Here is a 49,494-nt window from a genome sequence, read left to right as displayed (position 1 = left end):
CTGCCCATGAAGGACAAGAACCCCCTCCTGCTGCGGGTGCGCCACCCGCCCTCCTGGACGAGCGTGTGGCGCACCCGCAGCAGGAGGGGGTTCTTGTCCTTCATGGGCAGCTTGATGTTGGCCACCAGGTGCTGCGCCCAGCCGCGGCGGCCCCACTTGGCCAGCAGCTGCGCCACTTCCAGGGGGCGCCAGGCCATGTCGCAGAAGAGCCAGTCCGCCGGCTCGTCGGGCGCATAGGCGAAGGCGCTCTCCTGGACGTGCTTGACGCGCGGGTTCCCCGTCAGCTCCGGCATCAGCCGGGCGGGGTCCACCGCCACCACCTTCGCGCCGCGGCTCACCAGCCGCTGCGTCCAGCCGCCCGGCGCCGCGCCCAGGTCCACGCACACGTCGCCGCGCCCGGGCTCGAAGGCCAGCCCGTCCAGGGCCTCCTCCAGCTTCATGGCCGCGCGTGACGGCGCGTCTCCAGCCCGCCGCATGCGCCTGCGCCCTCCCGCCGCCAGGGACACGGCCTCGCGCGCGTGCACGGCGCCCACCACCGTCACGTCGTCCGGCGCCACGCACAGGGAGACCAGCAGGGCCCCGGCCTCCCGCGCCCGCTGGGCGTCCTCCACACGCCGCCCTGGCGGCAGCCTGGCGGACACGGCGGATTCCAGGGCTTCCGCCACGGCCGCCAGGGCGTTGCCTCGTGGGGTGTCGGGCGTGAAGGCCTGCACCGCCCAGGGCGCCCGCCCGGGAAGCGCCAGCACGACCCGGGCCGCGGCTTCAGCGATGGCTTCGGGGCTGGTGGCCGTCAAGGTGGCGGCCACCTGATAGCCCGCGCGCGCGAAGGCGGGCGGAGGGCCAGAGACGGCGTCACTCTCCACCAGGGCCTCGCCCAGCAGGCGGGGCTCGGCGCCGGCCCACTCCAGCTCCTCGAAGAGGTGGGCCTCGAAGCCCGCGCGGCAGGTCCACAGCCAGCGCTCACCCAGGGCAACCTCCTCAAGGAGGAGTACGACGTGTCCACCCACGGCCACCATGACGGGTGGCGCGTGGGCGCCGTCATCGCGGACGTGCAGGGGATGATCAACGTCAACGCCCGCTTCGGCTTCCCCACCGGGGACGCCGTCCTGCGCGCCACCGTGGAGTCCCTCTCCGCGCAGTACCCCGGCGCGAAGGTGGTGCGCATCCACGCGGACGCCTTCGCCGCCCTGCTCGTGCCGACGTCGCAGCTCACCGTGGAGGAGCACCTCGCCGCCCCCACGCGTGAACGGCTGGCGCGGGACGTGCGCCGGGTGCTGCCTCAGGGAACGCCCGACGCGGACGTGCCCTCGTGGACGGTGAGTCTGCTGGAGCTGACGGTGGACGCGCCTTCACACTGGCAGGTGCTGGGACCGCTGCTGTGGGCGGAATTGGAGCGAACCCACGTCATGGAGCGCACCGGCCGCGCGCGGGGACTTCAGCGCAGGCGCATCCGGCTGGATGGCTCCATCCCAGGCCCCGCGACGCTCTGACGCCGTGAGACAGCGCCTGCGCGCCCGGAGCCCCTCGGGCTTCCACGGGAGCGCGTCCCTTCCGTCCGGAGCGAGGCGCCTCGACGAAGCGCCGAGGCGTCATCCTCCGCGCTGACTACTCCTCGAGGATGAACTTGCGCGGGTTCTGCCCGATGCCGTTGACGCGGACCTCGTAGTGGAGGTGCGGGCCGGTGGAGCGGCCGGTGTTGCCGACGGCGGCGATGTGCATGCCGCGCTTCACCTTGTCGCCGGCCTTCACCAGCATCTTCGACAGGTGGCCGTAGCGCGTCTTGATGCCGTACCCATGGTCGATGACGAGCACGTTGCCGTAGCCGCCCTCCAGGCCCGCGAACACCACCGTGCCGTCCGACGGCGCGAAGACCTCCTTGCCGTGCGGCGCCGCGATGTCCATGCCGCCGTGCATGACACGGTCCGCGGTGTACGGGTCCAGGCGCGAGCCGAAATCGCTCGTCACCCAGCCGCGCGCGGGCCAGATGGACGGCGTGGAGGCCAGCAGCGACTTCTGGTCCTGGAAGTAGGCCTGCAGTTCCTGGAGGCTCTGCTCCTGGCGGGTGGCCTCCGCGCTCAGCCGGTCCAACCGGCCCATCAGCGCCTTGGGCGTCTCCGTGGAGGTCAGCTGCGTGAACTGCGTGTCGGTGGCCGGCGCGGACGTGCCCGCCTCGGGCTCCGTGGGGCCCATGGCCAGGTTGCGCTGCGGATCGGACAGCAGCGTCACCGCGCGCAGCTTCTGGTCGAAGCGCTCCACCCGGTCCAACGTGGAGCCGATGTGCTCGATGCGCTCACGCACCGACTTGAGCTGCGAGCGCAGCGTCAGGTTCTCTTCACGAAGGATGCGGTTCTCGGAGGCGTCCGCGGCCACCTGGAAGTAGTGCACGCTCGCACCCACGCCCAGTCCCACCACGAGCATCAGTCCCATCCCCACCTGGGTGAAGAAGGACCGCTGAATGGTGTACCGCTTGACCGGAGCGTCATGGTCCGGAATCACCATCAGTGTGAAGGACTTTTTCGCCACGGGACAGCTCCCCTGCTTGCGTGGGACTACTGGCGCAGCAAGCTAAGTCGCTTGCTCGCGCGCAACACCTCCCCCCGCCGCCTACCCCTCCCGCTTCGTCGCCCACCGGCATTTCGACTCGGCTGGAAACGTTGGGGCAGCTACCACTCAGATTCCAAGAGTGTCAAGGTCAACAGACCCGCAGGGAGGTCTGTCGGCCACGTCCAGACTCTGGGTGCGTCAGGCCTCCACCCGCACGACGATGACGGTGATGTTGTCGTCGCCGCCACGCTCGTTGGCGAAGTCGACGAGGCGCGCGGGGACTTCATCGAAGGTCCGCGCCTTCACCACCGTCTCATGAATCTCCCGGTCCTCCATCATGTTCGCGAGGCCATCCGAACAGAGGAGGAAGACGTCGCCGGGCTCTGACACCAGCCCCATGACGTCCACCTGCACCTCCTCCTCGAAGCCGACGGAGCGGGTGATGATGTTCTTGTAGCGGGAGTGCTTCGCCTCTTCCGGGGTAATCATCCCCGCCTTGATCTGCTCGTTGACCAGCGAGTGGTCCTCGGAGATCTGCTGGATGAGGTCGCCGCGGATGAGGTACGCGCGGCTGTCACCTACATGGGCGAAGAAGACGTGCTCGTCGCGCACCACCAGGGAGATGACGGTGGTGCCCATGCCGGACAGCCGCGCGTCTTCCTGCGCGGCCGTGAAGATGGCCAGACAGGCCCGCTCCACGGCGGTGCGCAGCGCCTCCGGAATCGGAGAGTCCTGGAGGTTCGGGACGGAAAGGAAGGGGTTGTCCTTGCCTTCCCGCGCCCGGCGCATCTCCTTGTCGATGGTCTCCACCGCGATGCGGGACGCAGTACCGCCGCCCGCATGGCCGCCCATACCGTCGGCCACGACGTAGAGCTGGAGCTCATCATCAATGAGGAAGCTGTCCTCGTTGTGATTACGTTTACGCCCGACATCCGTCAGGCCGGCGGAGATTATTTTCAAGCGGGAGGCCGCGGTCTGCCCTGCGGTGCTGGACACACCCGGGATGCTATGTGAGGCCCAAGGATGGGGCAAGGACGCGGATGCACCTGACGCACTTCACGCAGTGCGTCGGAGCCGCCCCCGGGGGGCCCCCTCCGGTCCGGACTCCCTGCGGGCCCGGGTCCCCAGCGCCCTGTTGGCCGAACGCACCAGGGCCTCCGCCGCACCCAGGGCCTCACGCGTCACCTCCACGCCCGACATCATCCGTGCCAGCTCCCGGGTCCGCTCCGCCCCTGCCTCCAGCACCACCACCTCCGAGACAGTGCGCTCGCCCTTGAGGCCCTTGCGGATGAGCAGGTGCGCATCCGCATAGGCGGCCACCTGCGGCAGGTGGGTGATGCAGAGCACCTGACGGTGACTGCTCACGTCCTTGATCATCCGCCCCACCACGTCCGCGATGGCGCCACTGACGCCCGCGTCCGCTTCGTCCAGGATGTAGCACCCGCCCCCGTCGCTGTCGGCCAGGGCCTTCTTGAGCGCCAGCAGCAGTCGGCTCGCCTCACCGCCAGAGGCCACCTTCGCCAGCGCGCGCGGCGGCTCGCCGGGGTTCGCGCTGAAGAAGAACTCCACGTCGTCCGCGCCGTCCGGGCGCAGCGACTCCGACGGCGTCACCCGCACCTCGAAGGCCGCCTTGCCCATGGCCAGCTGCCCCAGGCCCTCACGCACCTGCGCGGCGAACGTCACCGCGCTGGCCGTGCGCGCCCGTGTCAGCGCCGCGGCGGCCTTCCGGGCCCGCTCCTCCACCTTGCGGCGGTCGGCGGCCAGCTCCTCCAGGATTTCCTTCCGGTTCTCCAGCGTGCCCAGCTCCACCTCGAGCTCGCCCTGCTTCTTCAGCAGGCCCTCCAGGTGCGTGCCGTGCTTGCGGCACAGGCGCTTGAGCGCGTCCAGCCGCTCCTCCACGTCCGCCAGCCGCGAGGGGTCCAACTCCAGCCCCTCCACGTAGCGGTTGAGCCGGCGCTGTGCCTCCTCCAGCTCCGACAGCGCGGCGCTCAGCGCCTGCGCCACCGGCGCCAGCGTGTCGTCACACTTCACGGCTTCGTGCACCAGCCCCAGCGCGCGGCCCACCGTCTCCACGGCGGACTGCTCCTCGCCGGACACCAGCAGCTCCGCTTCCGCGGCGTGGCGCTTGAGCTTCTCCGCGCCGCCCAGCCGCTTGCGCTCCGCGTCCAGCCGCGCGTCCTCGCCGGCCTCCGGGTCCAGCCGCGTGATTTCGTCGAGCTGGAAGCGCAGGAACTCGGCGCGCTCGCGCACCTTCGCCTCGTCTCCGCCCAGCGCCTCCATGCGCGCGTCCACCTCACGCAGGCCGGTGTACTCCCGGAAGTAGGCCGCCAACCCCTCCTCCAGGTTGCCGTACCTGTCCAGCAGCACCCGGTGCAGGCCCGAATCAAAGAGGCTGACGTGCTCGTGCTGGCCGGCGATGTCCACCGCCCCGCGCGTGAGCTTGCCCAGCACGCCCACTGTCACCAGTGAGCCGTTGACGTAGGCCTTGCCACGCCCGGTGCGTCCCAGAACCCGGCGCACCAGCACCTCATCCCCCAGGTCCGGCAGCCCCAGGTCCTCCAGCCGGGCCTCCAACGCGGGAGTCCGCGCGAAGACGCCCTCCACGGACGCCTCCTCACAGCCGGCGCGAATGACATCCGCGTCGGCGCGCCCCCCGAGCAAAAGGCCCAGTGCATCCACGAGGATGGACTTGCCCGCGCCTGTCTCACCCGTGAGGACGGTGAGGCCGGCGCCGAACGCCACCTCCACCTCCTCGATCACCGCTACGTTCGAAATCCGCAGACCCAGCAGCACGCGCGCCCTCCAATGTCCGTACGACGGCTCTGGTACCTGAACACCCTAGCAGGTCCGACTGACACTGTACAGGCGTTCGGGTTGAGCGCACGGATGGCGGGCCCCCAAGCTCGCAAGTCCTTAGATTTCCGTGAAGAGCTCCTGGATGTCCTGCTCCGTGAGCGTCCGGCCCAGCTCGTCGGTGTCTCCGCCGAGCACGCCAGCGGCCAGCTCCCGCTTGCGGCGCTGGAGGGCGAGGATCTTCTCCTCCACGGTGCCGCGGGTGATCAGCTTGTAGCTGATGACGGCGCGCGTCTGGCCGATGCGGTGCGTCCGGTCCGTGGCCTGGTCCTCCACGGCGGGGTTCCACCACGGGTCGAAGTGGATGACGTAGTCGGCCGCGGTGAGGTTCAAGCCGGTGCCGCCCGCCTTGAGGGAGATGAAGAAGAGCGGCGGACCGTCCGGGTTGTTGTACTCGTCCACCTTGCCCATGCGGTCCTTGGTGCGACCGTCCAGGTAGAGGTAGCGCAGGCCCTTCTTGTCCGCCTCCTGCTTCAGCAACTCCAGCATCTCCGTGAACTGGCTGAAGACGAGCGCGCGGTGGCCTTCCGCCACCAGGTCCTCCACCAACTGGAGGAAGCGCTCCACCTTCGCGCTGGGCGGCATCAGGGTGCCGGGCGGCATCTTGAGCAGGCGCGGATCGCAGCACACCTGCCGCAGGCGCATCAGCGCGGCCAGGATGGATACGCGGCTGCGCTTGAAGCCCACCTTCTCGATGCTCTCATGCACCTTGCGGCGGCTCTCATCCAGCACCTCGCGATAGAGCGCGGCCTGACCGGGCTCCATCTCGCACCAGGCGACGCTCTCCGTCTTCGGCGGCAGGTCCTTGGCCACCTCCGTCTTCAGGCGACGCAGGATGAAGGGCTGGATGCGGCGGCGCAGCCGGTCCCTCGCGATGTTGTCGTTGGCCACCTGGATGGGCTGCTCGTAGCGGTCCCCGAAGCCATCCGCGCTGCCGAGGAAGCCCGGCATCAGGAAGTCGAAGATGCTCCAGAGCTCCGACAGGCGGTTCTCCAGGGGCGTACCGGTGAGCGCCAGACGCGTCTCGCTGGGGAGCGCCTTGCACGCCTGCGCGGTGGCGCTGCCCGCGTTCTTGATGTTCTGCGCCTCGTCCAGAATGATGTAGCGGAAGCCCACCTGGGACAGCTGGTCCAGATCACGGCGGACCAGCGCGTAGGACGTGAGGACCAGGTCCATGTCCTTCAGGTCCTCGGCCCGCTCCTTGCGGTCCTGACCGTGCCACACCATCGTCTTGAGGCCCGGCGTGAAGCGCTCGGCCTCGCGCTCCCAGTTGGCCAGCACGCTGGTGGGCGCCACCACGAGCGACGGCTTGCGCCCCTCGTCGTTGGCCACCTTCTGCATCAGGCTGAGCGACTGGATGGTTTTTCCCAGACCCATGTCGTCCGCGAGGATGCCGGACAGGCCGTGGCGGCGCAGGAACCAGAGCCAGGACAGGCCCGCCTCCTGGTAGTGGCGCAGCGTGGCCTGGAGCCCATCGGGCACGGACACCTTCGGCACGCCGGCCGTCTCGCGCAGCTCCAGCATCGCCTGGCGCGCCTTGGCCTCCACCTCGGTGAACTCCCCCAGGTCCGCAAGCAGGTCCAACGCGACGGCCTGGTGCAGCGGCAGCCGCGTGCGCGAGCGGCCCGGCAGCGCGCCGGCTTCCTCGAGCAGGTCCGCCACGCGCTTGATTTCGACGGGGTCCGCCTCCGCGAAGCTCCCATCCTTCAGGGGGACGAAGCGGCGGCCGGAGTCCAGCCACATGCGCACCGCGCCCAGGTCCACGGCCTGGTCGTCGGTGACGAACTCCGCATCCAGGTCGAACCATTGCACGCCGCTCATGCCCACGCGGATGCGCGGCTTGAGATTGGGACGCAGGCGCACCTTGGGGGCCTGCACGCCAAAGCGCTCCCAGTCCTCGGGGAGCGAGGCCAGGCCCCGAGCCCAGAACTCCAGCGCGGTGTCGCCCGTGGCGTCGAAGACCTGCGCCTGCGGCTCGAAGCGCAGGCCCAGATCCAACAGCAGCTTCCCCGCGCCGCGCTCCAGCTCCTCGCGACGCCGGTACAGCTTGCGGCTGTCCCCGCCCACGCCGCTGGCGTAGCCCAGGTGCGTGGCCGTGGGGGACACCGGCACCGTCGTGTGGCCGTACTTCGCGGCCAGCTGCACCTTCACGCGCTCGGGGCTGCCCTCCAACGTGAGCATGAAGCGAGGCTCCACGCTCTCGTCCACGTCGATGTCGTCCGCCTTCAGCGCCATGCGGAAGCGCGGCAGGTGCGCGGCGAAGAAGGTCAGCACCCGATCCAGCTGCCCCGAGGGGAAGGACATGCTGGGCTCGAGCAGCCACTTGCGCAGCAGCCGCGGCGGGAAGTCCGGCTCCACCGGGTGCAGGTTCTGCGCCTGGATGACCCAGGTGCGCCGGCCCGACAGGAGGATGACGTCCTTGAGCGCGTAGCTCGCGTTGTCCGGGAAGAGCAGCTCGATGCGCGCGGTGGCGCCGTCCGGGCGGGACTCCAGATGAATCTGGGGCCGCACCGGCACCTCGGTGTTGATGAGCGCCGTGCCACGGTAGATGACGCGGCGGTGGCGCAAGAGCTCCAGCGCCTCGCTCAGCTCCTCGTCGGACAGGACCAGGCGCGAGTCATAGCGGTGCTCGTGGCGCGACAGCAGCATGAAGACGCGCTCGTCCGCGGGGGAGATGCGGCCCCCCGTCTGCAACAGGCGCTTGACGTGGATGGGGCCCTTCGTCTGCGCGTCCTGCCGGCGCACGTCGACGATCCACTGCCGCGTGCTGCCGTTCCCCGTGCTGGCGGCCGTGAGGCGGTAGAAGAATTCGTAGTCGGGCTGAGAAGACAGACCGAGCCAGCTCTCCACCTTGGCCAGGGCCGGGAGGCTGACCGGGTCGCCGCCCGACTGCATCGGCTCCACATGGGGCTCGTCATCGACGACGGCCTCCTTCGGCTCGGGAGCGGCGGCGACAGGCTCCGCCGGGCGAGGTGCGGGCGGTCCGGGCGGACGGAAGCGCGCGGCGTAGATGAGTGCCGCGGCCACCACGTGCTTGCAGTGGGGGCCTTCGACATTCCACGACGGGCAGGTACAGGTCGACGTGGCTCGGCCGTTACCCAGATGCAGGGCCGTCTGATACCGCTCGCCGGACGAACCGGCGACCTGGGCGCTGATGCGGTCCCCTTCACGATTGAGGCCGAAGACGCGGCGCGACTCCGCCACCTCTCGCCCCTGCTTGAAGGTCGCGGGTTGAACTTCGGCCTTCAGGGCACGGAGCCACTGGGTGTCCTGAGGCGGGAGGATCTCTCGAATATCGGCGGTGGATTGCACGGCTGGCACAGGCCCCAGGCTCCAAATCGCCGGGGAACCCGTTGAACTACCACAGCAACGAGGCTCCCGGTCGCGGGAAAAATCAATGCGTCCGCCAGCAGAGTCCGCCGCTGGCATCAAGCTGTGAGAGCATCAACCCCCGCCATGGCCCGGACCGTCCGCTTTCGCGCCTCCGAAACTCGCCCGCTCTTCGGGGAAGCGTCCGGCGCGCCGAGCCGACGCGCCGCCCCTCCCCCCAGAGGCGGGTCTCCCACCTGGGAGGCCATTTCGCGCGGGAACTGCTCCCGGCGGGCAGGGGTTCGTCGCCATGGAGACAGAGCAGGCGGCCGTCCGAGCCACCCGCCTCCCGGTCCTCCCCTTCCCCGCCCTACCGCTTTTCCTCCCCCGCTGGAGCGCACGCCATGAACCTGCCCGTCCCGAGCCTGACCGATACCACCCTCGTCGCCGACCTGAAGGCCCGGCTCCGGGACGTGCCGGACTTCCCCAAGCCCGGCATCGTCTTCAAGGACATCACCCCCGTGCTGGCGGACCCGCGCCTGTTCGGCCGCGTCGTCAACGCCATGTCGGCGCCCTTCCGGGGGCAGCACGTCACGAAGGTGGTGGGCGTGGAGGCCCGAGGCTTCCTGCTGGGTGCCCCCATCGCCCTGGCGCTCAACGTGGGCTTTGTGCCCGCGCGCAAGCCGGGGAAGCTGCCGCACCGCTCGGTGGTGGAGCGCTACTCGCTGGAGTACGGCTCCGACGGCGTGGAGATGCACGAGGACGCCATCCTCCAGGGCGAGCGCGTGCTCGTCGTGGATGACGTGCTGGCCACGGGAGGCACGGCGGAGGCCACCGCGAAGCTGGTGTCCCGGCTCGGCGGCGAGCTGGTGGGCTTCAGCTTCCTCCTCAGCCTGGACTTCCTCGAAGGCCCCAACCGGCTGGGGCGCGAGCGCGTGACGACGCTGCTGACCTTCTGAGCGGCGCTTGCAGACGGTGAAGCGCTCCGGCGGCTCCCGCCGGAGCGCGACGCCGCGCTGGGGCTACGGCACGGGCGGGGGGATGAGCGGCAAGCAACCCGGGTAAGCCGGCATGCAGTACGGGAGGTTCGGCCCGGGGCAACACACCTGTGAGCCGCTACACGTTCCGCTCGTCGAGCACTTCGGACGGCAGGGCGCCGAGGTCTGGGTCCGGTATTCATAGACGCAGGTACCGCCATTGCCACAGAGCGAACCCGAGGGAGCCCCCGGCAGACAGAGGCTGATGGCGCTCTCCTGGACGCCCAGGTCCTCGGAGACGGCCGTCTCCAGCTCCGTCCCACCGCAGCCCGCCAGCAGCACGGCGACCGCGAGCACACAGCTCCCCATGAGCGACTTCAGTTGCATGTGAATATCTCCTGCCGGGGTCATCCCGGGAAACGAAGCAGGATAATACGCGAAACATGAAATAACTGAGACAGCGGCCCTCCGCCCGGCCGGATTGGCCCCTGCCGTGTCGCCTGCTGACATGCAGGCCGGGCCTGCGCACCCTCCGACGAGAACCAACCGACGCTTCCACGGAGGGGACGACATGCCGAAAGTACACACCCGCGGCGGCGCCCGCATCCGCTACGACGACGTAGGCCAGGGCGAGCCCGCGCTCCTCTTCATCCCCGAGTGGTGCACTACCCGGGCGAGCTTCCAGAAGCTGCTTCCCCGCTGCTCCGCCTTCCGGCGCGTCTTGTCCGTGGACATTCGCGGGCACGGCGAGTCCGAAGGAGGCGGCGCCGACTTCGACAGCACCACGGTGCTGGAGGACCTGCTCGCCGTCATCGAGGCCAGCGGCGCGCGGCACATCGTCCCCGTGGCCATGTCCCACGCGGGCTGGTGGGCGCTGGAGTTGCGGCGGGCGTTGGGCCCCGCGCGGGTGCCGCGGATGGTGCTCTTGGACTGGATTGCCACGGAGCCCCGCCCGGCCTTCCTCCGCGCCGTGCGAGGACTCCAGACGGAGCGCTGGCGCGAGGTGCGAGACGGCCTGCTCCGGGGCTGGCTGAAGGGGCTCGACGACGACGCCATCCGCCGCTTCGTGCGCGATGACATGGGCGCGTTCGACGAGGCCATGTGGGCCCGCGCCGGGCGGGAGATTGACGCCGCCTACGCCCGCGAGCGCTCTCCACTGCGAGCGCTCGCGACGCTGGAGCCCATGCCGCTCACGATGCACCTGTATGCGCGGCCGGAGTCACACGACTACCTGGCGGCGCAGGTGGACTTCGGCGTGGAGCATCCGGGCTTCCACGTGCTGAAGCTCCCCGCCACCAGCCACTTCCCGGCGCTGGAGGTGCCGGACATGGTGGCCGCGGGCATCGAGGCGCTCGTCTCCGCGCGCGAGGTCGTCATCCACGCGGGCGCCGTTCCAGCCTGAGGCGGCGCGGGGGCTACCGCAACCCCAGGGCTTCCTTCATGCCATCGGTGCGCTCCCGGGCGCGCCACATGGCGATGCGCCGGAGTTCGGGTTCCACGGGCAGCGGCATCCACGCCAGGTACCGGGCACCGGCGTCGCCGTCCTTGAACTGCCCGCTCGCGACGACCGTCGTCCGGTGCTGGAAGGCCTCCTCCCAGGGGGCGCACCCCGACATGGAGAACTTCTGCACGGTGTCGTCCTTCGCTTGCGTCCAGGCGATGCAGGGGAATTCGGAGCAGTCCACCACCACCACGTCGAGCCCCATGCCGCACTCGTTGGCGGCACGGAAGGCCACGCGCTCGAAGCCCTTGGGCGTGAAGGGCTCGGGCAGTTCGGGCAGCTCGGGCGCGAAGGCGAGGGGCCGTTCTTCGGGCGCCGTGTCCTGCTCGGACCTGGGCTCGACCGAGGGAGGCGTGACCGGCTCCGGGAGCCTGCGAAGCACGGTGGCTTCACGTGCCACCGCCGACGCGGTCACGGACGCGTCCCGCTTCGGAGCCTCCAACGGACGAGGTGCGGGGCGCGCGGCGGGTGCGACAGCGGCGGAGGCCTGGACGGCGGCTTCCCCGGCCGGCACGGCCGGCACCTGCGACGTGACGGAATCACTGCTGAACCAGACCCCGGCGGAGAATGCCAAGGCCACGACGAGCCCCAGGAGCGCGAGGCGAAGCAGTTTCATGGCCACACCTCATTCATCGAGAATGAACTTCACGGGGTGCCCCGCCGCGCCGAAGTAGCCCGCGGGCACGTCCTTGCCGGGAACGAGCGTGAGCGCCGCTCCTTTCTTCTTGAGGACCGCGCGCTTCAGGGAGGCGGTCTCTCCCAGCAGCCCCACGGAGACCTCGTAGCTCCCAGAATCATTGCGAGTCGTCACCACGCGCAACATGCCCTTCCAGTCAGGCCAGCGCACATGGACCTCGTTTCCGGACTCGGCGCGGAGGGCGGTAGTCCCCCGGCCATCCTGCACCTTCAGGGCGACCATCTTCGCGTCGCAGGAAACAGGCGGGTCATTGGGGCCGCACGGCGGCGGCAGGGCCCCGGCATGCCCAGACAGAGGCCCACCATGACTCCCGTCAGCATCACCCCGCGGCAGCGGCGGGCGGTTCGTGTCATGCGCCCCACGCTAGCAGCGGCCCCCAGGGGCAGGTGGGGTTGACGCCCAGCTCTACCCTGCCTATAAGTTGGTCAACCAACCAATAAACAGGTCACCATGCCCCGTCCATCCAACACCGAGGAGCGCCGTCAGCAGATTGTCGCGGGCCTGCTGAAGGTCATGTCGGAGCGCGGCTACGAGCGCGCCTCCGTGGGTGAAATCGCGAAGGCGGCGGGGTTGAGCCCAGGGCTGGTGCACTACCACTTCAGCGGCAAGCAGGAGATTCTCCTCACGCTGGTGGAGCAGCTCGCGGCGCGGGCGCGGCAGCGGGTGGCGGCGCGGCTGGAGCGGGTGAAGGGCCCGGACGCCCGAGCTCGCGTGGAGGCCTTCGTGGAGGCCTTCCTCGCCACGGGCGACGACGCGGCACCAGCGGCCGTCGCGAGCTGGGTCACCATCAGCGCGGAGGCCATCCGTCAGCCCGAAGTCCAAGCCGTCTACGAGCAGGTGGTGCGCGCCGACCTGGAGCACCTGACGTCGCTCGTCGCCGCCGTGGTGGGGCGGCGCAAGGCGCCCGCGCTGGCGGCCGGGCTGTTCGCCGCCGTGCAGGGCTACTTCGTGCTCGCCGCCAGTGTCCCGGGGTTGGTCCCCGCGGGCTCCGCCGCCAGCACGGTGAAGCGCATGGCCGCGGGGCTGCTGGACTCGGCCGGCGCGAAGGAGGACGCATGAGGACGGCCACGAAGCTGGGGCTCCTCTCCAGCCTCTACCTGTCGCAGGGGCTCCCCTTCGGCTTCTTCACCCAGGCCCTGCCCGTGCTGCTGCGCCACCAGGGCCTGTCGTTGCCCTCCATCGGCCTGGCGCACCTGCTGGCGCTGCCCTGGGCGCTCAAGTTCCTCTGGGCCCCGCCCATGGACCGGCACGGCTCGGCGAGGTGGGGCCGGCGCCGCGGCTACATCCTGCCGCTGCAGTGCCTGTCGTCGGGGCTCCTGCTGGCGCTCGCGCTCCCTGAAGGCGGCATGGACACGCGGCTGCTGATGGCCGCGGTGCTGGGCATCAACCTCCTGGCCGCCACGCAGGACGTGGCCACCGACGGGCTGGCGGTGGAGTTGCTCGCGCCGTCCGAGCGCGGCTGGGGCAACGGCGTCCAGGTGGCGGCCTATCGCGTCGGGATGATTCTGGGCGGAGGCGTGATGCTCGCCGTCTTCGACGCGGTGGGCTGGCGCCCCACGTTCCTCGCGCTGGGCGCGCTGCTGCTCCTGGCCACCGTGCCCATCGCCCTCTTCCGCGAGCCCCCCACCGCGCCTCCGCCCGCGCAGAGCCTGGGCCTGTGGTGGTGGCTGAAGCGGCCAGGGGCCGGCGCGTGGCTCACGCTGCTCGTCGTCTACAAGGCGGGGGAAGCCCTGGCCACCGGGATGCTGCGCACCTTCCTGGTCGACGCGGGCCTGTCGCTGACGGCCATCGGCTGGATGCTCGGCGGCGTGGGCTTCACCGCGGGCCTGGTGGGCGCGCTGCTGGGAGGCGGCCTGGTGGTGCGGCTCGGGCGGCGGCGGGCGCTGCTCGTCTTCGGAGTCCTCCAGGCCGGCGCGGTGCTGCTGTACGCCCTGGTGGCCCATGGCGCCACGTCCCTGCCCCTGCTCACCCTCGTCTGCGGCGTCGAGCACGTGGCCAGCGGCATGGCCACCGCGGCCGTCTTCACCGCGATGATGGACGCCTGCCGGCCGGAGCACGCCGCCACGGACTACACCGTGCAGGCCTCCCTGGTGGTGCTGGCCACGGGCGCCGCCGCCGCGCTGAGTGGCTTCAGCGCCCAGGCCCTTGGCTACGCCGGCCACTTCATGCTGGCCGCGTTCCTGTGCGCGGCGGGCACGCTGTACGCCGCCCTCACCTTCCACCCGCCCCGGAGCCTGGCCTCCGAGGCCGCTCCCGAGGTGTCGTGATGACCATCGCCGTCTACGCCGGCAGCTTCGACCCCGTCACCGCCGGCCACATGTCCGTTGTCCGGCAGGCGGCCCGCCTCTTTGGCCACGTCGTCGTGGTGGTGGCCGTCAACCCGGACAAGGAGAGCCTGCTGTCCGCCGACGAGCGCGTGGCCCTCCTGCGCGAAGCCGTGGCGCACCATCCCAACGTCACCGTGGCCCGCACGCAGGGGCTCATCGTCGACTTCGCGCGGGACATCGGCGCCAGCGTCCTGCTGCGCGGCGTGCGCGGCGCCACGGACGCCCAGTTCGAGACGACGCTGGCGCAGAACAACCGCGCGCTGGCGCCCGAGCTGTCCACCCTCTTCCTTCCCGCCGAAGCCCACCTGGCCGAGGTGAGCAGCAGCGGACTCAAAGCGCGCGTGGCGCGCGGCGAGGACGTTTCCGCCTTCTGTCCACCGGCCGTCGCGGCGAAGCTTCGGGAGCGACTCGACCCTTCCCTCCGGAGCCTGCCTTGAGCCTGTCCTTCCTCACCCTTGGCATCGGCGACGCCTTCTCCGCCCTGCGCTATTCGTCCTGCTTCGCCGTGGAGGCGGAGGACCAGGTCCTGCTGGTGGACTGCCCGCACCCCATCCGGAAGATGATGCGCGAGGCGTCCGAGTCCTCCGGCGTGCCCCTGGACGCGGACCGCGTCAGCGCCGTGGCCCTCACCCACCTGCACGCGGACCACGCGTCGGGCCTGGAGAGCCTGGGCTACTTCTCCTTCTTCGTGCTGCAGCGGAAGCTGGAGGTGCTGGCCCACCCCGCCGTCGCGGACCGGCTGTGGGAGGGCAACCTGGCCGCGGGCATGGAGTGCCTCATCGAGCGACGCGGGGAGGCGCCGAACGACAAGCACTTCGAGGACTACTTCGACCACACGCCGCTCTCCACGGAGACCGCCGTGCGGCACGGGCCCTTCCTCATCGAGAGCCGGATGACGTACCACCACGTCCCCACCACCGCGCTGCGCATCCACGCGGGGGGGCGCTGCCTGGGGTACAGCGCGGACACCGCCTACGATGAGGGCCTCATCGACTGGCTCTCCAAGGCGGACCTCATCATCCACGAGACGAACTACGGCGTGCACACGCCCTACGAGAAGCTGGCGGCGCTGCCCGCCGAGCTGCGCGCCCGGATGCGGCTCATCCACTACCCGGATGACTTCGACACCAGCGCGAGCGTCATCGAACCACTCGCGCAGGGCCGGCGCTACAACGTCTGAGGCGCGAACAGACGCCCGGGAGACTCCACCCCGGGCGCCCGGCGCCGTCAGGCGCTACTGCGAGAAGATGACCAGCGAGTAGGGGCCGATGGCGAACGACGCGTTGTGCGACAGGCCGTCCTTCGCGCCGCTGTAGGCCACGGTGTCAATCGACGCCGTGTTGCCGAAGTCGCCCGAGTACCCGTTCCAGTCGCTGTTGAAGCGCGTGTACCACATGCCCCCGCGCGGGAAGCCGATGTTGTAGCTGGGGAAGTACGTGCCGCTGAAGTTGGCGACGATGACGACGTCATCCCCGGGCCCGCCGCTCTCCCAGCGGTGGTACGCAATCACCTTGCCGCTGTTGTTGACGTGGTGGACGTTGACGTTGCCGCCGCGCAGGCCGCGCGTGTTGTTGAACCAGTTGCGGCGCAGGCGGATGAGGTCGCGGTACAGCGTCCGGATGCCGCCGTAGGTGCTGTTCTTCCCCCAGTCCACCGGGTCCGTGTCCTGGAAGTAGCCGTCCTCGAGGAACTCCTGGCCCTGGAAGATCATCGGGATGCCGGGCGAGGTGAAGACGACGCCCGCCGCCAGCGTGGAGCGCTTCTTGGCGGCCCAGCTTCCCGCGTTGCCCGGCCAGATCTCCTCCGGGACGCGCGCCTTGCCGTTGGCCACCTCGTCGTGGCTCTCCGAGTAGATGACGCGCGCGGTGTGCCGCCCGCTGTAGCGCTGGGTGATGGCGGTGCGCACCGCGTTCATGTCACGGCCGCTGTCGTTCGGCGCGATGACCGCCGCGCGGATGGCGTGCACGAAGTCGCCGCCCCACTGCGAGTCGAAGTCCGCGCCGCCCGCGGTGTCGGACGAGGAGCCGTTGGTGATGGAGTCACCGCCGCCGAAGTCCTCGGCGATGCTGATCTTCCAGGGCTGCGTGGAGTTGATTTCCCGGTTGATGGAGCGGAACACGCGCCACGCGTCGGGGATGGCGGTGGCGTCGCTGCCATTCTGCGTGCGCATGTACTTGGTGGCGTCCCAGCGCAGACCGTCACCACGGAAGTTGTGGAGCAGGTTCATCATCGAGTCGCGGATGTACGCGCGCACCTCGGGGCGGCCGTAGTCCGGACGCGTGTCCCCCCACGGCGTGCTCTTGCGGGAGTCGTTGTAGAAGTACTCGCCGCCCGAGCCGAGGCAGTCGCCGCTGTAGCACCACATGGGCAGGTCGCTGGGGCCATAGTGGTTGTGCACCACGTCGAAGATGACGCCGATGCCGCGCATGTGCGCCTCGTCCACGAAGCGCTTCATGTCGTTGGGGTGGCCGTAGGCGCTCTCCGGCGCGAACGGGAAGGCCGCGTTGTAGCCCCAGGAGAAGTCACCGGCGAACTCGTACGCGGGCATGACCTTGACCATGTTCGCGCCCAAATCCCGGACGTGGTCGAGCCTGGCGATCGCGCTGTTCCAGTTGCCGGGGCCCCAGCCGGGCGAATCATTGAACGTGCCGACGTGCAGCTCGTAGATGATCATCTCGTTGAAGGCCGGCGTGCTGAACTGCTGCGCGTTCCACCAGTACTCGCCGTGGTCGTAGATGATGCTGGAGCCGGTGGAGTTCTCCTGCCACGCCGAGCGAGGGTCCGCCCGCCACGCGTCGCTGCCCCACTGGTTGCGGGTGATGAACTTGTACTTCTGGCCCTTCACCGCGCCCGCCACGTCGCCGGAGAAGTTGCCGTTGAACTCGTTGCCCAGCTCAATCCAGGTGCCCCAGCCATTGAAATCACCGGAGACGAACACCCGGCTCGCCAGCGGTGCCCAGGTCCGGAACGTGGTGCCCCCCGCATAGACGGTGGCGCCCATGCCGGGCCGCGTGGACGAGCTGAGCTGCTGGCTGATGACGGCCGTCTCTTCCGTCGAACCCTGCTGCGCTTCGAACGCGGACTCCCCGCAGCCGGCCATCAGACCGGCCAGCAGGAGCGCGCCCCACCTGTTGCAGTGCATCATGGATGACAACCTCCCTTGGTCAGGGAGCGTCCTAGCAACCGGCGTGAATCCAGCGCAAACGGCTCTACCCGGAATCTGTAACTTTCCACCATACCGAGTCGCGTTGGATGTATCAGTCGGGACACCCGGGTCGCTGTGTGACACGGCGCGTGAAGTCCCCGGTGCTCGCCATCCACGCCTGAGTGCGATAGGCCCCGCACGTTGCGCCCCACCCAGGGAGCGCGCTGGGGAGAGCGACGCACGATGACGAAGAAGACCGCGCTGGCCCGACGTGAGGCCCTGCTCGCGTTGGCCGCCGTCCTTGCCAGCGGATGCGCCACGAGCGCCCCTTCCCCTACACCCACGCAGCCCTCCGGCACGGTGCGCCTGACGCTCCTGCACCTGGCGGACGTCTATCAGGTGCAGGCCGTCGAGGGAGGACGGGGAGGGATGGCCCGCGCCGCCACGCTGCGCAAGCAGGTGCTTCGCGAGACGCCCCACGTCCTGACGGTGATGGGGGGCGACACGCTGTCTCCGTCCGTGGAGTCGCTGGTGGAGGTGGACGGCAAGGCGCTCAAGGGGCGGCACATGGTGGACGCGTGGAATGCGTTCGGCCTGGACTACGCGGTGCTGGGCAACCACGAGTTCGACTTCGGCGACGACGTGCTGCGCGAGCGCATCCGCGAGTCCCGCTTCACGTGGCTTGGGGCCAACGTGCGGGACGCGAAGTCGGGGGGGCTCTTCGCGGGCGTGCGGGCCTCCGCGGTGCGCGAGCTGGGTGGCATCCAGCTGGGCCTCTTCGGCGTGGTGCTCCAGGAGACGAAGGGCACCACCAAGGCCGGCAAGGACACGCTCTTCGGGGACGTCTGCGAGGCGGCCCAAGGCGCGGTGGCGAAGCTGCGCGAGGCCGGCGCCCAGGTGGTGGTGGCCCTCACCCACCTGACGGCGGACCAGGACCGGGCGCTCGCCCGCTGCGTCAGGGTGGACGCGGTGCTGGGGGGGCATGACCACGAGGCGCTGGAGGACCGAAGCACGGGCACGCCCATCTTCAAGGTAGCGGCGGACGCGGTGGACCTGGGCAGGCTCACGCTGGACGTGGACGCGGCGACGGCCACGGTGCGCCAGGTGACGTGGCAGACGCTGCCGGTGACGCGCCAGGTGCCGGAGGACGCGGCCTTCAACGCGGCGATGCAGCCCTACGCCGCGCTGTTCAACCGGCTGTCCGAGCGCGTGGGCCGCACCCCGGTGGCGCTGGAGGCGCGGTCCGCGCTGGTGCGCACGCAGGAGACGAACCTGGGCTCGTTCGTCGCGGATGCCTTCCGCGCGGCGGCCGGGGCGGACGTGGCGCTGGTCAACGCCGGGGCGCTGCGCGCGGACGCGGTGCTGCCCGCGGGCGGGGTGACGCGGCGGGATTTGCACGCCATCTTCCCCTACGCCGATGAGCTGGTGGTGCTGGAGGTGAAGGGCGACACGCTGCGCGCGGCGCTGGAGAACGGCGTCAGCCTCAGCCGCGAGGACTCACGCCCGGGCCGCTTTCCGCAGGTGTCCGGGCTGGCGTTCACCTTTGATTCGGACCGGCCCGCCGGACAGCGGGTGCTGGGCGTGAAGGTGGGCGGCAAGCCGCTGGACACCGCGGCCACGTACCGGCTGGCCACGCTGAGCTTCCTCGCCAGCGGCAAGGACGGCTACGACATGCTGAAGAACCAGCCGTCCACACCGGCCAGGGTGACGGGCAACTCGCCGCTGGACGTGCTGGCGGAGGCGTTCCGCACCGGCACGCCGTCACCGCATGCCCAGGCGGATGGCCGCATCTCCCGGCTTGGCACCGGCGCGCTGGCGCCTGACGCGCGTCAGCCGCGCGCGCCGCTGAAGTAGGACGGGCGCGGCGCTCAAGGCGCCGTCCAGCCTCGCACGCGATACACCGCGCGCCCCGCCAGCTCGCGCAGGGCGTCGGTGCTCAGGTTGAGCGCCCCTGCCCTCGGCAACCAGCTCATTCGCCGCAGCGGCGTCTTCGACGCCCGGGAGTCCACCGGCAACAGGTCCGGCCGCAGCCCCACCGCCGCGAAGCACCCCGCGGCGCGCGGCATGTGCGCGGCGCTCGTCACCAGCAGCAGGGACTTCCACCCGCGCTCCTGGATGATGCGCGCCGACTCCACCGCGTTCTCCCGCGTATTGCGGCTGCGCCCCTCCGTGACGATGCGCCCCTCCGGAATGCCCCACTGCTGGAGCTGCCGGCGCAGCACGTCCGCCTCCACCACCGCCTCGGGCCTCGGGTCCAGCGAACCGCCGGAGAGGAGCACCTGCCGCGCCCGGCCCTCGCGCAGCAGCTCGAAGCCCCGCAGCACCCGCTCCACCGCCGCGTTGTACTCCGGCACGCCGGTGCGCTCCGTGGCGGATGGATCCAACCCGCCCCCCAGGACGATGACGGCGTCATACGGGGTGCCCGGCTGGAAGGTCCGCGCCGCCCCCGCCTCCGTCGCCCGCATCAGCCCCATGGCCACCGGTTCAATGGAGAAGGCGTACAGCACGCCCCCGCCCAGCACGCTCAGCACCCGCGACAGCCGCTCACGGCGCCGCCGCAGCCCCCAGGCCGCCAGCCACAGCAGCAGCGCCCAGGAGAGCGGCGCCAGCAGCAGGTCCAACACCTTCGACAGGAACAGGAACACGGCGCCCGGCGCCCCTCAGCGCTCGCCCCAGTGGAGCTTCTGCCGGAGGATGGAGAAGTAGGCCACCTTCGGGTTGCGCACCAGGTTCACCCGGTTGGGCGAGCGCACCACCTCGATGCAGTCCCCGCCCTGGAGCCCGTGGCCCGTCTGCCCGTCAATGGTCAGGTACGTGTCCGCCGTCTCACTGCGCAGCGTCACCCGGATGGTCCGGTCCGCCGGCACGACGATGGAGCGCTGCGTGAGCGCATGCGAACAGATGGGCGACAGCACGGTGCAGTCCACGGACGGATGGACGATGGGCCCGCCCGCCGACAGCGAGTACGCCGTGGAGCCGGTGGGCGTGGCCAGGATGACGCCGTCCGACTTGTAGGTCGTAATCGGCACCCCGTCGATGGCCGTCTCGTGGTCCGCGATGCGCGCCAGCGCGCCCTTGTTGATGACCACGTCATTGAGGACCTCGTCCTCGATGAGCACCCTGCCGCCGCGCAGCAGCCGGCAGGTGAGCTTCATCCGGGAGTCCACCTGGGAGCGCCCCGCGAGCACCTGGTCCAGCATGGGGTACAGCTCTTCCACCGGGACTTCCGTCATGAAGCCCAGGCTGCCCAGGTTGACGCCCAGAATGGGGACCCCGCGGCCGCCCAGCAGGCGCGCCGCGTAGATGAGCGTGCCGTCACCGCCCAGCACCACCATCAGGTCCGCCCGGGCCACCAGCTCCCGGTCATCCACCCGCGGCCAGCCCAGCTCATGGGCCAGCGAGCGGTCCGCCAGCACCGTCAGGTGGGGGTACCGCTCACGGATTTGAGCCGCGAGCGCTGCCGCCTCGGGCTTGTCCCTCTTCGCGACGATTGCCAGGGTCTGCACGCAACCCCGTCTTCTAGTCCAGGAGGGCCCCGGGCGGGCATTGGAAACGCCCGGGTGCCCGCCGGCTGACACACGTCAGGACGCGGCTTCCAGCGCCTCGCCGTCGTCCTGGGAGGCCACGCGGGGCTTCATGGACCGGCCGGCCACCTCGTACTGCTTGAGCAGACGGCGGAAGTTGGAGCGGTCCACGCCCGCCGCGCGCGCGGCGCTGGAGACGTTCTGGTTGTTCTTCTCCAGCAGCGCGGACAGGTACCGGCGCTCGAAGGCGCGCATCGCCAGCCGCTTGGCCTGGGCGTAGGGCAGGTGTGCCAGGCTGAACACCTCCACCGTGGAGTCCGGCTGGGGCGCGGACTGGAAGCCCGGCGGCAGGTCCTCCACGTCGATGACCTCGTTGCCCGTCAGCACCACCGCGCGCTCGATGACGTTCTCCAGCTCGCGCACGTTGCCCGTCCACCGGTTGCAGGTGAGGGCCTCCATGGCGCGCGGGGAGATGCCCGTCACCTTCTTGTCCGCCTTGGAGGCGTAGACCTTCAGGAAGTGGTGCGCCAGCAGGGGCACGTCCTCGGGCCTGTCCCGCAGGGGCGGCAGGTCGATGGTGATGACATTGAGGCGGTAGAAGAGGTCCTCGCGGAACTTGCCCTGCTCCTTGGCGCGGGACAGGTCCACGTGGGTGGCGGCGATGACGCGCACGTCCACCTTCACCGGCTCGTTGGCGCCCACGCGTTTGACTTCACCCTCCTGGAGCACGCGCAGCAGGCGGACCTGGGTGGCCGGGGGCACGTCGCCAATTTCATCCAGGAAGATGGTGCCGCCGTCGGCCGCCTCGAAGAGGCCCTTCTTGTTGCCGGTGGCGCCAGTGAAGCTGCCCTTCACGTGGCCGAAGAGCTCGCTCTCCAGCAGCGTCTCCGTCAGCGCCGAACAGTTGACGGCCACGAAGGGCTTGTCCTTGCGCGCGCTGCGGTAGTGGATGGCGCGGGCCACCAGCTCCTTGCCGGTGCCGCTCTCACCCTGGATGAGCACCGTGGCCGTGGAGTGGCTCACCGTCTCCACCAGCTTGAAGACGGAGCGCATCTGCGTGGACTGGCCGATGAGGTCCTCGAACTGGCTGCGGACCGTGAGGGCCTCCTCCAGCGCGCGGGTGCGGTCCTTGAGCGCCTTGCGCTCGGCCGCCTTGGCCACCGTGAGGCTGACCTCGTCGATGTTCTCGAAGGGCTTGGTGAGGTAGTCGTACGCGCCCGCCTTCACCGCCTCCACCGCCGTCTCCACGGTGGCGAAGGCCGTCATCATGATGACCTCCACGTCCGGGCGGTCGGCCTTGATGCCGCGCAAGAGGTCCATGCCGGACAGGTTGGGCATCTTGATGTCGAGGACGACCACGTCGATGGTGGGGTCCTTGGCCGCCGTCAGGCCCTCCACCGCGTCGTCAATGGCCACCACCGGGTGGCCCTCGCGCTGGAGAATCTGCGTCACGGCCTTGAGGACGACGGAGTCGTCATCCACGACGAGGACTTTGGCGCGCTTGACTTGGTTCACGGCAACCTCTCCAACTGCAGGGGGATGGGCAGAAAAACGGTGAAGCAGGAGCCTTCGCCGACCTGGGTGTCCACGTGGAAGCTGCCCGCGTGGTCCTGGACGATGCGGTAGGCAATGGAGAGCCCCAGGCCGGTGCCTTCACCCGGGGCCTTGGTGGTGAACGACGGCTCGAAGATGCGAGGCAGGTGCTTCTGCTCGATGCCCGTGCCGGTGTCCGTCACCGCGAAGAAGCAGCGGTCGCCTTCGCGACCCGTCACCAGCTTCAGCTTGCCCTCACGCGTGGGCAGCGACTGGAGGCCGTTCTGCAGCAGGTTGAGCACCACCTGCGCGAGCTGGCCGGGATCGCCGTACACCTGGGGCAGGCCGTCCGCGAGCCCCAGCGACAGCTCCACCGTGGGCATGGACTTGAGCTGCGCGCGGAACAGCACCGCCGCGTCCTCCACGCACTTGGAGAGGTCGAAGGGCCGCCGGTCCTCCACGCGGCTGTGGCGGCTGAACTTGAGCAGGCTCTCCACGATGCGCTTGCAGCGCAGCGCGCTCTCCTCGATGAGGCCCAGCGACTCCAGGTCCGCCTTGCTGCGGCCCGCGTCACGCGACATCAGCTGCGCGAAGGCGAGGATGCCGCCCAGCGGGTTGTTGATTTCGTGCGCCACCCCGCCGGCGAGCTGGCCCACCGCGGCCATCTTCTCCGTCTCGATGAGCCGCCGCGTCATCGACTGCTCCTCGGTGACGTCCCGGTAGGTGCAGACGACGCGCTCGTCCCCCGTCATGGGGTAGGCGGCCACCACGAAGGTGCGCCCACCCTGGCGGACCTCACCGCGCGCGCCCTTGCCGCTCTCCACCGCCGCCGGCAGCGGGCAGCCCGTGCAGGGCTCGTTGCGGCCGAAGAGGTAGCGGTAGCACGTCGTGTCGGAGGGAATCTCCTCGATGGAGCGCCCCGCCACGTCCGCGTACGCGAGGTTCGCCCGCCGCACCGCGAAGTCCCGCGCGCGCACCACGCACAGCGGCGTCTCCATGCAGTCGAAGGACAGCTCCCACTCGCGCTTGGCCTGGCTGAGCATGCGCGTGCGCTGGGCGACGCGCTCCTCCAGGTCCGCGTTGAGCAGCTTCAGCTCCGCGTTCTGCGCCTGCGTCACCGTGTAGAGCCGCTCGTTCTCCGCCTGGAGCGCGTACTGCTCGAAGGCGCTCTTCACCGTCAGCACCAGGTGGCTGTCGTTCCAGGGCTTGGAGATGAAGCGGAAGATCTCCGACCGGTTGATGGCCTCTTCGATGGCCTGCTGGTCCGCCTGGCCCGTCAGCATGATGCGCTGGGCCCGCGGCTCCTGCTGCTTCACCCGGGTCAGGAAATCGACGCCATTCATCCCCGGCATGCGGAAATCGGAGATGACGACCTCGGGGTGGAACGCCTCCACCGCCCGCAGGCCCTGCTCGGCGTCCGTCGCCGTCTCGATGTCCCAGTCACCGCGGCGCAGCACCCGGCGGATGGACTTGAGGATGTTCTCCTCGTCGTCGACCAGGAGCAGCCGCCCTCGTGGCGATTCGGCCGGCTGGCCGTGGACATGTGCGGCTTGAGAACCCATGAATTGTTTCCGCCCCTGGACAAGTGCAATGGCCCTGCCAGCAGGAACTCCCTGCCCAACAGTCTGGAATCACGGGCCTTGACATTTCCCTGGCGCGAAACAACAACGGGTCTCATTGGACCCATCCCCACCAAATGGGTCAATATGGACCCCGGGTCTTTGACCCGGGCTAGGTTCCGAGCGGACCGACCGGGAGCTGGGGATGGAGGCAGATGCGATCCCTGCCATCCCGTTTGGCCTGGTAGAGGGCCTCGTCGGCCGTCAGGAGCAGCTGCTCCGGGGTGAGGACGGTGCGGTGAGGGAAGCTGGAAACCCCAAATGAGGCGGTGACTTGCAGGCCGTCCTCCACCTCCAGCCGCAGGGCGCGGAGCTCGCGGCGGACACGCTCGGCGACGGTGAGCGCCCCGGTGAGGTGGGTGCGGGGCAGCAGCACCGCGAACTCCTCTCCGCCATAGCGGGCCACCAGGTCCGTCTCGCGCACGCCCCGGGTGAGCGCGGCGGCCACCTCGCGCAGCACGCCGTCGCCCGCGGAGTGGCCGTACTTGTCGTTGATTTCCTTGAAGTAATCCAAGTCCAGCAGGATGAGCGCCAGGGCGTCGTCGTAACGCTGGGCGCGGCGGAACTCCTCCCTCAGCCGCTCCTGGAAATGCCGGTGGTTGTGGACGCCCGTGAGGCCGTCCGTCGACGACAGCCGCTGCAGCTCGCTCACCTGGGCGGCGAGCGCCTCCATCCGGGTCTGCGCGGACAGGGCGCGATGCACCCGGGCCACCAGTTCATCCGGCGCCCATGGGTCAAACATGACTTCAGCACCACGACGAAGGGCCTCCAGCCAGAGGTTCCTGGGCTCGGGTGGGGTCAGGAGCACCACGGGGGGACCCACCAGGCCTTCCCCGGGTATCAGGCGTTCGAGCAGGTCCAGGCTGGCCTGGGCGTCCGCGCCCGGGCAGAGCACCACCAGCGAGACCTCCCGCGCCAACCTCGGCACCTCCGGGCCGTGGGCGGTGATTCGGAGGGCGAACTCCTCCGGGCCCAGCGCGCGGGCCAACCGAGGCAACGTCGACTGCGAGTCGTCCACTACCAGCAGGGTGAAGGGCCTGGAGTTCACAGTGTCCCCGCAAAATGATGATTTCACGGTAGCACAGGCCTGCGGCGGAGTGCGACCCCTGCCATTGGATAAAAACAGGATTCTCTGCTAGCGAGCCGCCAACTCCGCAGGTCCGTCCGCCGAGGTCCCCCGTGGCCCAATACCCGAGCATCAGCCTGTTCTTCCCGGCCTGGAACGAAGAGGACTACGTCGAGCGTGCCGTCAGCCGGGCGCTGGAGGTCCTCCCGGCGCTGACGGACGACTTCGAAATCATCGTCGTCAACGACGCGTCCACGGACCGCACCCGTGACGTCTGTGAGGCGCTGGCCCTGAAGGTTCCCCAGCTTCGTGTCATCCACCACCCCGTGAATCTGAAGCTGGGTGGCGCCATGCGCACGGGGCTGGCGGCGTCGACGAAGGACATCGTCGTGTACTCCGATGTGGACCTGCCCTGGGACATGCGCGAGCTGGAGCGGGCGCTGCACCTGATGTCGTACCTGGAGGCGGACATGATTTGCGCCTTCCGGTTCGACCGCACGAGCGAGGGCCCCAAGCGCATCGTCTACTCGTTCGTCTACAACCTGCTCATCCGGTCGCTGTTCGACATCCAAATCAAGGACGTCAACTTCAGCTTCAAGGTGATGCACCGCCGCGTGCTGGAGGCCATGGAGCTGCACAGCCAGGGCTCCTTCATCGACGCGGAGCTCGTGGTGAAGGCCATCCGCCAGGGCTTCCGCGTGTTCCAGATGGGCGTGGACTACTTCCCGCGCACGCGCGGCGTGTCCACGCTGGCCTCGCCCTCCGTCATCGCGAAGATGGTGCGCGAGCTGATGCGGCTCTACCCGAAGATGCGCGCGCCGCAGCCGCCGGTACATCCGGTGCGCCTGCCACCCTCCGTTCAGCAGCTCCACGCGGCGGCGCCGGGCCGCGCGGCGCGAGGCTGAGCCCTTCGCATGACGCGCCCCCTCACGCGCCTGGTGGTGAACGCGGACGACCTGGGGCTCCACGCCTCACTGGACGCGGGCATCCTCCGCGCGCACCGCGACGGCATCGTCACCAGCGCCACGCTGCTGGCCACGGGCCCCACCGCGCCCGAGGCCGCCGCCCGCGCGAAGGAGGCGCGGCTCGCGGTGGGACTGCATCTGGCGCTCTCCACGCGGCTGCCTCCCGCGGCGCCCGCGCATGAGGTGCCCACGGTGGCGCCGGACGGCCGGATGCGGGGCGGCTGGGCCGACTTCGCTCGCGCGTGGCTCACCGGACAGGTGCGCCGGGACGAGCTGGCGCGCGAGCTCTCCGCGCAGCTTCAGCGGGCCCGCGCGCTGGGCGTGGCGGTGGACCACCTGGACGGGCACCAGCACCTGCACCTGCTGCCCGGAGTGCGGCCCCTGGTGGAGGAGCTGGCCGCGCGCGAAGGGCTGCCCCTGCGCTGGCCGGACGCGCTCCCCCGCCCTCGCTGGTTGAAGGCGCCGGGCCCCGCGCTGAAGGCCACGGTGCTGGCCGTGCTCGCACACGCCGCGCCTCGGGCGCCCCAGGGCGTGCGCCGGGTGAGCGCGGGCGGCGTCTTCGAGGCGGGGATGCTGGACGAGGCCGCCCTGCTCGCGGTGGTGGACGCGCTGCCCGCGGGCGACTTCGAGCTGGGGTGTCACCCGGGTGAAGGCACGCCGCACGTCTCCGAAGACCCGGCGTGGCGCTACGGCTGGGAAGCGGAGCTGGCTGCATTGACCAGCACGCGCGTCGCGTCGCGGCTACGTGAGCGCGGCATCGAGCTTCACAGCTATGGGACGCTGTTCTCCGCCTCGGCCGAAGAGTGACAGCGCGGCGTTCAGCGCCACGGCGATGAAACGGTGCACTCCGCCTCATCGCGCAGCGCAGGTGAGCGGAGCGCCGGAGTCGCCGCAGCAGGTGAACCATCCGCTCCGGGGGGAGCCGGTCCCTTGGCTCGCTGTTCGGAAATGTCGGGGGTTTGCGCCGCGAAATCTCCCGACATTTCCGAACAGCGAGCTCCTGAGGTGCGCTCCTCCTCGCCCCGAGGAACAAGGCGCGGCGGCGCCCAGCCTCACAGCTACGGCGCCCTGCCCTCCGCCACGTAGAGGACGTGCGGCGTGGTGTAGCCCTGGCCCAGGTCCACCACCTCACGCACCTCGAAGCCCGCGTCCTCCAGGCAGCGCGTCATCTCCGCGCGAGGCTTCAGCGCCATGCCGCCGCTGGCCTTCGTTCGGCCCAGCAGCGACACCATCACCCACTCCTGCGCCAGCGCCTTGCGGTGCTTCCAGGAGCCGTCTCCCTCCACCTCCTTGAGCAGCAGCCGCCCGCCGGGCTTCAGCAGGCCCCGCACGGTGGAGAGGAACCCGGGCCACCGAGACTCCGGCAGCAGGTACAGCACATCGCACACCACCGCCGCGTCGAAGCGGCCGGGAGCGCCCCGAGCCAGCGTCTCCTCCACGGTGCCTTCCTCGATGCGCACGTTGGGCTGGCCCGCGAGCGCCCGCCGAGCCCAGGCCACCTTGCGCGAGTCCGGGTCCACGCCATGCACGATGCGGCCCGAGTCCTCCAGGGCCAGCAGCGCGGACAGCAGCCCATGCCCACAGCCGATGTCCGCCACGGTGCCGCCCGGCGTGCGCGCGGCCATGGCCAGCAGCGGCGCGGAGAAGGCCCGCGCGTGGACGTGGAAGCGCTCGGCGACGGGCAGCCCGTCGTAGCGAAGGAGGGCCTGTTCGAGGAGTGCGCTCATGAGACGTAGTAGTCCGCGCCGAAGGCCCACGAGAGGACGAGCAGCGACGCGGCGCCCACCGCCAGCGCCCCGCGCAGCAGCAAGGGCCGCTCGCGCAGCAGCATCGCCGCGGTGAGGAAGACGGGGAAGGCGGACAGCAGGTAGCGCCCCATGCCCATGAAGTCCTTGGTGGACCACGCGGGCAGCCCGACGATGGCCAGCACGTAGACGGCGTAGCCCCACCCCAGCAGCTTGCGCGTGGGCCACACCAGCGCCAGCGCCAGCACCGTGAAGAAGGCATGCGCGGCCAGCCGGAGGGCCTCGCGCTTGTCCTGCGGCGCCAGCACGACGCGCTCGAACCAGCTCACCTTCAGCCACGTGTGCCAGCCGGGAATCTGCTCCCAGCCGGGCGCCCCCTGCACCTTCACGAAGGCCACAGGGTCACCGAACTGGTGCCACAGGAAGAGCATGTACGCGCCGAAGCCCAGGCCCGACAGCACCGGCAAGAAGTCCACCGCGCTCCACTTCTCACCTCGCGCGTGCTTCCACTCCAGGCGGCGCACCAGCAGGCCCAGCACCACCGCGGGCGCCACGGGCCGGGCCGCGGTGGCCACCGCCGCGACGAGGATGGCGGGCCCCAGGTGCCCACGCTCCAGCAGCAGGAAGGCCGCCACCACCAGCAGGACGAACAGCGCGTCCGAATACATGGCGCCGTAGAAGAAGAGCGTGAAGGGGTAGCAGGCCATCAGCAGCCCGGCCTTCAGCGCCGTGGCCTCGTCCGTCAGCTTGCGCGCCCAGACGGTGAAGAGCACCAGCGCCAGCGGGCCGCACAGCAGCGTGATGAACACGCCGGACTGGTACACGTTGGGCCCCAGCGACTCCACCGCGCGGATGAGCAGCGGGTACAGCGGGAAGAACGCCACCGAGCTCTGCTGCCCCGGGACGAACTGGTAGCCCTCCTGGGCAATCCGCATGTACCAGCTGGAATCCCAGGCCACCCAGCCCATGGTGAAGTACTCGTCGAGCCGGACGACGGGGTTGTCGGGGTCCTTGTGGAAGAAGCGCCAGGCCCCGGCGGTGGCGGCTGCGCCACAGGCCACGACTGCCGACAGGACGACGAGGGCGATGGTGCGGGACGCGGAGCGTGCCATTCGGCCCGGGAGGCTCGGGCCAGTGACGGCCTCCGGTCAAGCCCGGGAGCCCCTGATATGTGGAGCTCCCGGGTGCGGTCACTGGAATGACTCAGCGCGGGTAGAACGTCTTGCCCGCCTTCACCAACTCCACCAGATGCGGCGCGGGGGCGAAACGCTCCCCGAGCTTGTCGTGGTAGTGCTCCAGCTTGCGCAGCACCTCGGCGGGGCCGCGGCTGTCCACGTAGTGGAAGGGGCCACCGAGGAACGGCGGGAAGCCCAGGCCGAAGATGGCGCCCACGTCGCCGTCACGCGCGCTGCGGAGGATGCCCTCGCCCAGGCAGCGGATGGCCTCGTTGACCATCTGCAGCACCACGCGCTCCGCCATCTCCGCGCGGTCGAAGGAGCGGCGCTCCGTGCCGTGCGGCAACAGGGCGTAGATGGAGCTGTCCACCTCCTGCTTCTTCCCGTCCTCGTACAGGTAGAAGCCCTTCTGCGTCTTGCGGCCCAGGCGGCCGTCGGCCACGACCTTCTCCAGGGCCTTGGGCGCCGCCATGCGCTTGCCGAAGGCGGCCTCCATGATGGGGCCCACCTTCTGCGCCACGTCGATGCCCACCTCGTCCAGGAGGGTAATCGGGCCCACGGGGAAGCCGAACTCGACCAGCGCCCGGTCCAGCTCCGCGATGTCCGCGCCTTCCGCCAGCAGGTACGCCGCCTCATTCATGTACGGCGCGAGGATGCGCGAGGTGTAGAAGCCCGGCCCGTCGTTGACGACGATGACCGTCTTGCCCTGCTTGCGCCCCACCTCCACGCAGGTGGCCGTCACCCAGTCCGCGGTGCCCGCGTGGGTGATGACCTCCAGCAGCGGCATCTTGTGGACCGGGCTGAAGTAATGCATGCCGATGACTTGCGCCGGCCGGCGGCTGCCCTTGGCCAGCTCCGTAATCGGGATGCTGGAGGTGTTGGACGCGAAGATGGTCTGGTCGCCGGTGACGGCCTCCACCTCCGCGATGATGCGGTGCTTGAGCTTGAGGTCCTCGAACACCGCCTCGATGACCAGGTCCGCCGACTTGAAGCCGGCGTAGTCCGTGCCCGCCGTCACCAGGGCCGACTTCGCAGTGGCATCGCGGCGGGTGAGCGAGCGCCGCTTCACGCGCTCATCCAGGATGGACTGCACCTGCTTCATGGCCCGGCCCACGCCCGCGTCGTCCTTGTCCTTCACGCGCACGGGCACGCCCTGGAGCGCGCTGGTGACATAGGCGATGCCGCCGCCCATCAGCCCGCCGCCCAGCACCGCCACCTTCTTCACCTCGCGCGGCTTCGCGTCGGGGTTGGCGGTGCCGTTCTCCTTCTTCAGCGCCGTGGTGGCGAAGAAGATTTCAACCAGCCGCTTGGAGACGTCCGACACCACCAGCTCGCCAAAGGCCTTCGCCTCCGCCTCCTGGCCCGCCTTGTGCCCGGACTCCAGGCCCACGCGCACGACTTGAAGCGCCTTCTCCGGCGCGGGGAACTTGCCGCGCGTCTTCTTCAGGAGCTGCTTGCGCGCCTGGTCGAAGAGGACCTTGCGGCCCAGCGGGTTGTCCTCCAGCGCCACCTCCGCCCACAGCTCCTTGTTGGCCAGGCCCTGGATGAAGCCCGCCAGCCCCTTCGCCTTGCCACTCGCGGCCACGCCCTTGAAGCCCTGGCCGTGACGGCGGTCCACCTTCAGCTTACCTTCGGCCAGCTCCTTCGCGCGCCGCACGGCGATGGCGCGGAGGATGGGCGCCGGCACCACTTCATCCACCACGCCCAGCTTCTTCGCCTTCGCCGGCTTGAGGCTCTTGCCGGTGAGGATGAGGTCCAGCGCCGCCTGCACGCCAATCAGCGCCGGCAGCCGCTGGGTGCCGCCCGCGCCCGGAATCAGGCCCAGCTGCACCTCCGGCAGGCCCAGCGACGTCTTCGGGCTGTCGGTGGCGATGCGGTAGTCACACGCCAGCGCCCACTCCAGGCCGCCGCCCAGACAGGCGCCGTGGATGGCCGCGACGACGGGCTTGGGGAAGGCGTCCAGCTTGTCGAAGCCCTCCTGTCCGTTGCGGCTGATGGCGGTGGCCTCCTCCGCCGTCTTGATGGTCTGCAGGAAGTCGATCTTCGCCCCGGCGACGAACGAGTCCTTCTTGCCGGACGTGAAGACGACGGCCTTCACCTCGGGCTCTCGCTCCGCGCGCGTCATGACGCGCAGGAAGGCCTCGCCCGTCTCCGGCGACAGCGTATTCACCGGGGAGTCCGGCAAATCGAAGGTGATGACGGCGACGCCGTCCTCCACCTGGTACGAGAAGCCCTGCTTCACCTCGAGCTCTTCCGCCTTGGTGGCCATCACGCACGCTCCAGGATGACGACGGCGCCCAGGCCGCCCGCCGCGCAGACGGTGCACATCACCGTGTTCTTGTTCCGACGCTTCAGCTCATTGAGGGCCTGGGTGACGATGCGCGCCCCCGTGGCCCCGAAGGGATGGCCAATGGCGATGGAGCCGCCCGTCACATTCAGCCGCTCGCGGTCGACTTCGCCCACCGGCGCGCTCCAGCCCGCCTTCTTCGCGAAGGCCGGGGACGCCAGCGCCTGGAGGTTGCTGGCCACCTGCGCGGCGAAGGCCTCGTGCATCTCCACCAGGTCGATGTCCGAAAGCTTCATGCCCGCGCGCTTGAGCGCCGTGGGCACCGCGTAGGCCGGACCCTGGAGCAGCTGGTCCCCCGGGTCCGTGGCGGCGTAGGCGTGGCTGCGCAGGAAGCCCAGCGGCTCGTAGCCCAGCGCGCGCGCCTTCTCCTCGCTCATCAGCAGCAGCGCCGCGGCGCCGTCCGTCAGCGGCGACGCGTTGCCCGCCGTAATCGTGCCGTACTTGCGGTCGAACGCTGGCCGGAGCTGGCCCAGCGCCTCCAGGCTGGCGTCCTCACGGACGATGTTGTCGCGCTCCGCCGTCTTGTCGAACTTCGGCGGCACGACGACGTGCATGACCTCGTTGTCGAACAGGCCGTCCTTCCACGCCTTGGCCGCGTTGCGGTGCGAGTTGAAGGCGATGCGGTCCTGCTCCTCGCGGGAGATGCCGTTCTCCTTGGCCATCTTCTCCGCGCTCTCCCCCATCGTCATGCCGGTGGAGTACTCGGCGATGGCCGGGGGCACCGGCAGCAAGTCCTTGGCCTTGAGGCGCTGGAAGGGCTTGAGCTTGTCCGGCAGCGAGCGCCCCTTGGACGCCGCCACCAGCGCGTGGGCCAGCGGCCGGCTGGTGAAAATCGGCGCGTCCGACATGGACTCGGTGCCGCCGGCGATGATGACGTCCGCCTCGCCCATGGCAATCGCGTTGGCCGCCGTCGTCATCGCCTGGATGGACGTGGCGCACGCGCGCGACACCGTGAAGGCGTCAATCGTCTTCGGCAGCCCCGCCGCGATGACGACCTCGCGGGCAATGGACGGCGCCGTCAACGTGGGGATGACCTGACCGAACACCACCTGGTCGATGACGTTCGGGTCCAGGTCCGTCTTCTGCACCAGCTCCTGGACCACCAGGCGGCCCAAATCCAGCGCCGTCAGCCCCGAGAAGACGGAGCCCGCCTTGACGAACGGGGTCCGCAGGCCGCGGACGATGGCCACCCTTCGGGGGCCGTTGCGCTTCTCGCTTGCCATGTGTGCCTCACCTCCAGCGACGTCGGGAGGTGGGCATCTAACGAGCGGCAATGCGCCGCGTCAATCGTCCGTTGATTCAAAAATCAATCGGTTGACACTCCCTACGGGGCTGCCCGCGGGGGGTGAAAGCGACCCTACGGCCCCAGCGTGCCCTGGCGCAGCGCCACGCCGTGGCGGTGGACGGCCTCCACCAGGAACTTCGCGGACTCGGGGTCCGTGGGCGGGAGGATGCCGTGGCCCAGGTTGAAGATGTGCCCCTCGGGGCCCGCGCGGCGGAGGATGTCCTTCACGCGGCCGTCCAGCTCCTCGCGGGGGAGGAACAGGTGCAGCGGGTCCAGGTTGCCCTGCACCGCCACGTCCGGCCCCAGCACCTTCCGGCCCTCGTCCATGGGCAGCGTCCAGTCCAGGCCCACCACGTCCGCACCGGTGCTCTTGAGCAGCGACAGGTGCGTGGACATGCCCACGCCGAAGACGATGACGGGCACGCCGGTGGCCTTCAGCTCGGACACCATGCGCTTGAGGTACGGCATGCAGAAGCGCTCGTAGTCCCACGGCGACAGCTCGCCGCCCCACGAGTCGAAAATCTGGACGATGCTCGCGCCCGCCTCCACCTGCATCTTCAGGTAGGGGATGAGCGTGTCGGTGAGCTTGCCGAAGAGGCGGTGCGCCAGCTCGGGCTGCTCGAACATCAGCCGCTTGATGAGGATGTAGCTCTTGGAGCCGCCGCCCTCCACCATGTACGCGGCCAGCGTGAAGGGCGCGCCCGCGAAGCCGATGACGGGCACGGCGTCATGGAGCGCCTTGCGCGTGCGGCGGATGGCCTCGGCCACGAAGCCGGTGCCCTCCACGGGGTCCGGCACGCCCAGCTTGTCGATGTCCGCCGCGGAGCGCACGGGGTTGGGGAAGTGCGGCCCCTTGTCCCCCAACTCCAGGGTGATGCCCATGGCCTCCACGGGGATGAGGATGTCGGAGAAGATGATGGCCGCGTCCACGCCCAGGCGTGTCACCGGCTGGACGGTGACCTCCGCCGCCAGGTCCGGGTGCTTGCACAAATCCAGGAAGGCGATGTTGCCGCGGATGGCCCGGTACTCGGGCAGGTAGCGGCCGGCCTGGCGCATCAGCCATACCGGCGTCGTGTCAGTGGGCTGGCGGCGCGCCGCGCGGAGGAGTCGGTCGTTCACTTCGGACCTCGGAGGTGGGCCCCGCTCCAGGCGGGGCGAAAGGAAGCAGGTGCGGTCAGCGCCGGCTCCACGCCAAGGTCTGGCGCAGCGGCCCGGTGCCTTCGTCCACGAACAACAAGCGGTTGGCGCCGTCCTCCCAGTCGAGCGTGCCCTGGGAGCCGTCGCGCAGGAGCTTGTACTCGAAGATGGCGCCAACGGGCAGCGACAGCGCGAAGCCGTCAGGCCCTGGACGAAGCGAGCGCTCGGGCTTCCACCCGCCCAGCTCCGGCCCGCTGCCCACCAGCCGCACCGCCGGGTCCTCCACTGCCAGCTCCACCGTGCGCCGCGTGCCCATCCCCCGCCACCGCAGGCCCGCGAGCTTCGCCGCCGTGGCGAAGCCGCCCGCCGTCTGGGGCGTCAGCCGCGCCAGGGCCACCTCTCCAGCGGGCACACGCACAGAGCCCACCTCTCCGGCGGCCAGCGGCGGCGCCAGGGCCAGCGGCTCCAGCTTCGAGCCAGCCAGCCCGTCCGGCAGCGGCACGTCCACGGCGCTGTCACGGGTATTCACGGCGATGACGACGGCCTCGTCGGCGGTGACGCGCGCGTAGGCGAAGAGGTCCTCCCGGGCGGCGAGCATCAACGTCTCGCCGCGCTGGAGGGCCTCACTGCCACGACGCAACGCCAGCAGCCCGCCAATCCATGCGCGCAGCGGGTGGTTCGTGAAGCGCATGTCGCCTCGGTTCTCCGGCTCCTTCGCGCCCGTCAGGCCCTCCTCGGTGCCGTAGGTGAGCGCCGGCACGCCGCGCGCGGTGAGCTGCACCGCCAGCGCCCGCTTCACCCGCTCCACGTCGCCGCCGCACTCACTCATGACCCGGGGCAGGTCGTGGTTGTCCACCATCGTCACCAGCGAGCCCGGCGCCGGGTACAGCCGGTCGTTGAAGAGGATGGCGCCCAGGTGCGACGGGGAGCGGTCCCTGCAGAAGACGTCCACCAGCGCGAAGGCCAGCGGGAAGTCGAACATCGTCCCGAAGCGACCTTCCTTCATCGTGTCCGACAGCAGCACCGGGTCGCCGTCCAGCATCTCCCCCAGCAGCAGGAAGCCCGGCCCCGCGTGCTGGCGAAGGTCGTCGTTGTAGCGAGCCCAGAAGGAGGTGGGCATGTGCTTCACCGCGTCCAGCCGGAAGCCCGCGGGCTTGAGCACGTCCACCCACCGGCGCGAATGCGCCAGCAGGTGCGCGTACACCTCTTCCTTCTCCACGGCGAGGTCCGGCAGGCCGTGCACGTCCCCCATCACCAGCTCGCGCGAGTCGCTCCAGTCCTTGATGGGCCCCAGGCCGTGGAACCAGTCGGGCCGCTCACGCGACAGGCGCGTCTCCGGCCCCACGTGGTTGAGCACCACGTCCAGCACCAGCCGCATGTCCCGGCGGCGCAGCTCCGCCGACAGCGTCTTCAGCAGCGCCTCGTCGCCGAAGCGCGGCTCCACCCGGCCGAAGTCCTCCACCCAGTACCCGTGGAAGGCGCCGTACCCGTAGAACGTGTCGGTGCGCATCTGGAAGACGGGTGAAAGCCACACCGTGCGGACACCGAGCTGCTGAAGCCCGTCCAGCCGGTCAATGACACCTTGCAGGTCTCCGCCGTGAAAGGCCTGCGCGTCCTCCAGGTCCACCGCGCCGTCGTTCTTCGGGTCTCCATTGGAGAAGCGGTCCACCATCACGAAGTAGACCGCGTCTCCCGCCGGCGGCTCCCACGAACCCCGGTAGGGCTGGGGCGCGACCGGCGTGCCCTTGCCCGGCTCGATGCCCGGCCCGGCCGGCGCGTTGAGGCCCGGCACCGTGCCCGGGCCACCGTCCGTGTCCGGCACCAGGAAGGGCGAGGCCAGGAAGGAGTCGAACAGCGCGCCCGCCTGACTGGCGATTTGCGGGGCCACCTCCAGCTGCGCGTCGTCCTCGCGCTGCTGGTCGAACTGGAGGGCGGCGCCGTAGTCCTGGCTGACGACGGTGGGCGCCATGGCGGAGTCCGCGCGCGCGCCCGTGGTCCGCACGGAGATGTCCCACGAGAAGCGGCCGCCCACCTGGCTGAAGAACGTCACCCGCGTCTCCACCAGCAGGTGCAGCGGCGCCTCCGGCGTCAGCGCCTTCAGCATCTCGAAGCGGCGCTGCGAGTCGCGCACCTTCGCGAAGTAGGCGGCGTAGTCCGCGTAGGGCACCACCTCCGCGCGCAGGTTGCGTTTGGCCAGGGTCTCCGCGATGCGCTGCTTCAGCCCCTCCGGGACGTCCGCCACCACGCCGGCCCGCCGCGCGTCATCCCGCACGTAGGCCACTGCGACCACCGTGCCGACGGGCGCCAGGGGCGGCGGCGCCGCGCGGGGAAGACACGCCGCGAGCGTCACCGCGGCCAGCGCCGCCGTGAGGGAGACCACCACGCTCCATCGCCTTGTCAGAACCATCCTTCGGCCTCAATCGCGACCACCGAGTGCCAGTGACGCTCGGGGCCGACGTAAACGTTGTACTGGTCCAGGCTGTCCACGAAGGAGTTGCCGAACGCCGCGTGCTGGGTGGAGCGCTGGAGCCCGTACAGCAGCCGCAGGCTGGGGCGCGCGTAGATGCTGCGGCCCGTGGGGTTGAGCACCACGCCGGCCTTGAACTGCCAGGTGTCGCGCGTGTCGCTGTCACCGAACTCCAGGCCACGCGCGTCCGCCATGCCGCCGGTGCTGGTGAACACCGAGTCCACGTGGTTGCGGTAGAGGTTGCCGTTCAGGCTCTTCTCGCGCGCGAGGCTGCTCTCCACCAGGAGGTGGACCCTGTCGGTGAGGAAGTACTGGAGGCGAAGCACCGTGGAGGCGATGACGCGGTTGTCCTCGCCCGCGACGATTTCGTTGTCCTTGTTGAACGAGTAGCCGGCCCACACGCCCCAGAGCGCCTCCAGCTTGTCGGGGATGATGCGCAGGTAGGCCTCGTTGCCGAGGTTGGCGTCGTAGCGCTCGTCGGTCTGGTCCGTGACGTACACGGTCCAGTCCCGGCCCCGGAAGTTCTCCGTGTAGAAGGGCTGCGGGTGGCGCTTCTCGAAGGTGAGGTACATGTTGCTCCACACCAGCGGCCCCACATTGCCGAAGCCCAGGTAGCCCATGGCCCGGTACGACAGCGCGCTGCGCGCCTGGAGGTCCGGGACCAGGTCCTCCACGCCCGGGTTGGCCTCGAAGTAGCGCCGCACCACCTCGCGCCGCGCGAAGTTCTCGTAGCTGGTCCCGGGCGACGCATAGAGCGCGTTCCGGTTGCCGCTCACCGCGGGCTCGTAGCCCACCTGTCCGCGGATACCCACCTCCAGGTGCCCGGGAATCAGCCGGTAGCGGAACGACGCGGCGCCCGTCAGCACCGTGTTGTAGTTCCGGGGCCGCAGCGTGTAGCCGCTGTCGCCGACCGCCAGGAGGACGTCGTAGCGGTCGCCCTGGTACGTGCCGGACAGGCCCACCGTGTCCCAGAGCACCGTGCCGGGACGCTGGTCGTAGATGTGCAGGTCGTTCCAGCGGTCCTCGAGCGTGCCCAACTGCCACGTCACCCGGTCCAGCAGGATGTTGCCGGCGCGGACGAAGAGGTAGTCGGCGCTGAAGTTCACCAGCGAGCCGTTGCCGGGGTCCGCTGAACGGAACGAAGTGCCGGAGATGCGGGAGTGGACCTCGGCCCACACCTCATCGGACCCCGGCGTGGCCTGGAGCGCATCCAGCCGGAGGTTGAGCTCGCCGTAAGGGCTCTCGTTGAGGAGCCGGCCGTAGAGCCAGTAATAGCCCAGCTGACCGGAGCCGCCCGAGAAGTCCGGGCGGGTCATGATGCGGAAGTAGCCCGCGGCCCCGAAGCGATCTCGAGGAGCATCGGCCAGGGCAACGAGTGGGAGGAACGTCAACAGGAGGGCGCCGAGGCGCGCAGGCAGGACTCGCATGGGCGGGCCCTGCTTATAGCGCAACCTCGGCTGCCTGCCCTACTCCGCGCGCAGGACGACGATGGTTCTTTCCGGCATCCCATACGTCGGGCCGTTCACAGGCGACGGGATATCCAGCCACGCGTTGCCCGTGGACCGGCTGTCCAACCCCGCGGTCGTGAGATAGGCGGGGCTGTCGAAGTACGCCTGCGTGTCGATGAGCCGCGTCCACTTGCGGCCTTCGGGCAGCGTGAACTCCACCGCGCGGGGCTCCATGTTGATGAGCACCAGCAGCTCCGGCCCGTAGGACGCGTCGTGGTAGTGAATCATCAATTGCTTGCTGTCCCACGCCGCCTCGGTGTTCTGGGCGCTCTTCCAGGCCAGGGGCGCGCCCGCGCCGTAGTCCTTCGGCGCGAAGGCGTAGGCGTGCTCCTTGCGCAGGCGGATGGCTGCCTTCACGAACTCGAACATGCGGTGGCGTTCGTCGCGCGCCAGGTACGCGCCCCACTGATACCAGTTGAAGGCGTTGTCGGAGAGCGTGGAGTAGGCGTTGTTGTTGCCCAGCTGCGTGCGCATCCACTCGTCGCCGCCGAGAATCATCGGCGTGCCGTGGCTGATCATCATCGACATGAAGGCATTGCGAATCATCTGCCGGCGCATGCTCTCCGCGCGCTCGTCGCCAATGGGCCCCCAGTTGCGGGAGCGGTTGTGCTCCTCGCCGCTGACCTTGTCGCAGAAGGGGCTGTTCGGGTTGTCACAGCACACCGGGTTCAGCGGACCGCAGCGGTTCTGCTTCTCGTCGTACGCGAACAGGTCGTACATCGTGAAGCCGTCGTGCACGGTGATGAAGTTCATGGAGTGATACGGGCGGCGGCCGTTGCGCTCGAACCACTCCTGGCTGCCGTACATCAGGAAGCCGCCGTCCACCGTGCCGGGCCGGCCGCACAGCGACCCCTCATTGGAGTTGAGCTTCCAGCCGTCCTGGTTGATGAACGCGCGCCACCAGTCACGGAAGCGGCCGTTCCACTCGTACCAGCCGTTGCCCGGCTGCGTCCTGGCGTTGGGGAACTCGCCCAGCGGCATGCAGTACCAGCCGCCCGCGCTCCAAGGCTCGGCGATGATGCGGGTGTTGTACTTCTGGAGCACCGGGTCGTCGATGACGTCCTGGAGCACGGTGTTGCGCGGGTCGTCCCAGCGGTTGTAGTCGCCGTCGCGCTCCCCCAGGATGGGCGCCAGGTCGAAGCGGAAGCCGTCCACGTGGAGCTCTTCCACGTAGAAGCGCAGGCTGTCGATGATGAGCTTGCGCGTGGGCCGGTGGTTGGGCCGCATCTGGTTGCCGACGCCGGTGTTGTTCCAGTACGTGCGGCGGTCCGGGTTGAGCGCGTAGTACGCCTGGTTGTCGATGCCGCGGAACGAATAGAGGCCGGCCGTCTCCGCGGGGTCCAGGGACTCCAGCGGCTCGCCGGGCATGACGTCATCCGTCTCCAGCTTCTCGCGCCACAGGCCGCCTTCGCCGGTGTGGTTGTAGACGACGTCGACCAGCACCTCGATGCCGTGCTTGTGGAGCTGCTCCACCATCCACTTGAACTCGTTGATGACCTGGTGCGGCTCCTTGAAGGCCGCGTAGGACACCTCGGGCGCGAAGAAGTTGATGGTCTGGTAGCCCCAGTAGCCACCGTCCAGCGGCTTCTCGTGGATGGGCAACAACTCCACCGCGGTGATGCCCAGCTCGGCCAGGTAGGCCGCCTTCTCACCGAAGCCGCGGTAGGTGCCAGGGAAGCGCACGCCGCTGGCGGGGTCCGCCGTGAAGCCCTTGGCGTGGACCTCGTAGACGATGAGGTCCTGCCAGCCGTGGCCCTGCCAGTGCTCGTCCTGGCGGTTGGCGCGCCACTGCTGCTCCACCTCGCCCCACGAGTAGTCGCCGTCCTTGACGAGCACGCTCTTGGCGGAGGCCGCGTACGTCACCTCCGTGCGGGCGGGGCCACTGGCCGTGCTGCCCTTGGTCCAGTCGTGGTCGCGGTGCAGGGCCTTGGAGTACGGGTCCGTCAGGAGCTTGTTCGGGTTGAAGCGGTTGCCGTAGACGTCCGCGTCCGCCTTGAAGCCGTGGATGGACCCGGGGAACCACCGCGGGTCATATTCCCAGTTGGGGCCCCACGCGCGGAAGCCGTAGTGCTGCCCCACGCCCACGCCTTCCACGTAGACGCTCCACACGTCGCCGTAGCGCGTCATCTCGTAGGTGCGCGCCGGGCGGTTGCTCTCCGGATCCTCGAAGAGCAGCAGCTCCAGCCGGGTGGCGTTCTCCGAATACAGGGCGAAGTTCACGCCCTTGTCCACGTACGTGGGGCCAATCTGGCGAAGCGACTCGATGTCATCCACCGAGTAGCTCGGGGCCCGAGCCTCACCGTGGTACAGCCGGACGTAGTCGCTCTCGCTACAGCCAGCGGCGAACAGGGCGGCGGACAGCGCCACGCCCACGAGACGGGACATTCTGGGAGTGCGCATCAGGTAGGCTGACCTCGAGGTCCGGACATGACTCGGCCCGGCAATAAATCTCCGCTTCCATAACAAGCGCCTTCCGTGGCTGACAAGGCAGGGCCCCGGCGTCGCCTCGGGGGCGGCCCTCCGTTCAGTGGTGTACACCCCTGGATGACGCAGTGCGTGCAACCAAGGAGGTTTGAGGAAAAGACGAGCGCCCGGGTAAGGTGCGCGACCGTCTTCCCATAAATTTCTCCGAGCACGACTTGTCCGAAGTCACCCTGAGTGGGATCAAGAAGTCGTTTGGCCAGAACCTCATCGTGAAGGGCGTGGACCTTCAGGTGGGCGAAGGCGAATTCCTGGTGATGGTCGGCCCCTCCGGGTGCGGAAAGACGACCCTGCTTCGGCTCATCGCGGGCCTGGAGCAGGTGGACGCGGGTGAGGTGCGCATCGGGGGCGCCCGGGTGAACGCCGTGCCGCCGCGTGATCGCGACGTGGCGATGGTGTTCCAGTCCTACGCGCTCTACCCGCACATGACGGTGCGGGAGAACCTGGCCTTCGGCCTGACGCTCCGGAAGTTCCCCGCGGCGGAGATTGACGCGCGCGTGCAGGAGGTGGCTGGGATGCTGGAGCTGCGCCACCTGCTGGAGCGCAAGCCCAAGGCCCTGTCCGGCGGCCAGCGCCAGCGCGTGGCCATGGGCCGCGCCATCGTCCGCAGGCCCAAGGTCTTCCTCTTCGACGAGCCCCTCTCCAACCTGGACACCGCGCTCCGCGTCCAGATGCGCGGCGAGCTGGCGCGGCTGCACCGCCGGCTGAGCGCGACGATGATCTACGTCACCCACGACCAGGTGGAGGCCATGACGCTGGCCACCCGCGTGGCCGTCTTCAATGGCGGGCTCCTCCAGCAGGTGGGACCGCCGCTGGAGCTCTACAACCGCCCCGCCAACCGGTTCGTCGCGGGGTTCCTCGGCTCGCCCGCCATGAACTTCCTGGAGGCGCGGCGCGAGGGGGCGCGGTTCACCGGCAAGGGCTTCACCCTGCCCTGTCCCGCGGACGTGCCCACCGAGCAAGCCACGGTGCTGCTGGGCCTGCGCCCCCAGGATTTGCGCGTGGTGGCCCAGGGGCCGCTCACCGGCACCGTGGACGCGGTGGAGCGCCTGGGCTTCGACGGGTACGCCTTCGTCACCACGGAGGCAGGGCTGGTGGCCGCGCGCTTCGACAAGGGCGTCCACGTCGCAGTGGGTGACAAGGTGCAGCTGGCCCCCGTGGCGGACGCCCTGCACGTCTTCTCCCAGGACGGCGCGGTGGCGCTCCGCCATCCGGAGCAGCGCGCCGCGTTGGAGGTCGCGTCGTGAGCAGGTGGCTCTGCCTGGCGCTGCTCGCCACGGCGCTGAGCGCGCACGCCGCGCCGGAGACGGCGAAGCCGCTGAAGCTGTGGCACGCGTACCGCGGCGGCGAGGAGACGGCGCTCGTCCAGGCCACGGAGCTCTTCACCGCGAACACGGGCGTCCAGGTGGAGCTGCTCGCCCTGCCCTACGACGCCTACGCGGCCAAGCTGACCAACGCCATTCCGCACGGCGTGGGCCCAGACGTCTTCATCTTCAACCACGAGCGGCTGCGCAACTTCCACGCGCAGCACCTGGTGGCTCCCGCCAGCGGCCTGGCGCGCGCGGACTACTTCCCCAACGCCATCGAGGCGCTGGAGGTGGATGGCCAGGTGTACGGCTATCCCATGTCGCTCAAGTCGCTGGCGCTGTACGTCAACACGAAGCTCGTGCCCCAGCCGCCGGAGACGACGGACGCGCTGCTGGCCATGCTGCCCGCGCTGTCGGGCGCGGGCGAGGGCCGCTTCGGCATGGCCTACGAGAGTGGTGACTTCTACTTCCACGCGGGCTTCCTCTTCGGCTTCGGCGGCGAGCTGTTCGACGCCTCCGGCCGCGCGAGCTTCGACACACAGGGAATGGCCCGCTCGCTGGCCTTCGTGAAGGACCTGCAGGACCGGCGCTTCATTCCCCAGGAGGCCTCGGGCGCGCTGGTGAAGAGCCTCTTCAACGACGGCCGCGCCGCCATGGTCATCAGCGGGCCCTGGTTCGCCGGGGAGATTGCCCCGGACGTGGACTACCGCGTGGTGGGGCTGCCGGTGGTGAGCGCCACGAACCTCCCCATCCGCCCCTTCCTGGGCGTGGAGACGGCCTACGTGTCATCGCGCTCCGCGCGGGCGGAGCAGGCCCAGGCGCTGGCGCGCTTCATCTCGCTGGGCGAGGCCTCCCGCGTTCGCGCCACGGTGGGCCGGCAGATTCCGGCGGACGTGGCAGCGTACAGCTTGCGCGAGGTGCGGGAGGACACGCTCATCTCCTCCTTCCGGGAGGCGGCCCGCCACGCGACGCCCATGCCCAACACGTTGGAGATGGCGCGCGTGTGGGAGCCCATGAAGCTGGCGCTGCGCGCGGTGCTCCAGGGCGGCACCGAGCCCCAGGACGCGGGCGCGCTGGCGGACCGGCGCTACCGCGCGCTGCACCGCGAGCGCCCGCCCGAGGCCAGCCCGCTGCCGTGGCTGGGATTGGTGGGCGCCATGGCGCTGGGCGGCTCCGTCTACGTGCTGCGGCGCCCGGCGGCGACGCTGCCCTTCAAGCGACGGTATCCGGACGTGGCGCAGGCGGTGGCGTACATCACCCCCGCGGCGGCCGGCGTGGCGGTGCTGGTGTTCGTCCCCTTCGCGGTGGGCCTCAGCCTGTCGCTGTTCCACCACGAGGCCGGGGAGTACTCCTTCGTGGGCCTGGCCAACTTCGTGGACATCCTGGCCAGCCGCGGCTACAGCCTCACCGAGCCCCTGTCCTTCTACTTCACGCTCGCCGTGACGCTGCTGTGGGCGGTGGTCAACGTGGTGCTCCACGTCAGCATCGGCCTGTTCCTGGCGCTGCTGTTGAAGGATCCGCTGCTGAAGCTGCGGGGTGTCTACCGGGTGCTGCTCATCATCCCCTGGGCCGTACCCAACTACATCACCGCGCTCATGTGGAAGGGCATGTTCCACCGGCAGTTCGGCGCCATCAACGGCCTGCTGGTGGCCCTGGATTTGGAGCCGGTGAGCTGGTTCACCCGCTTCTCCACGGCCTTCGCGGCCAACGTGGCCACCAACACCTGGCTGGGCTTCCCCTTCATGATGGTGGTCGCGCTGGGCGCGCTCCAGTCCATCCCCCAGGAGCTCTACGAGGCCGCGGAGGTGGACGGCGCGAGCAAGTGGACGCAGTTCCGCCGCATCACCCTGCCGCTGCTGAAGCCCGCCATGCTGCCGGCCGTCATCCTGGGCAGCGTGTGGACCTTCAACATGTTCAACATCATCTACCTGGTGTCCGGCGGTGAGCCGGGCGGCGGCACCGACATCCTGGTGTCCGAGGCATACCGTTGGGCCTTCCAGCGCAACGAGCAGTACGGCTTCGCGGCGGCGTACTCGGTCCTCATCTTCGTGGTGTTGCTGGCCTGGTCCACCTTCACCAGGCGCCTGATGCGGTCGTCCTCGGAGGTGATGGGATGAACCGCCCCTCGCGCTTGAAGATGGCCGCCATCCACGCCGGGCTGACGCTCTTGTGCATGGCCACGCTCTACCCGGTGCTCTGGGTGGTGAAGATGGCGCTGTCGCCCACGGATGGGCTGGCGCTCACCGCCAACCCCTTCCCCGACACCGTCACGCTGGAGCACTTCCGGCAGGTGCTCTCCGGCACGGACGCGGCGGGGCGGTGGGTGTTCGGCCGGCAGCTCCTGGCGAGCATCGTCGTGGCCGGCGCCACCACGCTGGTGGGCCTGACGCTGGCGGTGTCCGCGGCCTACGCGCTGTCGCGCTTCCGCTTCCCCGGCAAGGAAGGTGGGATGCAGGCGCTGCTGGTGACGCAGATGTTCCCGGCGACGCTGATGATGGTGCCCATCTACAGCATCCTCCAGAAGCTGCACCTGCTGGACAGCCTCACGGGGCTCGTCCTCGTCTACGCCACCACCGCCCTGCCCTTCTGCATCTGGAACCTCAAGGGCTACTTCGACACGCTGCCGCGCGAGCTGGAAGAGGCGGCGGTGATGGACGGCGCCTCCACCTTCCAGGTGTTCGTGCGCGTGGTGCTCCCGCTGGCCCGGCCCGCGTTGGCCGTGACGGCGCTCTTCTCCTTCATGACGGCGTGGAACGAGTTCATCCTCGCCGCCACGCTGCTCAATGACCCGTCCCGCTTCACCCTGCCCGTCGCGCTCCAGCGCTTCGTCGGCGAGCACAAGGTGGAGTGGGGCAAGTTCGCCGCGGGCGCGCTCATCGTCTCCGCGCCGGTCATGGCTTTGTTCTTCGCTCTCCAGAAACACCTCGTCGGCGGGTTGACCGCTGGCGGCGTCAAGGGGTGATGTCGATGTCGTCTCGCTGCCTCCGTGCCCTCTTCCTCGTCCTGCCTCTGCTGGTCGTCGCCTGTGGCGATGACTCAGACGGAGGCCCTCCTCCCAGCGACAACGCGCCCATCGTGCGGGAGGTCCAGCCCTCGGGCGGCCCCGTCGCGGGAAACACCCTCATCAACGTCTACGGCTCCGGCTTCAAGGAAGGCGCGAAGCTGTACTTCGGTCAGCAGGAGGCCCTGCGGGTGGTGGTGGTCAACACCTACCGCATCTACGGCTACACCCCCACGGCCACCTCCGGCGCGGTGGACGTGCGCGTGGTGAACCCCGACAGCGCCCACGGCACCCTGGTGGGCGGCTTCACCTACGAAGGCGCGCCGTCGGCGAACATCGACCAGGCCGAGGTGCTCAACGGCAACGTGGACGCGGTCAGCAACGGCCAGCCGGTGGGCACCACCGTGCGCGGCGCCGTCACCGTGGCCGGCATCACCCGCGGCACGGGCCAGGGCGGCGGCATCCGCGCGCAGGTGGGCTTCGCCCCGGCGGACGCGGAGCTGCTCAACCCGGAGCGCTACACCTGGGAGGAGGCCACCTACGAGGCTGACTCGGACAGCCGCGAGGCGGACATCTACCAGGGCACCGTGCTGCTCCAGCCGGCCATTGGCGGTGAGAGCCGCGAGTGGGTCGTCACCATGCGCTTCTCCATCGACAACGGCGCGACGTGGGTGATGGCGGACGGCGACGGCAGCGCCAACGGCGTGTCGGAGGACATGCTGCGCCGGGTGTTCATCTCCCGGCCGCGCGTGGACTACTGCAAGCTGGGCCCGGACAACAACCGCGGGCCGCTCAACGTCTTCTACCGGCCGGGCGACACCACGCTCGTGAAGGTGGCCGGCCAGGTGTACGCGGCGGGCGTCACCCAGGGCAGCGGCGCGGGCTCGGGCCTGGTGGCGCAGCTCGGCTACGGCCCGGCGGACTCGGACCCGCGCAGTGACAGCGGCTGGACGTGGGTGAACGCCACGTACAAGACGGACCACGGCAACAACGACGAGTGGGAAGCGGACATGCCCAACCCAGGCACCGAGGGCACCTGGCGCGTCGCCTACCGCTTCAGCATCAGCGAGAACGCGTGGCGCTTCTGCGACGTGGACGGCGTCAACGACAGCACCGAGGGCGAGCTGACCTTCAGCCTGTCCAAGCTGGGCACGCTCACCGTGGGTGACGAGGCGCCGAAGCCGCCGGTGACGTGGTGCAAGATTGGCCTCGACCAGACGCCGCCGGAGGTCATCAACTACACGACGACGCAGACCTCGGGCCTGAAGACGGTGCATGCCCAGGTCAACCTGCCGGGCGTCACGGACCGCGAAGGCGCGGGACCGGGCCTGTCGGGCCAGCTCGGCTGGGGCCCCGTGGGCGAGGACCCGCGCACCTCGCCCCTGTGGAACTGGTCGGCCTCGCTGACGTTCGACCAGGACAACTTCGAGGTGAACGACCAGTGGAAGGGCACGCTGCCCAACCCGGCCATCAACGGCGAGTACCGCTATGCGGTGCGCTTCAGCCACGACGGCGGCCCCATCCGCGTGTGCGACGGCAACGGCGTGGACGACGGCGGCCAGGACTTCGAGCTGGACCAGCTCGGCACGCTCAACGTGACGGGCCAGCCCGTCATCCCGCGCGTCATCGGCTACTGCAAGCTGGGGCCGGATGGGAACAACACCCCGGAGACGGTGACGTACACGACGACCACCACGGCCAGTCGCCGAGTGGAGGCCCAGGTGTTCGTGCAGGGCGTGACGAATTCCGCGGGCGAGGGCGAGGGCATCGTCGGTCAGCTGGGCTGGGGGCCCGCCGGTGAGGACCCGGCCACGTCCTCGCAGTGGAGCTGGACCACGAGCGGCGAATACGCGTCGGACCTCGGCAGCAATGACGCGTACGAGGCCACGCTGCCCAACCCGGGCACGGTGGGCAGCTACCGGTTCGCCTATCGCTTCCAGGTGAACGACGGCGAGTTCCTGCTGTGCGACGCGGACGGCAACAGCGGCGGGGCCACCGGCTTCGACGCCGCGCTGACGGGCACGCTCACGGTGACGGAGGCGCAGGCCATCAACGTCGTCAACTACTGCAAGCTGGGGCCGGACGGGAACAACACGCCGCAGTCGCTGGCGTACACCGCCGGTGAGGCGGCCAGCCACGTCATCGTCGCGTACGTGAACGTGGCGGGCATCACCGACACCACCACGGGCGAGGGCGCGGACATCGTGGGCCAGCTCGGCTGGGGCCCCGCCGGTGAGGACCCGGCCACGTCCGGTGCGTGGGACTGGAGCACGACGGGCCAGTTCGCGGAGGACTTCTTCGACAACGACCGGTACCAGGCCACGCTGCCCAACCCGGGCGTGGTGGGCGGCTACCGGTTCGCCTACCGCTTCCAGGTGAACGGCGGGGAGTTCCTCTACTGCGACGCGGACGGCAACAGCACCGGCCCGGATGGCTTCGACGCGGCGCTGACGGGCAACCTGGCGGTGAGTGAGGACCCGGACCCCGAGCCCACGGATGCCTACTGCCGCCTCCAGAGCGTGAGCGGCACGACGGTGGGCAGCGGCGACACCGTCACCGTGGTGGGCCGGGTGCACATCCCGGGCGTCACCGCGGGGACTGGTGCGGGCGCTGGCATCCAGGTCCAGGTGGGCGTGGGCGCCGCGGACGCCAACGCGTCCACCCAGGCGGCCGCGTTCACCTGGAAGGCCGCGGAGTACACCGGCGAGGCGGATGGCGAGGCGGACACGGACGAGTTCTCCACCACCGTGACGCCGGCCTACACCGGCGACCGCGCCATCAGCCTGCGCTACTCCACCGATGGCACCGCGTGGACGTACTGCGACAAGGACGGCAGCGACGTGGGTGGCTACACGCTGGGCCAGCAGCACGCCCTCACGGTGGGTAACCACGCGGGGATTGGCTACTGCAATCTCCAGTGGCCCTTCGAGATCGCGGCGGGCGCCGAAGGTGACCCGCGTATCGTCTATGGCCAGTTGTGGGCGGAAGGCGTCACCCCCGGAGGAGGCCAGGGCGCGGGCGTCGTCGCGGAGCTCGGCTATGGCCCCGTGAGCAGCGACCCGGGTGTCTCCGGCTGGACATGGCTGGCGGCGACGTACCTCAGCGACGAGGGCGACAATGACCAGTACTCCGTGAGCCTGCCAACGGGCGTGCCGGCCGGGACGTCCTACACGTACCGTTACTCCCTCAATGGTGGGCCGTTCTGCTACGGCGACCGGAACGACCGGGGTGGCAGCACCAACGGCTTCAGCGGTGGGGACATCGGCACGGTCACCCCGTAGCCAGGCGGCTTTCAGGCTGGCCGCCCGGATGCCCACCAGGGCCCGGGCGGCCTCCCGGAATGATCGGGGCTGCTGAAGCGTATGCTTGACAGTGTCGGATGGGGCCGATAAAAGCCCGCCTCACCGAAGCGCGGCGGACGCCTGACGGGCGGATAGCTCAGCGGTAGAGCGGCGCCCTTACAAGGCGATGGTCACAGGTTCAATCCCTGTTCCGCCCACTGTCGTACCGATGTGGGGAGTTAGTTCAGTTGGTTAGAACGCCGGCCTGTCACGCCGGAGGCCACGGGTTCAAGTCCCGTACTCCTCGCCAATAAGAAGGGCCCGGAATCGCAAGGTTCCGGGCCCTTCTCCTTTTAGTGAGAGGCTCGGCTTTTGGCCCTGCCGCTCGCGGTTCCCATTCTGGGGAGTTAGTTCAGTTGGTTAGAACGCCGGCCTGTCACGCCGGAGGCCACGGGTTCAAGTCCCGTACTCCTCGCTCGAATGAGCCCCCAAGTCCCTGAGACTTGGGGGCTTTTTCGTTTCCGGCTTCGCCTGTAGCGCGACTGTAGCAGTTCGTCATGTTGATGCCCCCTTGCGGATCGAGCCGCAGTTTCTCGACTTCGGTGCAGAGCGCCTCCCACGGCAGCGTGGTGTAGGCGTTGATGATTCCAGGAGGCGGGCCGTGAGTGACCCACTTCAGGATTTCGGGCCTAGCGCCATCAGCGACAGCCAAGCTGATGAACGTCCGCCGCGTGTCATGAGCGCGCCGCAGAGGCCGCCCAAGCGCCCCTAAGTCCTCGTGGAGCAGCCGGAGGACAGCCTGCTGCCGGCGGTGCTGTCCACGCGGGGAAGGGACCACCAGGTCTTCGAGTCCCGGATTTCGCCCCATGAATCGCGACCACCCTTCCTCACGCCAGGACGCAAGCAGGCGTGCAAGCCAGGGGTGCACGGGAACGGCGCGCACGACGTCCGTCTTCGTCGACTTCACCGCCAAGCGGCGGTGACTGAAGCTGGAATGCACCCACAGCCGCCCCAGAGGACTGAGCGTCTGCTCGTAGGCGTTCCACGTCAGCGCGGCCGCCTCCCCCGAGCGAACACCTGCCAGGAAGAGGATGGCGTACAGGATGCGCCGGTCCTCCGGTACATGACCGTCAGTGACGAGTTGCAACACCTCCGCGCGTGAGTACACAGCGCTGGCGCGCCAACGAGGGTCCGCATCCTGGCGCGCCGGCAATTCGCCTCTACGCTCCCGTAGTACGCAAGGCGACGACGCAACCACCTCCTCAATGCGTATTCCGGCGAAGGTGAGCACCCATTCCAGCTCAAGCCGAGCAGCCGTTCCGGCCATGGCGAGCAGTCGGAGCGTCAGCGACGCTGGGACGTTCGTTCACTTCACCTGCTTACGCGCCTTCGTCAAATTCGCGTCCGCCTTGCGGGTGGAGTCCCCGGCGAGCCGGAGGCGGTGGGCGTTGTGGACGAGCCGGTCGAGGATGGCGTCGGCCAGCGTCGCGTCGCCAATGACGGCGTGCCAGTCCTTGGGCTCCAGTTGGGATGTCACCACCGTGGAGGACTGGTGGTAGCGGGCCTCCAGGACTGAAGTTGCCCCGGTTCCGCAGAGCGTTCCGCGCTTTCGCCCTCAAGCGGCAGCGCGGTGCTTCTTCTCGTAACCAGCGGGTGACTCGTAGTCGAGCGCGGAGTGGCGCCTGAGCGGGTTATACCAG

35 protein-coding genes, 3 tRNA genes and 2 pseudogenes are annotated in these 49,494 nt (G+C 69.7%); 17 read left to right on the top strand and 23 right to left on the bottom strand.

The features are described from left to right. A partial coding sequence (locus HV824_RS15335) for an SAM-dependent methyltransferase (protein WP_368738065.1) occupies window positions 1–1,007 on the bottom strand: 1,007 nt, incomplete at its 3' end. Here HV824_RS15335 and HV824_RS15330 point away from each other — a divergent pair. Beyond that, window positions 954–1,490, top strand: a pseudogene (locus HV824_RS15330) (GGDEF domain-containing protein); the annotation flags it as partial. The gene HV824_RS15335 and the pseudogene HV824_RS15330 overlap by 54 nt on opposite strands. 115 nt (window positions 1,491–1,605) lie before the next feature. On the opposite strand, the gene HV824_RS37965 reads toward HV824_RS15330, so the two are convergent. The 4 genes from HV824_RS37965 to HV824_RS15310 form a co-directional block, all read right to left on the bottom strand. Then, window positions 1,606–2,523 carry a M23 family metallopeptidase gene (locus tag HV824_RS37965; RefSeq protein ID WP_176410345.1) on the bottom strand — a complete coding sequence of 306 codons (918 nt, stop codon included), beginning with the start codon at window positions 2,521–2,523 and terminating at the stop codon, window positions 1,606–1,608. A 219-nt stretch (window positions 2,524–2,742) separates the two neighbouring features. Continuing rightward, window positions 2,743–3,540 carry a Stp1/IreP family PP2C-type Ser/Thr phosphatase gene (locus HV824_RS15320; RefSeq protein WP_176419213.1) on the bottom strand — a complete coding sequence of 266 codons (798 nt, stop codon included), beginning with the start codon at window positions 3,538–3,540 and terminating at the stop codon, window positions 2,743–2,745. Between the two features lie 60 nt (window positions 3,541–3,600). After that, a complete protein-coding gene (recN, locus tag HV824_RS15315) occupies window positions 3,601–5,337 on the bottom strand; it encodes a DNA repair protein RecN (protein WP_176419212.1) in 1,737 nt (578 codons plus the stop codon). Window positions 5,338–5,457: 120 nt separating this feature from the next. After that, the gene (locus HV824_RS15310) at window positions 5,458–8,709 is read right to left on the bottom strand and encodes a DEAD/DEAH box helicase (RefSeq protein WP_176419255.1); all 3,252 of its coding nucleotides are present in this window, start codon (window positions 8,707–8,709) and stop codon (window positions 5,458–5,460) included. A 401-nt stretch (window positions 8,710–9,110) separates the two neighbouring features. Between HV824_RS15310 and HV824_RS15305 the strand changes: the two genes are divergently transcribed. Continuing rightward, window positions 9,111–9,665, top strand: a complete 555-nt coding sequence (locus HV824_RS15305; RefSeq protein WP_176420202.1) for an adenine phosphoribosyltransferase — start codon at window positions 9,111–9,113, stop codon at window positions 9,663–9,665. Between the two features lie 63 nt (window positions 9,666–9,728). On the opposite strand, the gene HV824_RS15300 is transcribed toward HV824_RS15305, so the two are convergent. After that, window positions 9,729–10,070 (bottom strand): hypothetical protein, encoded by a 342-nt coding sequence (locus HV824_RS15300; RefSeq protein WP_176420200.1) that lies wholly within the window; start codon window positions 10,068–10,070, stop codon window positions 9,729–9,731. A 184-nt stretch (window positions 10,071–10,254) separates the two neighbouring features. On the opposite strand from HV824_RS15300, the gene HV824_RS15295 reads away from it, so the two are divergent. Next, window positions 10,255–11,085 (top strand): alpha/beta fold hydrolase, encoded by an 831-nt coding sequence (locus HV824_RS15295; protein ID WP_176420198.1) that lies wholly within the window; start codon window positions 10,255–10,257, stop codon window positions 11,083–11,085. Window positions 11,086–11,098: 13 nt separating this feature from the next. Here HV824_RS15295 and HV824_RS15290 read toward each other — a convergent pair whose 3' ends face one another. Next, window positions 11,099–11,800: a hypothetical protein gene (locus tag HV824_RS15290; protein ID WP_255208055.1), complete on the bottom strand. Its 702-nt coding sequence runs from the start codon at window positions 11,798–11,800 to the stop codon at window positions 11,099–11,101. Between the two features lie 9 nt (window positions 11,801–11,809). Further along, on the bottom strand, window positions 11,810–12,103 hold the full coding sequence (locus HV824_RS15285; RefSeq protein WP_176423590.1) for a hypothetical protein: 294 nt from the start codon (window positions 12,101–12,103) through the stop codon (window positions 11,810–11,812). A 228-nt stretch (window positions 12,104–12,331) separates the two neighbouring features. Here HV824_RS15285 and HV824_RS15280 point away from each other — a divergent pair, with 228 nt between their 5' ends. The 4 genes from HV824_RS15280 to HV824_RS15265 are packed head-to-tail and all read left to right on the top strand — an operon-like array spanning window position 12,332 to window position 15,388. After that, on the top strand, window positions 12,332–12,940 hold the full coding sequence (locus HV824_RS15280; RefSeq protein ID WP_176423596.1) for a TetR family transcriptional regulator: 609 nt from the start codon (window positions 12,332–12,334) through the stop codon (window positions 12,938–12,940). Then, complete coding sequence (locus tag HV824_RS15275) at window positions 12,937–14,148, top strand: MFS transporter (protein WP_176423595.1); 1,212 nt, start codon at window positions 12,937–12,939, stop codon at window positions 14,146–14,148. The genes HV824_RS15280 and HV824_RS15275 overlap by 4 nt, the downstream gene beginning before the upstream one ends. Then, complete coding sequence (gene coaD / locus HV824_RS15270; RefSeq protein WP_140794461.1) at window positions 14,148–14,645, top strand: pantetheine-phosphate adenylyltransferase; 498 nt, start codon at window positions 14,148–14,150, stop codon at window positions 14,643–14,645. Before HV824_RS15275 ends, coaD begins: the two co-directional genes overlap by 1 nt. Beyond that, window positions 14,642–15,388: an MBL fold metallo-hydrolase gene (locus HV824_RS15265; RefSeq protein WP_176420195.1), complete on the top strand. Its 747-nt coding sequence runs from the start codon at window positions 14,642–14,644 to the stop codon at window positions 15,386–15,388. Before coaD ends, HV824_RS15265 begins: the two co-directional genes overlap by 4 nt. A gap of 54 nt (window positions 15,389–15,442) precedes the next feature. On the opposite strand, the gene HV824_RS15260 is transcribed toward HV824_RS15265, so the two are convergent. After that, the gene (locus HV824_RS15260; protein WP_176420194.1) at window positions 15,443–17,353 is read right to left on the bottom strand and encodes an alpha-amylase family glycosyl hydrolase; all 1,911 of its coding nucleotides are present in this window, start codon (window positions 17,351–17,353) and stop codon (window positions 15,443–15,445) included. 243 nt (window positions 17,354–17,596) lie between these two features. Here HV824_RS15260 and HV824_RS15255 point away from each other — a divergent pair, with 243 nt between their 5' ends. Further along, the gene (locus tag HV824_RS15255; RefSeq protein WP_176420193.1) at window positions 17,597–19,207 is read left to right on the top strand and encodes a bifunctional UDP-sugar hydrolase/5'-nucleotidase; all 1,611 of its coding nucleotides are present in this window, start codon (window positions 17,597–17,599) and stop codon (window positions 19,205–19,207) included. Between the two features lie 14 nt (window positions 19,208–19,221). On the opposite strand, the gene HV824_RS15250 is transcribed toward HV824_RS15255, so the two are convergent. The 5 genes from HV824_RS15250 to HV824_RS15230 form a co-directional block, all read right to left on the bottom strand. Continuing rightward, window positions 19,222–19,998, bottom strand: coding sequence for a YdcF family protein (locus HV824_RS15250; RefSeq protein WP_176420192.1), 777 nt, complete (start codon window positions 19,996–19,998; stop codon window positions 19,222–19,224). Window positions 19,999–20,013: 15 nt separating this feature from the next. Next, on the bottom strand, window positions 20,014–20,859 hold the full coding sequence (locus HV824_RS15245; RefSeq protein WP_176420191.1) for an NAD(+)/NADH kinase: 846 nt from the start codon (window positions 20,857–20,859) through the stop codon (window positions 20,014–20,016). A 75-nt stretch (window positions 20,860–20,934) separates the two neighbouring features. Then, a complete protein-coding gene (locus tag HV824_RS15240) occupies window positions 20,935–22,392 on the bottom strand; it encodes a sigma-54 dependent transcriptional regulator (RefSeq protein ID WP_176423594.1) in 1,458 nt (485 codons plus the stop codon). Beyond that, a complete protein-coding gene (locus HV824_RS15235) occupies window positions 22,389–23,972 on the bottom strand; it encodes a response regulator (protein WP_176420189.1) in 1,584 nt (527 codons plus the stop codon). The genes HV824_RS15240 and HV824_RS15235 overlap by 4 nt, the downstream gene beginning before the upstream one ends. A 169-nt stretch (window positions 23,973–24,141) precedes the next feature. After that, a complete protein-coding gene (locus HV824_RS15230; RefSeq protein ID WP_368738064.1) occupies window positions 24,142–25,077 on the bottom strand; it encodes a GGDEF domain-containing protein in 936 nt (311 codons plus the stop codon). Between the two features lie 131 nt (window positions 25,078–25,208). Between HV824_RS15230 and HV824_RS15225 the strand changes: the two genes are divergently transcribed. Both HV824_RS15225 and HV824_RS15220 read left to right on the top strand, forming a co-directional pair. Next, the gene (locus tag HV824_RS15225; RefSeq protein ID WP_176420186.1) at window positions 25,209–26,000 is read left to right on the top strand and encodes a glycosyltransferase family 2 protein; all 792 of its coding nucleotides are present in this window, start codon (window positions 25,209–25,211) and stop codon (window positions 25,998–26,000) included. Between the two features lie 9 nt (window positions 26,001–26,009). After that, window positions 26,010–26,867: a ChbG/HpnK family deacetylase gene (locus HV824_RS15220; protein WP_176420184.1), complete on the top strand. Its 858-nt coding sequence runs from the start codon at window positions 26,010–26,012 to the stop codon at window positions 26,865–26,867. A gap of 251 nt (window positions 26,868–27,118) precedes the next feature. Here HV824_RS15220 and HV824_RS15215 read toward each other — a convergent pair whose 3' ends face one another. The 8 genes from HV824_RS15215 to HV824_RS15180 all read right to left on the bottom strand — a co-directional run bounded on the left by HV824_RS15215 (window position 27,119) and on the right by HV824_RS15180 (window position 40,109). Continuing rightward, the gene (locus HV824_RS15215; RefSeq protein ID WP_176420182.1) at window positions 27,119–27,787 is read right to left on the bottom strand and encodes a bifunctional 2-polyprenyl-6-hydroxyphenol methylase/3-demethylubiquinol 3-O-methyltransferase UbiG; all 669 of its coding nucleotides are present in this window, start codon (window positions 27,785–27,787) and stop codon (window positions 27,119–27,121) included. Next, window positions 27,784–28,917: a mannosyltransferase family protein gene (locus tag HV824_RS15210; RefSeq protein ID WP_176420180.1), complete on the bottom strand. Its 1,134-nt coding sequence runs from the start codon at window positions 28,915–28,917 to the stop codon at window positions 27,784–27,786. The genes HV824_RS15215 and HV824_RS15210 overlap by 4 nt, the downstream gene beginning before the upstream one ends. 91 nt (window positions 28,918–29,008) lie before the next feature. Beyond that, entirely contained in the window at window positions 29,009–31,249 is a 2,241-nt protein-coding gene (gene fadJ / locus HV824_RS15205; RefSeq protein ID WP_176423592.1) for a fatty acid oxidation complex subunit alpha FadJ, read from the bottom strand. Beyond that, a complete protein-coding gene (gene fadI, locus HV824_RS15200) occupies window positions 31,249–32,550 on the bottom strand; it encodes an acetyl-CoA C-acyltransferase FadI (protein WP_176420176.1) in 1,302 nt (433 codons plus the stop codon). Before fadI ends, fadJ begins: the two co-directional genes overlap by 1 nt. 134 nt (window positions 32,551–32,684) lie before the next feature. Continuing rightward, the gene (gene hemE, locus HV824_RS15195; protein WP_176420174.1) at window positions 32,685–33,731 is read right to left on the bottom strand and encodes a uroporphyrinogen decarboxylase; all 1,047 of its coding nucleotides are present in this window, start codon (window positions 33,729–33,731) and stop codon (window positions 32,685–32,687) included. Window positions 33,732–33,786: 55 nt separating this feature from the next. After that, complete coding sequence (locus HV824_RS15190) at window positions 33,787–36,132, bottom strand: alpha-amylase family glycosyl hydrolase (RefSeq protein WP_368671012.1); 2,346 nt, start codon at window positions 36,130–36,132, stop codon at window positions 33,787–33,789. Window positions 36,133–36,146: 14 nt separating this feature from the next. Next, window positions 36,147–37,643 carry a hypothetical protein gene (locus tag HV824_RS15185; RefSeq protein ID WP_176420170.1) on the bottom strand — a complete coding sequence of 499 codons (1,497 nt, stop codon included), beginning with the start codon at window positions 37,641–37,643 and terminating at the stop codon, window positions 36,147–36,149. 39 nt (window positions 37,644–37,682) lie between these two features. Then, window positions 37,683–40,109, bottom strand: a complete 2,427-nt coding sequence (locus HV824_RS15180) for a glycogen-debranching protein (protein ID WP_255208054.1) — start codon at window positions 40,107–40,109, stop codon at window positions 37,683–37,685. A gap of 254 nt (window positions 40,110–40,363) precedes the next feature. Between HV824_RS15180 and HV824_RS15175 the strand changes: the two genes are divergently transcribed. The 7 genes from HV824_RS15175 to HV824_RS15145 all read left to right on the top strand — a co-directional run bounded on the left by HV824_RS15175 (window position 40,364) and on the right by HV824_RS15145 (window position 48,269). Then, window positions 40,364–41,452 (top strand): ABC transporter ATP-binding protein, encoded by a 1,089-nt coding sequence (locus HV824_RS15175; RefSeq protein WP_176423598.1) that lies wholly within the window; start codon window positions 40,364–40,366, stop codon window positions 41,450–41,452. Then, complete coding sequence (locus tag HV824_RS15170; RefSeq protein ID WP_176423591.1) at window positions 41,449–43,629, top strand: extracellular solute-binding protein; 2,181 nt, start codon at window positions 41,449–41,451, stop codon at window positions 43,627–43,629. Before HV824_RS15175 ends, HV824_RS15170 begins: the two co-directional genes overlap by 4 nt. Then, window positions 43,626–44,474 (top strand): sugar ABC transporter permease, encoded by an 849-nt coding sequence (locus HV824_RS15165; RefSeq protein ID WP_163777498.1) that lies wholly within the window; start codon window positions 43,626–43,628, stop codon window positions 44,472–44,474. Before HV824_RS15170 ends, HV824_RS15165 begins: the two co-directional genes overlap by 4 nt. Window positions 44,475–44,479: 5 nt before the next feature. Continuing rightward, on the top strand, window positions 44,480–47,794 hold the full coding sequence (locus HV824_RS15160; RefSeq protein WP_255208053.1) for an IPT/TIG domain-containing protein: 3,315 nt from the start codon (window positions 44,480–44,482) through the stop codon (window positions 47,792–47,794). 146 nt (window positions 47,795–47,940) lie between these two features. Beyond that, window positions 47,941–48,012, top strand: a tRNA-Val gene (locus tag HV824_RS15155). Window positions 48,013–48,027: 15 nt separating this feature from the next. Further along, window positions 48,028–48,104, top strand: a tRNA-Asp gene (locus HV824_RS15150). Between the two features lie 91 nt (window positions 48,105–48,195). Continuing rightward, window positions 48,196–48,269: transfer RNA gene (locus HV824_RS15145), tRNA-Asp, on the top strand. Window positions 48,270–49,160: 891 nt separating this feature from the next. On the opposite strand, the pseudogene HV824_RS15140 reads toward HV824_RS15145, so the two are convergent. After that, window positions 49,161–49,367, bottom strand: a pseudogene (locus HV824_RS15140) (ATP-binding protein); the annotation flags it as partial. Between the last annotated feature and the right edge of the window lie 127 nt (window positions 49,368–49,494).

Origin of the sequence: Myxococcus sp. AM009, assembly GCF_013372605.1 — a bacterium.
GTDB lineage: Bacteria > Myxococcota > Myxococcia > Myxococcales > Myxococcaceae > Myxococcus > Myxococcus vastator.
This window is presented reverse-complemented; position numbering and strand designations above follow the sequence as displayed.

Coding starts and splice junctions, on each gene's coding strand:
- HV824_RS15185 (WP_176420170.1), bottom strand. CDS start 37,643: ATGCGAGTCCTGCCTGCGCGCCTCGGCGCCCTCCTGTTGACGTTCCTC.
- coaD (WP_140794461.1), top strand. CDS start 14,148: ATGACCATCGCCGTCTACGCCGGCAGCTTCGACCCCGTCACCGCCGGC.
- HV824_RS15305 (WP_176420202.1), top strand. CDS start 9,111: ATGAACCTGCCCGTCCCGAGCCTGACCGATACCACCCTCGTCGCCGAC.
- HV824_RS15165 (WP_163777498.1), top strand. CDS start 43,626: ATGAACCGCCCCTCGCGCTTGAAGATGGCCGCCATCCACGCCGGGCTG.
- HV824_RS15215 (WP_176420182.1), bottom strand. CDS start 27,787: ATGAGCGCACTCCTCGAACAGGCCCTCCTTCGCTACGACGGGCTGCCC.
- HV824_RS15210 (WP_176420180.1), bottom strand. CDS start 28,917: ATGGCACGCTCCGCGTCCCGCACCATCGCCCTCGTCGTCCTGTCGGCA.
- HV824_RS15160 (WP_255208053.1), top strand. CDS start 44,480: ATGTCGTCTCGCTGCCTCCGTGCCCTCTTCCTCGTCCTGCCTCTGCTG.
- HV824_RS15295 (WP_176420198.1), top strand. CDS start 10,255: ATGCCGAAAGTACACACCCGCGGCGGCGCCCGCATCCGCTACGACGAC.
- HV824_RS15275 (WP_176423595.1), top strand. CDS start 12,937: ATGAGGACGGCCACGAAGCTGGGGCTCCTCTCCAGCCTCTACCTGTCG.
- HV824_RS15220 (WP_176420184.1), top strand. CDS start 26,010: ATGACGCGCCCCCTCACGCGCCTGGTGGTGAACGCGGACGACCTGGGG.
- HV824_RS15285 (WP_176423590.1), bottom strand. CDS start 12,103: ATGGTCGCCCTGAAGGTGCAGGATGGCCGGGGGACTACCGCCCTCCGC.
- HV824_RS15180 (WP_255208054.1), bottom strand. CDS start 40,109: ATGTCCCGTCTCGTGGGCGTGGCGCTGTCCGCCGCCCTGTTCGCCGCT.
- fadI (WP_176420176.1), bottom strand. CDS start 32,550: ATGGCAAGCGAGAAGCGCAACGGCCCCCGAAGGGTGGCCATCGTCCGC.
- HV824_RS15300 (WP_176420200.1), bottom strand. CDS start 10,070: ATGCAACTGAAGTCGCTCATGGGGAGCTGTGTGCTCGCGGTCGCCGTG.
- HV824_RS15290 (WP_255208055.1), bottom strand. CDS start 11,800: ATGAAACTGCTTCGCCTCGCGCTCCTGGGGCTCGTCGTGGCCTTGGCA.
- HV824_RS15260 (WP_176420194.1), bottom strand. CDS start 17,353: ATGATGCACTGCAACAGGTGGGGCGCGCTCCTGCTGGCCGGTCTGATG.
- fadJ (WP_176423592.1), bottom strand. CDS start 31,249: ATGGCCACCAAGGCGGAAGAGCTCGAGGTGAAGCAGGGCTTCTCGTAC.
- HV824_RS15235 (WP_176420189.1), bottom strand. CDS start 23,972: ATGGGTTCTCAAGCCGCACATGTCCACGGCCAGCCGGCCGAATCGCCA.
- HV824_RS15255 (WP_176420193.1), top strand. CDS start 17,597: ATGACGAAGAAGACCGCGCTGGCCCGACGTGAGGCCCTGCTCGCGTTG.
- HV824_RS15280 (WP_176423596.1), top strand. CDS start 12,332: ATGCCCCGTCCATCCAACACCGAGGAGCGCCGTCAGCAGATTGTCGCG.